Annotated in this window: 56 protein-coding genes and 2 pseudogenes (1 of these 58 running past the window's edge); 4 read left to right on the plus strand and 54 right to left on the minus strand. The window is 38.5% G+C overall.

The window, feature by feature from the left end:
- Nucleotides 1-189, minus strand: a pseudogene (locus ADH99_RS04895) (VOC family protein); the annotation flags it as partial.
- Between the two features lie 834 nt (nucleotides 190-1,023).
- Between ADH99_RS04895 and ADH99_RS04900 the strand changes: the two are divergent.
- Nucleotides 1,024-1,188: a hypothetical protein gene (locus ADH99_RS04900; RefSeq protein ID WP_049555063.1), complete on the plus strand. Its 165-nt coding sequence runs from the start codon at nucleotides 1,024-1,026 to the stop codon at nucleotides 1,186-1,188.
- Between the two features lie 67 nt (nucleotides 1,189-1,255).
- On the opposite strand, the gene ADH99_RS04905 is transcribed toward ADH99_RS04900, so the two are convergent.
- From ADH99_RS04905 to ADH99_RS04970, 14 genes are all read right to left on the minus strand, one after another.
- The gene (locus ADH99_RS04905) at nucleotides 1,256-1,672 is read right to left on the minus strand and encodes a helix-turn-helix domain-containing protein (protein ID WP_049555064.1); all 417 of its coding nucleotides are present in this window, start codon (nucleotides 1,670-1,672) and stop codon (nucleotides 1,256-1,258) included.
- Nucleotides 1,673-1,703: 31 nt separating this feature from the next.
- Entirely contained in the window at nucleotides 1,704-2,762 is a 1,059-nt protein-coding gene (locus tag ADH99_RS04910; protein ID WP_049555065.1) for an alpha/beta fold hydrolase, read from the minus strand.
- A 725-nt stretch (nucleotides 2,763-3,487) separates the two neighbouring features.
- Nucleotides 3,488-3,775, minus strand: coding sequence for a hypothetical protein (locus tag ADH99_RS04915; RefSeq protein WP_005607674.1), 288 nt, complete (start codon nucleotides 3,773-3,775; stop codon nucleotides 3,488-3,490).
- Between the two features lie 233 nt (nucleotides 3,776-4,008).
- Nucleotides 4,009-4,929, minus strand: coding sequence for a hypothetical protein (locus tag ADH99_RS04920; protein WP_039849245.1), 921 nt, complete (start codon nucleotides 4,927-4,929; stop codon nucleotides 4,009-4,011).
- 1 nt (nucleotide 4,930) lies between these two features.
- Entirely contained in the window at nucleotides 4,931-6,313 is a 1,383-nt protein-coding gene (locus ADH99_RS04925) for a nucleotide-binding domain-containing protein (protein WP_049555066.1), read from the minus strand.
- A gap of 485 nt (nucleotides 6,314-6,798) precedes the next feature.
- Nucleotides 6,799-6,960, minus strand: a complete 162-nt coding sequence (locus ADH99_RS10455; RefSeq protein ID WP_259912642.1) for a TipC family immunity protein — start codon at nucleotides 6,958-6,960, stop codon at nucleotides 6,799-6,801.
- Nucleotides 6,961-7,326: 366 nt separating this feature from the next.
- A complete protein-coding gene (locus tag ADH99_RS04935) occupies nucleotides 7,327-7,725 on the minus strand; it encodes a hypothetical protein (protein ID WP_004262746.1) in 399 nt (132 codons plus the stop codon).
- Nucleotides 7,722-7,991, minus strand: coding sequence for a hypothetical protein (locus ADH99_RS04940; protein ID WP_049555067.1), 270 nt, complete (start codon nucleotides 7,989-7,991; stop codon nucleotides 7,722-7,724). Before ADH99_RS04940 ends, ADH99_RS04935 begins: the two co-directional genes overlap by 4 nt.
- Before the next feature lie 148 nt (nucleotides 7,992-8,139).
- Nucleotides 8,140-9,495, minus strand: a complete 1,356-nt coding sequence (gene rlmD, locus ADH99_RS04945; RefSeq protein WP_049555068.1) for a 23S rRNA (uracil(1939)-C(5))-methyltransferase RlmD — start codon at nucleotides 9,493-9,495, stop codon at nucleotides 8,140-8,142.
- A 111-nt stretch (nucleotides 9,496-9,606) separates the two neighbouring features.
- On the minus strand, nucleotides 9,607-10,626 hold the full coding sequence (locus ADH99_RS04950) for a YdcF family protein (RefSeq protein WP_049555135.1): 1,020 nt from the start codon (nucleotides 10,624-10,626) through the stop codon (nucleotides 9,607-9,609).
- Between the two features lie 95 nt (nucleotides 10,627-10,721).
- A complete protein-coding gene (locus ADH99_RS04955) occupies nucleotides 10,722-11,027 on the minus strand; it encodes a helix-turn-helix domain-containing protein (protein WP_082160260.1) in 306 nt (101 codons plus the stop codon).
- Complete coding sequence (locus ADH99_RS04960; protein WP_049555070.1) at nucleotides 10,963-11,235, minus strand: hypothetical protein; 273 nt, start codon at nucleotides 11,233-11,235, stop codon at nucleotides 10,963-10,965. The genes ADH99_RS04955 and ADH99_RS04960 overlap by 65 nt, the downstream gene beginning before the upstream one ends.
- 326 nt (nucleotides 11,236-11,561) lie before the next feature.
- The gene (locus ADH99_RS04965) at nucleotides 11,562-12,263 is read right to left on the minus strand and encodes an ABC transporter permease (RefSeq protein WP_049555071.1); all 702 of its coding nucleotides are present in this window, start codon (nucleotides 12,261-12,263) and stop codon (nucleotides 11,562-11,564) included.
- Entirely contained in the window at nucleotides 12,256-13,080 is an 825-nt protein-coding gene (locus tag ADH99_RS04970) for an ABC transporter ATP-binding protein (protein ID WP_005607705.1), read from the minus strand. Before ADH99_RS04970 ends, ADH99_RS04965 begins: the two co-directional genes overlap by 8 nt.
- 267 nt (nucleotides 13,081-13,347) lie before the next feature.
- On the opposite strand from ADH99_RS04970, the gene ADH99_RS04975 reads away from it, so the two are divergent.
- On the plus strand, nucleotides 13,348-13,902 hold the full coding sequence (locus ADH99_RS04975; protein ID WP_049555072.1) for a GNAT family N-acetyltransferase: 555 nt from the start codon (nucleotides 13,348-13,350) through the stop codon (nucleotides 13,900-13,902).
- Between the two features lie 46 nt (nucleotides 13,903-13,948).
- Here ADH99_RS04975 and ADH99_RS04980 read toward each other — a convergent pair whose 3' ends face one another.
- From ADH99_RS04980 to ADH99_RS05075, 20 genes are all read right to left on the minus strand, one after another.
- Complete coding sequence (locus ADH99_RS04980; RefSeq protein ID WP_049555073.1) at nucleotides 13,949-14,149, minus strand: DUF1648 domain-containing protein; 201 nt, start codon at nucleotides 14,147-14,149, stop codon at nucleotides 13,949-13,951.
- 14 nt (nucleotides 14,150-14,163) lie between these two features.
- On the minus strand, nucleotides 14,164-15,720 hold the full coding sequence (locus tag ADH99_RS04985) for a putative ABC transporter permease subunit (RefSeq protein ID WP_049555074.1): 1,557 nt from the start codon (nucleotides 15,718-15,720) through the stop codon (nucleotides 14,164-14,166).
- The gene (locus tag ADH99_RS04990) at nucleotides 15,680-16,423 is read right to left on the minus strand and encodes an ABC transporter ATP-binding protein (RefSeq protein ID WP_049555075.1); all 744 of its coding nucleotides are present in this window, start codon (nucleotides 16,421-16,423) and stop codon (nucleotides 15,680-15,682) included. Before ADH99_RS04990 ends, ADH99_RS04985 begins: the two co-directional genes overlap by 41 nt.
- Before the next feature lie 90 nt (nucleotides 16,424-16,513).
- The gene (locus ADH99_RS04995) at nucleotides 16,514-17,128 is read right to left on the minus strand and encodes a TetR/AcrR family transcriptional regulator (RefSeq protein WP_049555076.1); all 615 of its coding nucleotides are present in this window, start codon (nucleotides 17,126-17,128) and stop codon (nucleotides 16,514-16,516) included.
- A 690-nt stretch (nucleotides 17,129-17,818) separates the two neighbouring features.
- Nucleotides 17,819-19,162 carry a branched-chain amino acid transport system II carrier protein gene (gene brnQ, locus ADH99_RS05000; protein WP_049555077.1) on the minus strand — a complete coding sequence of 448 codons (1,344 nt, stop codon included), beginning with the start codon at nucleotides 19,160-19,162 and terminating at the stop codon, nucleotides 17,819-17,821.
- 76 nt (nucleotides 19,163-19,238) lie between these two features.
- Complete coding sequence (gene metG, locus ADH99_RS05005; protein WP_275452438.1) at nucleotides 19,239-21,296, minus strand: methionine--tRNA ligase; 2,058 nt, start codon at nucleotides 21,294-21,296, stop codon at nucleotides 19,239-19,241.
- Between the two features lie 594 nt (nucleotides 21,297-21,890).
- A complete protein-coding gene (locus tag ADH99_RS05010; RefSeq protein WP_148128833.1) occupies nucleotides 21,891-23,153 on the minus strand; it encodes a nucleobase:cation symporter-2 family protein in 1,263 nt (420 codons plus the stop codon).
- A complete protein-coding gene (locus tag ADH99_RS05015) occupies nucleotides 23,150-23,731 on the minus strand; it encodes a xanthine phosphoribosyltransferase (protein ID WP_049555080.1) in 582 nt (193 codons plus the stop codon). Before ADH99_RS05015 ends, ADH99_RS05010 begins: the two co-directional genes overlap by 4 nt.
- Before the next feature lie 215 nt (nucleotides 23,732-23,946).
- Nucleotides 23,947-24,378 (minus strand): GtrA family protein, encoded by a 432-nt coding sequence (locus ADH99_RS05020; protein ID WP_244266372.1) that lies wholly within the window; start codon nucleotides 24,376-24,378, stop codon nucleotides 23,947-23,949.
- Between the two features lie 109 nt (nucleotides 24,379-24,487).
- A complete protein-coding gene (rpoE, locus tag ADH99_RS05025; protein WP_049555082.1) occupies nucleotides 24,488-25,102 on the minus strand; it encodes a DNA-directed RNA polymerase subunit delta in 615 nt (204 codons plus the stop codon).
- A 77-nt stretch (nucleotides 25,103-25,179) separates the two neighbouring features.
- Nucleotides 25,180-25,599, minus strand: a complete 420-nt coding sequence (locus ADH99_RS05030) for a DUF1934 domain-containing protein (protein ID WP_005607720.1) — start codon at nucleotides 25,597-25,599, stop codon at nucleotides 25,180-25,182.
- Between the two features lie 505 nt (nucleotides 25,600-26,104).
- Nucleotides 26,105-27,535: an Asp-tRNA(Asn)/Glu-tRNA(Gln) amidotransferase subunit GatB gene (gene gatB, locus ADH99_RS05035; protein WP_049555083.1), complete on the minus strand. Its 1,431-nt coding sequence runs from the start codon at nucleotides 27,533-27,535 to the stop codon at nucleotides 26,105-26,107.
- 14 nt (nucleotides 27,536-27,549) lie between these two features.
- Nucleotides 27,550-29,007, minus strand: coding sequence for an Asp-tRNA(Asn)/Glu-tRNA(Gln) amidotransferase subunit GatA (gene gatA, locus ADH99_RS05040; protein ID WP_049555084.1), 1,458 nt, complete (start codon nucleotides 29,005-29,007; stop codon nucleotides 27,550-27,552).
- Complete coding sequence (gene gatC, locus ADH99_RS05045) at nucleotides 29,004-29,312, minus strand: Asp-tRNA(Asn)/Glu-tRNA(Gln) amidotransferase subunit GatC (RefSeq protein WP_049555085.1); 309 nt, start codon at nucleotides 29,310-29,312, stop codon at nucleotides 29,004-29,006. Before gatC ends, gatA begins: the two co-directional genes overlap by 4 nt.
- A gap of 65 nt (nucleotides 29,313-29,377) precedes the next feature.
- On the minus strand, nucleotides 29,378-30,505 hold the full coding sequence (locus ADH99_RS05050) for a CamS family sex pheromone protein (RefSeq protein WP_049555086.1): 1,128 nt from the start codon (nucleotides 30,503-30,505) through the stop codon (nucleotides 29,378-29,380).
- 12 nt (nucleotides 30,506-30,517) lie between these two features.
- Entirely contained in the window at nucleotides 30,518-32,524 is a 2,007-nt protein-coding gene (ligA, locus tag ADH99_RS05055) for an NAD-dependent DNA ligase LigA (protein WP_152903689.1), read from the minus strand.
- 3 nt (nucleotides 32,525-32,527) lie between these two features.
- Nucleotides 32,528-34,852 (minus strand): DNA helicase PcrA, encoded by a 2,325-nt coding sequence (gene pcrA / locus ADH99_RS05060; protein ID WP_244266373.1) that lies wholly within the window; start codon nucleotides 34,850-34,852, stop codon nucleotides 32,528-32,530.
- A 24-nt stretch (nucleotides 34,853-34,876) separates the two neighbouring features.
- On the minus strand, nucleotides 34,877-36,001 hold the full coding sequence (locus tag ADH99_RS05065) for an ATP-grasp domain-containing protein (protein ID WP_244266374.1): 1,125 nt from the start codon (nucleotides 35,999-36,001) through the stop codon (nucleotides 34,877-34,879).
- Between the two features lie 43 nt (nucleotides 36,002-36,044).
- Entirely contained in the window at nucleotides 36,045-36,719 is a 675-nt protein-coding gene (locus ADH99_RS05070) for a glycoside hydrolase family 73 protein (protein WP_049555137.1), read from the minus strand.
- Nucleotides 36,720-36,826: 107 nt separating this feature from the next.
- Nucleotides 36,827-37,387 (minus strand): hypothetical protein, encoded by a 561-nt coding sequence (locus ADH99_RS05075; protein WP_049555089.1) that lies wholly within the window; start codon nucleotides 37,385-37,387, stop codon nucleotides 36,827-36,829.
- Nucleotides 37,388-37,498: 111 nt separating this feature from the next.
- Between ADH99_RS05075 and ADH99_RS05080 the strand changes: the two genes are divergently transcribed.
- The gene (locus ADH99_RS05080) at nucleotides 37,499-38,005 is read left to right on the plus strand and encodes an FUSC family protein (RefSeq protein WP_039849251.1); all 507 of its coding nucleotides are present in this window, start codon (nucleotides 37,499-37,501) and stop codon (nucleotides 38,003-38,005) included.
- A gap of 42 nt (nucleotides 38,006-38,047) precedes the next feature.
- On the opposite strand, the gene ADH99_RS05085 is transcribed toward ADH99_RS05080, so the two are convergent.
- The 17 genes and pseudogenes from ADH99_RS05085 to murQ form a co-directional block, all read right to left on the minus strand.
- A complete protein-coding gene (locus ADH99_RS05085) occupies nucleotides 38,048-39,214 on the minus strand; it encodes a hypothetical protein (protein WP_049555090.1) in 1,167 nt (388 codons plus the stop codon).
- A 13-nt stretch (nucleotides 39,215-39,227) separates the two neighbouring features.
- On the minus strand, nucleotides 39,228-40,031 hold the full coding sequence (locus ADH99_RS05090; RefSeq protein WP_049555091.1) for a hypothetical protein: 804 nt from the start codon (nucleotides 40,029-40,031) through the stop codon (nucleotides 39,228-39,230).
- A complete protein-coding gene (locus ADH99_RS05095; protein WP_049555092.1) occupies nucleotides 40,028-40,717 on the minus strand; it encodes an ATP-binding cassette domain-containing protein in 690 nt (229 codons plus the stop codon). The genes ADH99_RS05090 and ADH99_RS05095 overlap by 4 nt, the downstream gene beginning before the upstream one ends.
- An 18-nt stretch (nucleotides 40,718-40,735) precedes the next feature.
- A complete protein-coding gene (locus ADH99_RS05100; RefSeq protein ID WP_049555093.1) occupies nucleotides 40,736-41,089 on the minus strand; it encodes a GntR family transcriptional regulator in 354 nt (117 codons plus the stop codon).
- A 155-nt stretch (nucleotides 41,090-41,244) separates the two neighbouring features.
- A complete protein-coding gene (locus tag ADH99_RS05105; protein ID WP_049555094.1) occupies nucleotides 41,245-43,125 on the minus strand; it encodes an acyltransferase family protein in 1,881 nt (626 codons plus the stop codon).
- Nucleotides 43,126-43,356: 231 nt separating this feature from the next.
- Nucleotides 43,357-44,162 (minus strand): annotated as a pseudogene (locus ADH99_RS05110) (FAD-dependent oxidoreductase).
- An 8-nt stretch (nucleotides 44,163-44,170) separates the two neighbouring features.
- The gene (locus ADH99_RS05115; protein WP_049555095.1) at nucleotides 44,171-44,494 is read right to left on the minus strand and encodes a hypothetical protein; all 324 of its coding nucleotides are present in this window, start codon (nucleotides 44,492-44,494) and stop codon (nucleotides 44,171-44,173) included.
- Between the two features lie 103 nt (nucleotides 44,495-44,597).
- Nucleotides 44,598-45,164 carry a TetR/AcrR family transcriptional regulator gene (locus tag ADH99_RS05120; protein ID WP_005607753.1) on the minus strand — a complete coding sequence of 189 codons (567 nt, stop codon included), beginning with the start codon at nucleotides 45,162-45,164 and terminating at the stop codon, nucleotides 44,598-44,600.
- Between the two features lie 770 nt (nucleotides 45,165-45,934).
- Nucleotides 45,935-47,206 (minus strand): NAD(P)H-dependent oxidoreductase, encoded by a 1,272-nt coding sequence (locus ADH99_RS05125; protein ID WP_049555096.1) that lies wholly within the window; start codon nucleotides 47,204-47,206, stop codon nucleotides 45,935-45,937.
- 16 nt (nucleotides 47,207-47,222) lie between these two features.
- Nucleotides 47,223-47,837: an NADPH-dependent FMN reductase gene (locus ADH99_RS05130; RefSeq protein ID WP_049555097.1), complete on the minus strand. Its 615-nt coding sequence runs from the start codon at nucleotides 47,835-47,837 to the stop codon at nucleotides 47,223-47,225.
- Nucleotides 47,830-48,756, minus strand: a complete 927-nt coding sequence (locus ADH99_RS05135; RefSeq protein WP_049555138.1) for an FAD:protein FMN transferase — start codon at nucleotides 48,754-48,756, stop codon at nucleotides 47,830-47,832. The genes ADH99_RS05130 and ADH99_RS05135 overlap by 8 nt, the downstream gene beginning before the upstream one ends.
- Nucleotides 48,757-49,716: 960 nt before the next feature.
- Complete coding sequence (locus ADH99_RS05140; protein ID WP_005607758.1) at nucleotides 49,717-50,046, minus strand: zinc ribbon domain-containing protein YjdM; 330 nt, start codon at nucleotides 50,044-50,046, stop codon at nucleotides 49,717-49,719.
- 31 nt (nucleotides 50,047-50,077) lie between these two features.
- Nucleotides 50,078-51,319: a peptidase U32 family protein gene (locus ADH99_RS05145; protein ID WP_049555098.1), complete on the minus strand. Its 1,242-nt coding sequence runs from the start codon at nucleotides 51,317-51,319 to the stop codon at nucleotides 50,078-50,080.
- Between the two features lie 11 nt (nucleotides 51,320-51,330).
- Complete coding sequence (locus ADH99_RS05150; protein WP_049555099.1) at nucleotides 51,331-52,251, minus strand: peptidase U32 family protein; 921 nt, start codon at nucleotides 52,249-52,251, stop codon at nucleotides 51,331-51,333.
- A gap of 154 nt (nucleotides 52,252-52,405) precedes the next feature.
- Nucleotides 52,406-53,446, minus strand: a complete 1,041-nt coding sequence (locus ADH99_RS05155; RefSeq protein ID WP_244266375.1) for a MupG family TIM beta-alpha barrel fold protein — start codon at nucleotides 53,444-53,446, stop codon at nucleotides 52,406-52,408.
- A complete protein-coding gene (locus tag ADH99_RS05160; protein ID WP_049555101.1) occupies nucleotides 53,424-54,851 on the minus strand; it encodes a PTS transporter subunit EIIC in 1,428 nt (475 codons plus the stop codon). The genes ADH99_RS05155 and ADH99_RS05160 overlap by 23 nt, the downstream gene beginning before the upstream one ends.
- 4 nt (nucleotides 54,852-54,855) lie before the next feature.
- Nucleotides 54,856-55,761, minus strand: coding sequence for an N-acetylmuramic acid 6-phosphate etherase (gene murQ / locus ADH99_RS05165; RefSeq protein WP_049555102.1), 906 nt, complete (start codon nucleotides 55,759-55,761; stop codon nucleotides 54,856-54,858).
- Nucleotides 55,762-55,901: 140 nt separating this feature from the next.
- On the opposite strand from murQ, the gene ADH99_RS05170 reads away from it, so the two are divergent.
- Entirely contained in the window at nucleotides 55,902-56,705 is an 804-nt protein-coding gene (locus ADH99_RS05170; RefSeq protein ID WP_049555103.1) for a MurR/RpiR family transcriptional regulator, read from the plus strand.
- 45 nt (nucleotides 56,706-56,750) lie between these two features.
- On the opposite strand, the gene ADH99_RS05175 is transcribed toward ADH99_RS05170, so the two are convergent.
- Complete coding sequence (locus ADH99_RS05175; RefSeq protein WP_049555104.1) at nucleotides 56,751-57,644, minus strand: alpha/beta hydrolase; 894 nt, start codon at nucleotides 57,642-57,644, stop codon at nucleotides 56,751-56,753.
- A 25-nt stretch (nucleotides 57,645-57,669) separates the two neighbouring features.
- Nucleotides 57,670-57,671, minus strand: partial view of an alpha/beta fold hydrolase gene (locus ADH99_RS05180; RefSeq protein WP_049555105.1) — a 2-nt sliver only. It continues 775 nt past the right edge of the window; just 2 of its 777 coding nucleotides fall inside the window; its start codon lies off the right edge, out of view; its stop codon straddles the right edge of the window (only 2 of its three bases are visible, at nucleotides 57,670-57,671).

Here is a 57,671-nt window from a genome sequence, read left to right on the forward strand (position 1 = left end):
TAGTTCACCTATATTCCAACCATCATCGTGAATTTGTTCAAACATAAACTGACTATCTTGAAAAGATATGAAAACAAATTTATCTTCAGCACGTTCATATTCAATTTTAAATCCTAATTCACTATAAAATTTTTTAGTCCGACCAATATCAAAAACTGATAATTCAGGAATCATCCTATTAAAATCCATATTCTCTCCTCAACAAATTTAGATTTATCTATTCTTATAGTTTAGTAGCATTCCATCACAATATTTTAACGCTTGTAGTCATTTACTTTTTAACTTCAAATAACTTAACATCTTTATTTGAATACTCCTCAAGTATATTTTTTGTTACCGGTATAATACAAAAAAACTGGCTTTGACCCAACGAGAAATATGTATATATTCCATCATTTCCTCTATAAAACAACGCATATGGTGCTTCATTTTGGTCGTACCATTTATCTCTGGAGTATTATATCCGATATCCATAGCATTAGAGTAAATTTCTTTAATTTCGTCATCTTGAATATAAAATTAAAATGATATAATCAACTAACGGTTTTAGTTTCTTCTTCACATCAGTCCCCTCATTCATGTGCATTATATAATTTATTCAAAAATAATTTACTGGACTGCTTTAAAATTTATTTATCTATCTTAACATTATATCATTTTTAGGTATTTTTTCTATATCAGCTTCCCACGGTGCTTGAAAGTCCCCTAATAAAGTTAAAACATCTTCCCTTTTTGAATTCCTATAATTATCTTTTGTTCTCTCTTTTTTCTTTTCGTATTTTTTCTGTTGCTCTTGCTACTTTTTAATCTGTGCAATTACACTTGGTTTCTCTCCACGCTTGATTGCCTTGTCAGGCTCGTTCCAATCATTGAGATTTACTTTTCTTGATTTATAGTTTCCACTTTTAAGTTTTATCTTTTCTCCGTTTTTATCAAGGATATATTCTTGTCGAGGACGAAATCTTCCGGCTAAGGGAGCAGAAAGAAAAAGCTGCCGTCGACAGACACAGCCACGAGGAATCCATGAAGCGGATCAAAGAACTGCAGGACTTCATCGGCCAGCATGCAACCGAGGTCACAGACTTCGACGAGGAGCTTGTTAGATGGCTCATCGAAAAGGTCACCGTTTTCACCGACCACTTTACGGTCGAATTCAAATCCGGTGTAAGCGTAGATATTACAGAATAAGAGCAAGCTTCCCTTGGGATTAACCGTAAGGTCGCTTGCTCTCTTTCATTTGTAATCTATATTTTTTTCACTTGTCGGTATCCATCCCAGCATTTGCAAGGAAGTCTTTTATCTTTTTCTCAAATTTGTCGGCCCTAATCAATGCTAACCCTTCATTCTCATCTCCAAGAATCACCAGCTTGCATCCGCCGGTCAGCCCGAACAATTCCCGCGCTTCTTTAGGGATCACGATCTGGCCACGTTCGCTTATTGCGACTGCCCCGAATATATGCTTACCGGCAGGTGTCGGTGCTAAAGGCGTATTCTCTACACGATGTTCCCGGATCAGACTGTCAATGGTGACCCCATAGACATCAGCCAGAATGGCGCACTTCTCTATATCCGGTATTGTCTCACCGCTCTCCCATTTTCCATATGCCTGACGGGAAATATCTATTTTCTCTGCTATTTCCTCCTGTGAAAAGCCTTTTAATTTTCGCAGCATAATCAGATTCTCTTTCAGCAAACCAAATTCCTCATTTCTGTAATGAATTAACTGACTGGATATAAAAATCGCTATGAACGGTATGTATTACATGATCACTTGTATCTGTCTCCACAAGACTGCAATTTTCTCCGATGTATGAAACGGCACGCTCTGCCTGTTCACGCGATGCGGCGCACAGGTAAGTTCCGTCATAAGCCACCTGTTCTTTTGCATGGATGTACACACAAGGAACTTCAATATCCGACAGAATATCTTCATGCTTTAAACCATGATTCCAGCTCAAGTCGTAAAACCGTTCCCCATATGCAAAATCATACTCTCTTGCATATTCAAACACAGACCATATGGAAGAAGGAAGGAATCCGATCTTTACGGCTTTATCAGGATGCTTGTCATGATACCCCTGGGCATAATTTGCAATACCGGGCATCGCGTTTTTCATAAACAGCTGTCCCCAGTAACAGTGACGGAGGTAATAAGCTTCCCAGCACTCCGTCTTGTCTGACTTATTGTATTCATGCAAAGACTTAAACGTGTCCTTATAGGCAAAGCTGTCCTCCCAGCCTTCTCCCTCCGTCGAAAATATCGGAGGATCTTCAAGCACCACGCCAGCAATGTTTTCACCGCCGTATGCCGCAACATATGCCGCCGTGATGGCTCCGTTAGAATGCCCTGAAACAACTGTAGGCTTCCCGATGACATTGTTGATAAACCAAATCAGATCGTCGCCGTTCACATCAAGATAATAGAGGCTTTCATCATGTGATGATTCACCATGTCCGTATACATCGACGGCGTAAATATGCCAGTTCCTACTGAGCTCGGGCATGACAAGCGCATAGTCTTCCCAAATGCTCATCTGTCCGTGAATCAGGAGAAGCGGAGGTTTGTCATTCTCAACCTCTCCATAATTGATGTTACTGCCTGTCGGTAATGTGACCTGCTTTTCAGCAACATGAACTTCCTTCAACGCCTTTTCATATTTGTCATACCAATGAATATTTCGATACCAATATATCCCGAATGCTATACTAGCTATGGCGACAATAATCAGGATAATTATTAAAACGATTTTTACCGCTTCCATTTCGCTCCCTCTTTCAGTAGTTTCTATACTAAGTTTACCCGAGGGCGTGCGTTGTTTCCACCAACCAAACGTGACATATTTATATGACTTTTGTCATCTTTGGTTGCATATCAGCAAGCATTCGTGTGTCTTCTATAATTTCCCGACATCTATCCTGAACACTCAATAAACCCCTGACCCTTGACATCAAGACTACCGTCTCCACGTGTGATGCTAGCAAACTTCTATATTATAGAACGAAAGGGATAGAGTTATTATTTAAAATTAAACTTTATAATGAAAATACTTATAAAAAAGTAGATCATTTTTAAAAGTGTCCTACTTGTATTATTTTCATTTAAAAAGGGATAAGCCCTCAACACAAGTGGGTCTCTCCTACGTTTGCGGGAAGGACAGGATAGAAATGGCGTCAAATCAAGGTTTTATTTTTGAAAATTTACCAGAAAATACTCAGTTCTTTTTTACTTACAATTATCTTAATAAAAAAAGAACTTGCCTGTCAAACGTTCATTTATATCATCTTTATCTATCTTAGTTATAATGTTTATCAAATCTGATTTGAGCATTTCTTTTTCCTTATCTTATTTATTCAACTAATAAATAATCCAGAGGGGTAAAAACTAAGTTTCAAGATAAATGAATTAAATATCCCCAAAATAAAACGCATAATATCAGTTTTTTCAATGCCAGACACTATACGCTTTTACCCAACCTCTTTAAATTCGTTATCTTTCATATCGATTAATTTCTTGATGCTCCCAGTCTTTCTCTTCAACTTTTTTGATGTCAAAATCCTTTGAATCTTCGTTGTAAACTACGAAATAGTAGTTACCAGAAGGGTGATATTTTCCGATGATGATGTCATCTTTGAGATTATCGATTTTGTAATGTTCTTTAGGGAATTTGCGGATATATTCGACATCTTCGACGATTTCTACTTTTGGTGTTGTAATATTTGCAATAAGCGCCTGCAAAAATATTAAAAGTATAACACCAATAACAATACCAAGCATGACATTTTTGTTTAGTTGTATGATTTATTTCTTTTTGTGTTTACACAACTTATTTTACACTACCTTGATAAACTCAACTCAATGCTTGGTTCAGTTATTCTAACGAAAAATTTTCCTGTAAATTTTTATCCATATTTTTATTTTCTCCATGTGTTTGACATTTGTGCCTGTCTCTTTCATCTAAATTCTTCATACAAACCTTGGATAGAAATTCTTTAATATTTCACTGTATATTAAACTTTTATTTTGATTACTTTTTCATGTCTATTTCTCAGTATTAACTTGTCTGTATTTTCACTCAGAATTTTTGGAGTGTGGTTAGCAATATTATCCGTTAGTTTATCAGTTCCATATCCCACGCCATAAGACTTAATTTCATCAGAAGTTGCAAATCGGTATTTAATAGAGTCTTTATCTATGAGATTTCTGAATAACTCCTCTTGATTATCTGTTAATCTAACTTCAACAACATCTGCTAAAAGTAACTCATAATGGTTAAATACATTGCCATATTCAACATTCGTCATATGTCTTCCACAATATTTATACGATAAATCTCCAAACTCATTTTTATCTAAAATACTTGTTGAAAATACTTCCTCAAAAAACTCTCTGCTAAGGTCATTTATATTCTCTCTATATGGGGTTTTATCAAATCTTTTCACAAATTTCCTCAAATATTTACTCTTAACCAATAATCTATAATCTCTTTCTGTGATTTTATCTACTGGAATTCGATTATCATTCTCAACTGGAATATGTTCTGCTAGATAGTTTGCTTCTTCTATTTTGAATTTGTAAGCACCACCGACTGGCTGATATTTTTTTGTTCTATTATTCTGCACTAAAAAATATCGACCATCAATTTTTATTCTGTATAAGTAAGCAAAAGAAATTCTAATATTTGTATCTTTTTTTATTAAACCAGCTCTTAATAATTTTCGCTGAGTCGATTTCCAATTCTTATTATCGGTCAAATCAACAATGCTTGGAAAAAGATATGGAAGCAGAAATCCTGCTACTAAACCTCCTAAAGATGAACCAATAGAATTTTCATTAATTTCAAAATAGATTATGCATAGTATTCCTATAATACAAAGAATTAATAATGATAGCATTTTCAATATTTTTGTGCTGTAACTATATTCTCTCAAATCAACTTCCTCCAATGGGAACATCTACATGTCCAATACCAACGCATACCCCGTTTTTTATCAAATAGCATTCAATATAATGTTCACCAATGAATTTGGAATTCTCTGTAATTTCATTGCCTCTGTTATCTTGAATTTGACCACGTATATCATTACGACGTTCTGCTTCAGTCCCTACATTTAAAACTTTCCATAAAATCTTATCGTAGGACGGACAATTAGTATAGCCAATTTTACATTTAATAGAAAAGTTATGCGGTATAAATCTTTTAAGTTTCGGTGTAAATTTATCTAAATAATCTGAAATTGGCATTACTGAGAAGCCGTTACCAGATACTTTACAATCAATTGTTACATCATATTGTTCATAAATGGGATACATATTTTCAATAAATTCTTCCGTATCATCAAAATCGTACGCTTTACTTACACTATAACTTTCTTTTACTGTTGACGAATATAATTCATTCCAATAAGAGTGATTAAAGAATTTCGACCAAGCATTTATAGCATCTTTATACGTGCAATCTTCATCAAATAGTATTTCTAAATTCTGCAAATTGCTTTCTAAACGACTTTTCCAATTTCTCATTCTTTGATAGTCAATTTCTCGAGTTACTAATGGTCTTCCATTGTCTACTGGAGCTGCAATCTCCAAATATAGACTCAAACGTTTTACAATAGCTTCCATAGTATAGTAGAATATTTCATCTAATCGAGAATAATTTGAGTTAAGTGTTTCGGCACTTAAGATGGTTTGAATTAAACCACTGGGCATGTTCGCCCAAGTTTTTCTTGATTTGCAGAACATTTTTGATAATCTAATGACTTTCCTTAAGTCATCTCCTGCATTTTTTATTTCTTCGTTAAACCACTCTTCTAGGGCCTTAATATGCCTAACTGACCACTCTGAACCAGCATGTTCGTAAATATATTCATCTTCCCATGAATACTCTTTATATCTTTTAAAAAGGGCAAAATCTACATGATAACCTGTTGAGATATACTTTAAACGTACACAACTTGTTTTTACCTCAGGTTCTTCTGCAAATTGTTTAGTTTTTCTTTCTAATGCGTCTGCGACTATATTTCTGGTTGCAAGAGGTCCTAAATTATTGAGCTTATCTGATTCAAATACTATACCAACATCTATATCATAATCACTTTCGTCGTTTTGTGTAATAGTGTGCATAGCCATGCTACCTTGAATTCTTTCCTCAGCAATTTTATAATCTTTATTTTTTTCTTCGTTATATTCTATCAATCCATCCTTTAGTCTCTTGATATTCAATTTTCGTTTTTTCCTTAATTCATTTTGTTCCTTTGCTGGCAACACAACCTTTGTTCTATAAAATTTATTAAATTCTTTTGAACAATCATACATTTATCATCCCTCCTTTTATTACTATTTATTGATTTTTCGTGAAGTTACTTTATTCATTATACTCTACAGGTATTCAATGCCATAGACCATAAAGCTCATCGAACCAAAAAAATTAATTAGCGATTAACTTTTGATATACTTAAATTCTATCAATCATTTCTTGTGTCTCCACACTCTATATCAATTACTACAGAAACGTTGATATAGTTTTTAATCTCTTTATTTCTGATTTTTTCCCCTCATCAGTAAAGACGATATACTTGTAAAAGTGCTTGAAATAAAGGATTTCTACGTATCTGCTCGTTGTAGCAACACTACGCACTCCACATGTGGTGCTAGCAAACTTCTATATTGTAGAATGAAAGTGAATGAATCAACATTTAAATAACACTTTTGAACGAAAAGTATACTGTCTTATTCCAAACACCCTAATAAAAATGAGTAAAACTGTTTGAAAGTTATTTCATAGTTTCTTATACAACTTACTACCAATTCTCCCGCTGGGGTTCAATTTTGATATCGCCATAGTTGCTTGGCGAGTACTTGCTGTCATAAATGCTACACCAATCTTTCAAGACTTTCTGGTTGACGACTTCGTCGTAGTAAGAATCCAAGTCCTTGGCAGAGATACCATACTGCTGATCCATCTCATAAATCGCTTTACCGAGATCTTCATGCGCCACAAAGTTAGTTAAAACAGGATCGCTATAACTCAGACTCTTCACTCTTCCAGCAGCTGCCATCTGGCTACTTAAAGCACTAAAAAGTTGCTCCGTACTGCTGGTTGTCCTCATCTTATCAAAGGCATTGACCTTATTCTTCGTATCCTGAACATACTTCCGAGCTGTCTGGGTATTAGTATAGAAGGTGCTGCTTAAGGGAGCACTCAGACGATAGAGACTCGAAATACCATCATAGATACTCTTGAAATCTGAAGCTCCGCAATATCGACATAAAATCCCATTAGCCTTCCTCCTAGTGAACATAAAAAGCGAGGAATCAATATCTATTCTTCAATCTCCAAATTCATTTTCTTCGTCATCCAAGACTACTTCCCCTGAACTTTCCCATTCTTCTTTTGTGATTTCGCCACTTTGATACATGAAGTTTTTATTCAATTCAACTAAAATATCATCAAAGTCATCAAAACAATCGATTATCCCCCTAATCCCAGTTAATAGATTATAGAAAGCAATAGTGTAATCTGAATTCTCTGAAGAGGAAATTGTAGTAATGTCTATCTTGTTAAACAATCTTAATCCTTCATAAAAACGATCTTCATATTTTTTTAGAAAGATATTTATCGTATTGTCTATATCTCTGATACTTTCTTCTCTAAGTAGCACACCTTTATTATTCTCATTAAGAATAGTCAATCGTTTCATTACATCTTTTAACTCTGAACTAATCATTTTAATCTCCTTCCAGAAGCTAAATTAAATTTTTTACTATTAGAAGTTCCATCAAGATTAAGAACATCCTTTACTTTACCTCTTTTATTGAATACCTCAAAATGATCTTTATGCAGACCTTCTAAGTACAACTTATCTCCTTTTTTCAAAATATCATCTATATCTTTAGTCACCTCATAAACACTTTGCCCTTCATATTGTTTCTTCGTCTTTCTAAGACTGTCCCTAATCTTTTTTCCAAAGTCTGTCTCAAAAAACTCAGACATATTATTGACAGCTTGTGTGACTCGCTCCGCCCTACCAGAACCACCTACTCCTCGTACTACATCACTTCAGACTGTTAGATTTATACTTCACTCGAAAATTCAAAAAGGACGAATATCAAGTCTTTTGTAAACCCTGAAACGGTGGGCTTTATCCCTTTCTCTCCAGCAGTCCTACAACCTCGATATGCGCAGTCATCGGGAACATATCCACGGGTTGCACGTACTGTGCCTCGTAGCCTCGTTCCTTGAAGTGTACAAGGTCGCGAGCAAGTGTTGCTGGGTTACAGCTTACGTAAACGATGCGTTCAGGTCCTGTTGCACACGCCGCTTCGATAAAGGCAAGGTCGAGCCCTTTGCGCGGTGGATCCACGACAATCACCTCTGGCTGGATGCCTTCTTCCTTCCAGCGTGGCATGATTTTCTCAGCCGCACCCGTTTCAAAGTGCACATTCGTCACACCGTTCAGTTTCGCATTTTCCTTGGCCATCACAATCGCATCATCTACGATTTCCATGGCATAGACTTTTTTGGCATCACGGGCAAAGGCCAAGCTCATCGTCCCGATGCCGCAATACGCATCCACGACCGTCTCGCCGCCCTTCAAGTCCGCAGCGTCGATGGCTTGTTGATAAAGCACTTCGGTTTGCACGGTATTCACTTGGAAGAACGAACGTGCGCTAATCTTGAACGTGAATTCGAATAACTTCTCTTCGTACACGTCTTCCCCGAATAGCACCTTCGTCTCACGTCCCATGATGACATTCGTTGGCTTTGGTTGGATGTTTTGCACGATAGACACGACTTCCGGATGCGCCGCCGTAATGTCTCTTACAATCGCCTCCGCTTGCGGTAACCCCTTTGTTCTCGTCACGAAAATAATCATCACTTGTTTCGTACGTAGACCTCGGCGCACAATAATATGCTTCAAGTCACCAGTATGGTTGCCCTCATCATACGCCACCACTGGATACTTTCTCAAAATATCCCGCACGGCCACAATCAAGCGGTCGATTTCAGGGTCTTGAATATGGAAGTCTTCAATCGGAATTAAGTCATGTGAGTTCTTCTTGAAGAAACCTGTCGTCAACTGACCGTCTACCGTACGCACTGGAATTTGCGCCTTGTTACGGTAGCCCAGCGCACTCTCCATCCCAAGAGTTGGACGTACTTCTAATTCTGGCATCTTCGCGATTTTCGTCATCACATTTTTCACTTGATGCTGCTTGAATGCCAGCTGGCTCTCATAGGTCATATGTTGCAACGGCATTGTCCCCACACGTGTTCCGAGGGCGTCTTTCACTTCTACACGGTTCGGACTCACTTCCAGCCACTCCTCCACACGCGCGTAGCCATAGCTTTTTCCAATCTTCATCGTCTTCACACGCACGACTTCACCAGGAATACTATTCTCGATAAATAGTGGGAATCCATCCACCTTCCCTACCCCGAGTCCTTCATGCGTTAAATCCTCGATGGTTACTGTATAAAATTCGTTTTTCTTCATTTCTGTTCCTCCAGAGTTTATCACGTTTATTATACCGTCTTTTAGCACAAATAAAAAGGCAATCCCTCCATACAAAAAAGCTACTCTAACCATGTCAGAGCAGCTTCACTATTACCATAAAATTCCTTTGTAAGAGAGTGTAATCGCCATTGCCAGAAGCAAGTAAAATCCGATAAACATCCATTTCATTTTCACACAAAGAGCCACATACTCCCGAATGAACGCAGAAGGAATATAATAGCTCGCCGTTGTACAGCCAAGTCCATCCCCTTGCATGCCAATCATCTTGGCGTAGGTACTGGTTCGAAAGACATGATAGTCGTTCGTTACAAATAAGAATCGGGGTTCTTTGAGGATTGTTTCCCCTAATCGTTTAGAGAACAATAGATTCTCATAGGTCGTTCTCGACTCTTCTTCGAGCAATACGGACTCTCTTGGAACATCCGTTTCTTCCATTAAGTAATTCAAAATCGCCTGCGCTTCAGAAATTTTCTCATCGGCTCCTTTTCCGCCACTTGCGATTAGTTTAATATTTGGATTTTTGGATTTTTTAAAGGCCTCGACCGCCTTATCAATCCGACGTTTTAAAAGCGGCGTTACTCGTTCTCCGTCTAATAATCCAGCACCGTGAATAATGATGAAATCATATTGTTTTCTCTTTGGAATAAACACATACAAAATCGAGTAAAATAGGAATCCAAAAAAGGCAAACCCAAAAATAACATAGGAGTAGATAAAAAAGATTAAGAATATATTCAGCCAGTGATTTTCATAAAAATACTGATTATTGAGCGCACGAATAATGATCACGCCAAAGAATAGTAAAATCAAAAAGCCCATTCCAAGCGATAAGAAATTCGACTTGGATTTTCCCTCACGCTTTAGAAGAACGATTCCGTTATAAATAAAGAAAAAGCCGCTTAGGAAAATTAAAAAGGGCACGCCTAAAAATCCTACCATTAACACGAGAAGATGTCCTGCTTCGCTTCCAGATTGATAGACCGCTTGAACTACTGATAAATACCCAAAAAACACCGCAATAATAAGGAGTGCTGGGTTCCATAAACTGCGATTATCTCTCCACATGGAAGCGATCAGAGCCACCAATACCACTCCAGTAATAAGATAGATTGCCATTTTCATTCCTCCAATTCTACTCTTGTATTATAACAAACTCCCAAGAGAAACGATAATCTGACAAGAAATGAAGTGGAGTGCCAACCGTCTTAGAAATTTTGAGGTTTCAACTGAATATCTACCTCATACCCGTTTTTGTAAGCTAGTTCAATCAACGTCGATAGATTAGGCGTGCCTTCCCCACGCTCCAACCTATCCAACCTAGCCAGCGCTGTCCGTTTAAACCCTACTTTCTTTGCATATTCCTCTCTGGATAAATTACTTTCCATTCTAAGACGAATGATACGGAGTACAGCCCTATGTCTCGCCAATTCTTTCGCTACATCCTCTTTAAAGTTCGGATAGCGCGATGCAATAATCGAGAATGTCTCTTCTCTTAAAGAACTCACTACCATTCACCCCTTCCATAATATCTTCTACTTCGAAAACCAGATACATAATTCCTTCTTCTTCGTCATAATCTCCCCATTTTTCAATCATCTCTGGAGTAACACCTTCTTCTTCAATCAGTTGTAAAATCGCTGCCCCCTTTACCATTCTCCCATACGGCATCTCCAGTAACTCTTCAAAGTTCTGCTTTGTAAATTCACGTTTATACCTCATAAATACACCTCCATTTTCTTGAGTGTAACATTTTTGTTACGTAACAAAAATGTTACATCTTGCTTTTTTTGGATACTTTTTTGCTCCAAAAAAGCCTATCATTCTCATGTTTTTTATGCTTAAACATCAACTAAAAAAGTTGCTTTCCCACAGTTGTAGAAAAGCAACTTTGTCATTCGCTAATTCATTGTGCCGTTTATTTTAACATACCATCTATTCATGTAAACTTTTGGAAAAAATAGCTAATTCACTCTGAAAAATCATGAAATGCAAAAAGAGCAGCTTTGCTTTATGAAGCAAAACCACTCTTTTTGAAGTTGTTTGTTTTAGTTTTGAGCTTTTGGTTTTAATAAGAAGAAGTTTAACACGATGAGCACCGCTATCCATGCGATTGGAACGAGCATGCTTTGGAAATTCAACGTGAATTCTTTGTCTAAGAAGAAATCGATGAAGTTCCCCATGAATGTGTAATGAGCCACTTTTGAAATAGACTCATTAAATTGAGAGAACATCGGTAGAAATGCAACAGCCATCATCGGAATGACTCCATTCACTTGCGCTTTTGCTTGAGTATCGGTTACAGCCCCCACCAGTAAATTCACTAAGATAACACAGATTGCAACGCTTGTCATTACTACTCCATATTCCACTAGATGATTTGAAAGGTTCACATTTAAAATAAGCGGGAAGCTCACAATCGTAATGCAGCCAAGGAGAACTGGATAGAATAAAATAGAGATTAAATACTCCGCTGAGTGAATTCCACTAAGGAATAAAGTTTTCAAATTCTTTTTCTCTTTTTCTTCCGCCAACATAATTGTAATCATGGTTCCCATCGATATACTAAACGCGAGCGGTAACATAATAAACAAAATTTGAAGAGATTTACTTGGGTCATGATCTGGGTTTAAAAATCTGTCATAAAGGACGAGTAACGCATATGGGAAAATAATTTGGAACAGCATTGCTCCATTGCTTAAAATCATTTGAGTACGTAGCCAAATTAAGGCGCTAATTCTTCTAATCATTTAATTTCTCTCCTGTCAATTGAATAAAGATTTCTTCAAGGGTTGGTTCCATCGAGTGCATCATTTCCACTGTTGTTAAGTCTTGCTCTTTTAACGCTTCAAAAGGTACTACTTTTTCAGTATGGTCTTTAAACGTTACTTTCACTCGTTTTTCTTTATTGTATTTTTGAATAATATCACGTGGGGTTCCAATTTCTACTAAATCTCCTTGGTTAAGCAAGGAAATGCGGTCACACATCTCGGTTGCTTCCACCATGTCATGCGTTGTAAGGAAAATCGTTGTTCCACTTTCCTTCAGCTCGTTTAATAATCGGTGAATTTTTTGAGAGGTCATTGGATCTAAACCACTCGTTGGTTCATCTAAAAAGAGTAATTCTGGTTTGTTGAGAAGCGCTCTTGCTAGAAACATTCTTTGGCGCATCCCTGTAGAAAGTTTTTCTGCAATCACCTTTTTACTATCCAGAAGTCCTACTTGTTCTAATACTTCATCGACTCGGCTATTTGGAAGTCCATATATTTTTGCATAAACGATGAGGTTTTTCTCGAGGGAAAGTTTTTCATAATATCCACTCGAATCGCCGACTAAACCGATATGCGCTAAATCTTCTGGCGCTAAGTTCTTCGTTTCTTTTCCAAGGAGTTCCGTCGTTCCTTCATCAGCTTTCAATTGCCCTGTTAGAATATTAATGAGAGTTGTCTTCCCGGCTCCACTTGGTCCTAAGAAGCCAAAAATTTCTCCTTTATCGACATTGAATTCAATTTGGTTTAATGCTGTCTTGTTTCCAAAACGTTTGCTAATTTGATGTACTTTAATCATGGTCTGCCTCCGTGCTTGTTCTTGATGATTTAACTTTATCAAAAACCAAGGTCACTCTGTAGGCCCTTCAGTCACGAAGTACCATGACTAAAGTCACGATAAAAAATGTCGACAGAATTTGACAACTTCTATCAAAGAAATAGGAAAATATCCGTTTCTTTCAGATATTTTCGGAACCCTTTTCATTATTGTTATAAAAGCAATTTGCGCCCTTTACTTTCCAACGGATTACGACTATAATGCAGGTAGAGAAAGGGGGTAACGATTATGAACGTACCTACACTAGAATCACAACGTATCACTCTTAGGCCCTTTCACGAAACTGACATGGAGATTATCAAGTCTTTGCTAAACGATCCTTTAGCAACATCTAACCTTCCATGGGTATCTGCACCGTCTCACTTAAATGCAGAGAACTTTTATACACGACTAATCGCGAATTCTCCGTACTTTTTTATCATTGAAATGAAGAATTACGACCTTCCAATTGGCTTTATGAAAGTCTCCACAGAGCAAAACAATCTAATGGATTTCGCATTATTGCAAGAATACTGGCAACGTGATGTTTTGATTGAAGCTTTTCAATTAATCCAGCCGTACCTTGTTCAACAAGGAGTTCCGAACCTCTTAATCCAAATCGCAAGTGACCATAAAGACTCTTGTGATTTTGCCAAACGTACTGATTTTTTATATGAATACTCGTATACAATTGAAGATGGAAGCACGGTCCGTCTTTATCAGAAGATTCTTAATCCTGAAAAAGCTAGATTTAGTCCAGATATGTGGAAAGAATATTCCGAACACTTTATCGAAGCCATTTAGATGAAAAAGCACCGACTGGAATCCCAGTCGGTGTTTTTTCGTTAATTTATTTTCGAAAGAATTTCCAATATGCTGAATAGGGAATAATTGTCGCAAATAGTAGAAAAAATTTGTTAACATACATATCTGCATTGCCTCTAAAATCAAAATGAATAGGTATTGAATCTGGTAAAAACAAGCAAATAATATAAATAACTATTACCATAAAAACAAGCACAAGTATATCTTTCACTGCTCTATTTTTCATTTTTTATCCCCCTTTTAAATAAAATTGGATTGACTCATTTTGCGATACATCATCAAACTCATCACTACTAACCCCATCGATATGATTGGCAGAACATAAATCATTTGAAGATGGAATATCCAATTGAGGAATATTGGAATCATTAAAGAAATGAACCCCAAAAGTGCCGTTACAATAACAGGTAAGCTCTGTTTTACAATGATCATTTCGTTATCCCAGTCATAATTTGGATATTTTTTATTAAAAAATATTCCCACTATTGTTATAAAAACAGAATAGCATACAGGTACAAAAACAAGATTAAAGAATTGCATCCTATCCATCTCCACTTTAAAGAGAAAAATAAGAATCGAAAGCATGTACCCTATAAAGTGCAGTGTAAGCGTCAAAGCTATCTTCGCATTTAGGATGGTCTTTATCTTTACTGGAGAAGTTTGTAATATCCATATATTTCTACCCTCTAAAGAAATTGATGACGCAGCAGGACAACTAAGTGAAAGCATCGAAGCAATAAAAAGAGGAGCAAAAGTAGCAATATATTCTGTTATATTTTCCACCCCTGAACTCTCTTTAATTTGCTCCACAGAATTGAACAATAAAAAGATGCTAAATGCGCACAATAAAACCACTCCAAGTCCTGCGTTTAAGACCGTCATATACGAGCTAAAAAATCTTCCCATTTCCTTTTGATACAAAGCTAAGAACACGGATTTTTGCTGATAAGAAGTGCTCGAACAGACATATTTTGTCTCCCTTCTAGACAACAAGTGCAGTTGACTAAAGTTTTTCGAAACAATTTTTATAAAAGCTACAAAAACCACTATAGAAAGAAAGATAAATACACTCATTCCTACCTCGCTCTGTATTTGCTGAACAAAAAGCTGAGAAAGAGGATATAATTGCATGATTTGTTTTGCAAGAATGATTCCTACGCTACTGCCTTTATCTCCAGAATTCATCGCTATTGCTGCAAAAAAGCCGATACCTCCAATAGCTAAAAATGCGAATAGAATGGACATATACTTTTTGTGTTTAAATCTAGACGAAGTAACCACTATCCCAATCCCCATTATAGAGGCGAGACACATCGGAATGAAAGGAACCATAAACATTGAACAAAAATAGAGAACAATAGAGAAAACAGGTTGTCCCTCGTTTTGTATCCAAATTATTCCACCCGGTAACGTAAAAACTATTCCGATTAAGACATTTAATATGTAGATAAACAAGAATTTGCTAGTAATAATATCTGAATTCTTTATAGGTAAGGATAAAAGTATATCCAAATCTCGACTATCAAATAGAATGCTATTGGAATAGAAGATGGTTAAAAAGAGGATTGAAAAACTAGAAACTGATACCATATATGCAGGAATTAATTCTCCCTGACCCATCTGCACTAATGTTTCGGCGGTAAGTAAATTATATACTGCAACAAATAGAAACAAAGTCAGTATTCCAAAAAAAGAGATAGCAATGGACGTTTGTTTTTTACTTCCTCTTTCTTTTATCTCATTAATAGGAATGAAATTATTCAATTGAGCTTTCATTAAAGTCATCATTTTGCTCATAATCTTGTACCTCCATAAAAAATGATTCTAGTGACTGATTCCCTTTAACTTCATTCGTATCCCCGCTACAAATAATCTTTCCATTTTTTATCACAGCAATTTTATTACATAATTTTTCCGCTACATCTAATACGTGAGTAGAAAAGAAGATGGCACCTCCTTCTGAAACACACTCTTTCATTATTTTTTTTAACTCAAAAGCTGCTTGAGGATCCAATCCGACAAATGGCTCATCTAAAATTAATAATTTTGGTGAATGGACCAATGCAGCAATAATAGCAGTCCTTTGCTTCATCCCATGCGAGTAGGTTGAAATGACTCTAGATAGGTTTTGGGTCATATGAAATACTTCTGCATATTTTTTAATTTTTTCTTCTCTGATTTCTGTTGGAACCTCAAATATATCTGCAATAAAATGGATATATTGAGCACCCGTTAAATGTTCATATAAATCAGGGTTATCTGGAATATAAGCCATCATTTTTTTGCATGCAATTGGATCTTTCTTAATCGAATGTCCTCCTATCATAATTTCTCCGCCATCAAAGTCATGGATGCCGACTACCGCTTTAATCGTCGTCGTTTTACCTGCACCATTCGCTCCAATAAAGCCGTATATATCTCCTGAGTGAATAGATAAAGAAATACCCTCTACTGCTTTCTTTTCCCCATAACTTTTAGTGAACTTTCGGATTTCTAACATATTAATACCTCCTATTGACAAATTGTCAGTTTTAGTTTTAAATTTTACCGATAGCACAATTTCTTACGCTATCGGCACTATAATTTCAATTTAATCGAATAAATTTTTGGCGTTTAGAGTTCTCTCTAAAATAATTCTATAGGCTCTTAAATAATCGTCCAATGATTCTTTGTCACTATATTTCATACTCATATTATTAGAGACAAACACATAAGCTGTCATCAAAAATTCCGCTGTCTCCAAAGGATATTGAACCAAAAAGGATTGCTCTTCTATCCCTTGTTGAATGATTTTTTCAAAATAGATTGTCAATTTTTTGATGAGTTTATGAGATAATTTATCAATCATATAGCGATTTTCTTCTAAATCAACGGTCTTTTGTAATTCAGTCCCCTCGACGGAAATACGTTCTGAAGAAATAATTGTTGCTTCAATAAATCCTCTTACTTTTTCTATTGCAGATTTATCTTTTGAAAATGTAATCTGATAAATATCTTTTAATAATTTCTCCGAATACTGTTCGACAAGACAATATAAGATATCTTCTTTATTTTTAAAGTGATAGTACAATAACCCTCTTGATATATTGACCTTGTCCACAATATCTTGGGTAGTTGTATTTGTATACCCTTTTTCCATAAAGAGCTGCATTGCTGCATTCATAATTTCTAAACGGCGCACTTCCGATTCTTTTGCATCTCTCATATCTTCCCTCCTAAGGACATCATAACTCTAAACTGACAAACTGTCAATTTTGATTGTTTATTTTTAATACAAGAACAAATCCCAAATGAAACAGATGCCTAAGAAAGTTCTTACGGATTCTATAGGACCTCTTCACAGTGCGAAGGTTTCGTAACGTAACAATAAGTTGAGATTCCTTTATTCTCTTACCAACAAATTCAAAGCATTCACACAAATTAGAGCACAAATAAAATAGATGATTACGGAGTAACTTACGGATTCTATAGTAATGGAAATAACGTGTGTAACCGAAATGAATTAGGGCGTCTGTTGATTTTATCAACTTGACGCCCTTTGAAGTTCGGTAGGCAAAGAGACCTCGGCTCTTGCCGGTACAGTTATTTCCATTACTATAAAGATATCCTTAAAAGCACGATCTAATCCTAGGAGCCCTATCCTCTTACCAACAAATTCAAAGCATTCCCACAAAATAAAAAGCACAAACTAAATAGTGATTACGAAGTATCCTAGGGGATTTATAGTAGCAGTAACGTGACTAAGCATTAAAACGAATAAGAGGGCGTAGGATTTTTAATCCATACGCCCTCTTTGAGGCTTTAAAGGTGAGAGACTCGAAGAGGCTCGAACCGGTGCAACGTTACCGCTACTATGAAAATCCCCGTAGGGATACGAAGTAAACATCTAATATTTTTATTTTGTTTGAAATGCTTCGAAGTCGAATGCTTCGCCTTTGATTTTGTCCGGTAAGATGAGCGCGATTAAAATACCGATAATCGCCGGTCCCATCCATCCCAGTGACAAGCTTTGCAACGGAAGAATTTCCAACGCTTTTACTAATCCTTCTAATTTCAATGCAGAAGCTACACTGGAAACCGTTGAAATAATTGTTGTCAACGCAACTGTTAGCTGCATTCCACTCTTCGAGAACGCCACTTTCTTATTCACTAATACGAAGAACGCAATCACAACCGTAATTGGATATAAAATCATCAATACTGGAAGTGAGAACGCAATAATCGTTTGAAGTCCAAGTGTCGCAACTCCAAATCCGATGAATGTAAATATGGTCGCATAGACTTTATAAGAGAAGCGCGGGAAGGTTTCTTCGAAGAACTCCCCTACAGATACGATTAATCCTACTGTTGTTGTTAAGCAGGTAATAACGACCATCACCGCTAAGAAGGCTTGTCCGAATGTCCCGAACAAGTCACGTGAAGCCATGGTTAATACGTAAGACCCTACGTTCAGTGTTGAATCTTGTGCTAGGGCACTGGCTACGTTGAAATGATTTCCAAGGAAGGCAAGTCCGATATACAATACGCTGAATCCAATCGCTGTTACAAATCCCACACTCATGATGGTATTCATGTATTCTTTTTTAGAGTTGAAATGGAACTCTTTTAATGTGTTTACGGCAACGACTGAGAAGGCTACGGCTGCTAAAGCATCGAGTGTGTTATATCCCTCAACAAAGCCATTCCCGAAAGCCGTTGATGTGGTTAGATTTGTTTGTCCTGTTAATTCTGGTGACGTTTGCCCATATTTAAACGCACCAACGACCACTAAGATTAAAATTAATCCTGCAAAAATCGGTGTTAAGATTTTACCGATGCTGGATAAGAGTGATGAACGGTTATACGCTAAGAAAAAGGCTACCGCAAAGTAAATCGCTGCGTAAATTAGAAGCCCTGAATTAGAATCCGGCAAGAACGGTGCTATCCCGATGTTGTAGGATACCGTTGCTGTACGAGGAATCGCAAAGAAAGGTCCAATGGATAAATATAATACTACTAAAAATGCCAATGAGAAGATTGGATGAATCTTTTCGTCCAATTCTTTTTTGAATCCACCATTAATCACTGTTCCAATTAATAACGTTCCAATCGCCAGCCCCACTCCAGATACAATAAATCCGATGACTGCTGGCCAAAATTGCTCAGCAGATTGATAGCCTAAGCTTGGCGGAAAAATTAAATTACCTGCTCCAAAGAAAAATCCAAAAAGAAGCAGCCCTGTTAATACACCTTTTTTCATTTGTCCTCCTTCTAAAAAAAGACCCTTCAAATGCCTTTCTTCGCATCCGAAGGGTCCCCTTTTTATTTATATTCAATTAAGCTACGGTTGAGCCATTTGGCATTCCTTCTGGTGCAAATACCACTTGAAGGACGCCATCTTTTTCAGCCGAAAGAATCATTCCTTGGCTGATTTGTCCACGCATTTTACGTGGTTTCAAGTTCGCAACAATCACGACTTTCTTACCGACGAAAATACTTGGATCTGGGTACCATTCCGCAATCCCTGAAAGGATTTGACGGTGACCGCCAGCATCTCCAGCGTCTAAGCGGAATTGAAGCAATTTGTCTGCCCCTTCCACTGGTCCACATTCGATAACTTCTGCGACTTTTAATTCGATTTTGTCGAAGTCGTCGTACTTGATGCTTTCTTTTTCGCTTGAAAGTTCCACTTCTTCTGGGTTCCAGTCAGTGTTTGCTTCTTCGACTGGTGCTCCACCCATTTTAGATTGGATGTAAGCCACTTCTTCTTCCACATCTAAACGTGGGAAGATTGGTTGACCTTTTTCAACCACCTTAGTTCCTTCAGGAATGACACCAAATGTGTGTAATGAAGGGTAATCCATTAACGCGCTGTCCGAAATTCCTAATTGAGCCAAGATTTGGCCAGGAGTTTGCGTTAAGAATGGTTGTAAGGCAACGGCAATAATTCGTAAGCTTTCTGCTAAGTAATTCATTGTACGTGCTAATTCTTCTTGGCGTGCTTCATCTTTCACAGCGGCCCATGGAGTTGTTTCGTCGATATATTTATTTGTACGAGAAACGAATTTCCAGATTGCAGCAAGTGCTACTGAGAATTGCATGTTTTCCATCGCTTCTTCGACTTCCACAATCATCGCTTTTGAAGCATCGACTAATTCTTGGTCAAATGTTGAAACCGGTGCAGTGTATGCAGGAATGGTTCCATCGAAATACTTATTAATCATCGCAACAGTACGGTTTAATAAGTTTCCTAAGTCATTGGCTAAGTCATAGTTAATGCGTTCTACGAAAGATTCTGGAGTGAAAATTCCGTCAGAACCGAATGGCACTTCACGTAATAAGTAGTAACGAAGTGCATCTAAGCCGTAACGTTCGATAAGAGTGTTTGGATCTACCACGTTTCCTTTTGATTTAGACATTTTACCGTCTTTCATCAATAACCATCCGTGTGCGAAGATTTTCTTCGGTAATGGTAAATCTAACGCCATTAACATAATTGGCCAGTAAATCGTATGGAAACGAACGATTTCTTTTCCGATGAAATGCACATCTGCAGGCCAGTAACGGTTGAATAATGTTTCATCGTCGCTACCATATCCTAGTGCTGTAATGTAGTTTGATAAGGCATCAATCCATACATAAACCACGTGTTTTGGATCGTTTGGTACTGGAATCCCCCAGTCAAATGACGTACGAGAAACCGCTAAGTCTTCCAAACCTGGCTTAATGAAGTTATTAATCATCTCGTTTTTACGTGATTCTGGTTGAATGAAATCTGGATGTTCTTCGTAATATTGCAATAAGCGGTCAGCATATTTGCTCATTCTGAAGAAATAAGATTCTTCTTTGACAAGCTCAACTTCGTGTCCACTTGGCGCAACCCCACCAATCATATTTCCTTCAGCATCGCGGTATACTTCGACTAATTGTGTTTCTGTGAAGTATTCTTCGTCGGATACAGAATACCAACCTTCGTATTCACCAAGGTATATGTCTCCATTATCGACAAGCTTTTGGAAAATCTTTTGAACAGCTTTCGTATGGCGTGGTTGAGTCGTACGAATAAAATCATCGTAAGAGATATCTAACTCTTTCCACAAATCTTGAATGCCGAAAATGATTTTATCGACGAATTCAATTTCTGAAACGCCTGCTTCTTTTGCTTTTTCTTGGATTTTTTGTCCGTGTTCATCTGTTCCTGTTAAAAAGTAAGTGTCAAAACCTTGCAATTTTTTGTAGCGGACCATTGCGTCACTGGCTACAGTTGTATAGGCATGACCAATATGTAAATTACCACTCGGATAGTAAATCGGAGTCGTTAAATAGAATGTTTTTTTGTCTTCAGCCATGTTGGGAAGAGCCTCCTTGAAATTCTTTAAACATAGGGTTAGTATACCATACCTATCAAAAAAATACGAGAAGTGAAAACAAAGTGGAGCGCGATTGGGATGTAAATTGTACTTAGATTCAATTTGGGTTTTCTGGAGTTGGGTTTGTGCTGATGATTTCTTAGAATCCTTGCGGATTCTTTTTATAATCGCTGTTACGGGGCACCGGTGCAAGCCTGTAGTCTTGCCCCTTCGAAGCTTCAAACGCGGAGTACGGGACACGTCCCTACTCCGCCTAAGCACAGTGGTTGAATGGGATGAGCTACGCTATATCTAGCTTGCTCATTCCTATTCAACTTTGTGGGGGAAAGAAAACGAAATATTGTAAATACATTAATGTATTTACAGTATTTCTGTCTTTCTCCCTCACATTCGATGCGATTCCCCGTTACTGCGATTATAAAATCCGCAAGCTTCTCCGAAATCTTCTATATAGAAAGGCTTGAAATCCAACTGAATTGAGTTTATTTTTTTCTGCTCCACATTATTTTCTCGTATTTTTTGGGTGGTTGGAAACATTAGAAGGCAAGGAAACTTCAAGAGAGAATAGAAAAAAGAGAAGGGGGAGACCTTCTCTTTGGGTGGAGATAACGGATTTTTTTATTTCTTCTTACGATTGAGAATCGCGTTTAGGACTACGGCAAGGATGCTGGCCATCACGATTCCGTTCGAGAAGAACATTCGAAATGCAGTTGGGAGGCTATTGAAAAGATTGCTATTATTGAACCCGACTCCTACTGCAATAGACACCGCTGCAATGAGGAAGTTATGCTCATTATTAACGAAATCCACACGAGCGAGCATTTGCATGCCTTGAAGCGATACGAATCCAAACATAACAATCATTGCCCCACCAATGACCGGACTTGGAATGATTTGTGCAAGAGCGCCAAATTTTGGAAGGAGTCCAAGGAGTACAAGAAAGCCTGCTGCGTAATAAATCGGAAGACGTGTTTTAATCCCAGACATTTTCACTAAACCGACATTTTGAGAGAAGCCTGTATAAGGGAATGTATTAAACACCCCTCCAAGGAGTACTGCTAACCCCTCTGCTCGGTACCCGTTGCGAAGTCGTGTTTCATCGATTGGATCCTTCGTAATATCAGACAAAGCTAGATAGACCCCTGTTGATTCCACCATTGATACCGTCGCAATAATACACATCATCACAATGGAAGAAAATTCAAAAGTTGGAGCTCCAAAATAAAATACGGTAGGAATATGAAGGAGAGGCGCTTGGATCACAGGTGTAAAGTTCACTTGGCCCATTCCAGAAGCAATCAAAGTCCCAATCACTAATCCTAGTAGAATGGAAATGGATTTGAGGAATCCTTTCGTAAAAATATTAACGACTAAAATAATAAAAACTGTAATGAGAGCTAGTGTTAAACTTTCTAGAGTTGGATTCGCTACGTTATTTCCCATATTTCCAATGGCAACCGGAATGAGCGTGAGTCCAATGGTTGTAATCACAGAGCCGGTAACAATGGCAGGAAAATAGTTCGCCAGTTTTGAGAAGATTCCCGAAATTAGAACAACGAAAATCCCCGAGACAATCAGCGCGCCAAACATGGCTCCACTTCCGTGACTCTGTCCTATAATCGTTAATGGAGCAACTGATTGAAACGCCACGCCTAACACGACAGGGAGCCCAATCCCAAAATACTTATTGAGTTGCAACTGAAGAAAAGTGGCTACCCCACACATAAAAATATCTGTTGAGACTAAATATGTCAGTTGCTCGCTATTATAGCCAAGCGCCTGTCCAATCATCATCGGTACTAAAATCGATCCTGAATACATCGCTAGTAAATGTTGAAGTCCCAGCACCATTGCCTTGGAATGCTTTTCCTGCTGCATTATAGGTCAGCCTCCTTAAACACAACTTTTCCGTTTTCAAACCGTTCTAGACGCGCCAGAGAAAAGACTGGAATTCCCGCTTCTTCTAATAACCGTCTTCCATCTTGGAAAGATTTCTCGATGACAATTCCAACCGCTTCGACTTTGGCTCCTGCCTGTTCAACAATCTCGACTAATCCTTTTGCGGCTTGGCCATTCGCTAGAAAATCATCCACGATTAACACTCTGTCCTTCTCTGAAAGGTATTTACTAGCTATCGACACTGTATTGGTCACTTGCTTTGTAAATGAAAACACCTCTGCTGTTAGAATTCCTTCATTCATCGTGATATTTTTGGATTTCTTCGCAAAAATCATTGGAACTTCTAAGGCATCTGCCGTATACAGTGCTGGAGCAATCCCTGATGCTTCAATAGTAACCACTTTTGTAATCCCAGCATTTTTAAACTTTGCCGCAAAAACCTCTCCAATTTCTTTCATCAAGTGTAAATCTACCTGATGCGTTAAAAACGAGTCTACTTTAAGGATATTTTCACCTAACACATAACCATCTTTTAAAATACGAGCTTCTAATGTTTCCATAACTCCTCCTTAAACCTGGGGATTAAAAAACGGACGTTAATAACTTGCTGGATTGAGATAGTTCTTATTTTACAGTTACGGTTCTTATTTTTCAACTGTTTTTAGAATCATTTTTCTATTTTTACGAATATTTACCTTGTTTTTCTCTTTAATGTTCTTTTTGGGTCCTTCTCCAACAAAAAAACGAGCAGAAAACCTGCTCGTTTTACTTCTCTTTAATCGTTTGTAGGTTCGTCTTGTTTAAATGCCCAAAACCGTTGACCCACATAGTTTAGTAATACAAAAAGGCCCATTCCAGCTACTAACGCCAAGTTTCCTTGAAGTTTTTCACCAAGACCTGCAAACAAGTACAACACAAGTGGTTTCGCGATACCATAGGCAATAATATAACAAACCGTGATATTGATGATAAAGCGGATAATCGATTTTTTTGTTGTTTCTTCCACTTTAAACGTAAACTTCTTATTCAAGAAATAACTTAAAACACTACCGCAAAGATAATTCATTCCTGAAGAAAACCAGTATCCCAAGTTTAAAATATTGTAACAAAAGAACATGATGGTCATCCCAAATAATGTGTTAACAACACCAACTGCTATAAAGGTTAGAAAGGTCTTGTCGAACACCTTTTTCAATTTTTCTTGCACGTTCTCGCCTCCCAAGTCTCAAGTTCATCCTATTATACAATAAACTGCAAAATAAAACACAACTCATGAAATCATAAGTTGTGCTTTGATAGTTGTTATTAAAGAAAGATTATTCTTCCTCTTCTTCGTCGAAGTCGCTATCAAGGTCTTCGTCATCAATGATAATTAGATCTTCTTCCACACTTACATCGTCTTCTAGATCTTCATCTGCACCTAGTTCATTTAAGTCAGAACGATAGGCATCGATTTCATCTTCTTCATCATCGTCGTCTAAATCAACATCCATATCATCATCTAAATCATCACTATCAAGATCTTCGTCATCAAGAAGTTCTTCATCTTCTGGATCATCATCATTGTAATCGATAAGATCATCTTCAGTTCCGAACGCATTGACTTTCTTACGTTTCTTACGAGGTTTCTTCACTTCTTCATCTTCCATTGATGTTGCGATTTCTTCATCGATTGAGTCGATTGGATACCAATCACGTAAGCCCCAACGATTATCTCCAAGTGAGATAAAGCTTCCATCAATATTTAAATCTGTGTAAAAACGAGCCATACGAGCTTCTAACGCTTCGTCGCTTAATTCCATATATTCTTGAATTTCTACTAATAATTGGTTGAAATCTAAAACTTCATTCTTCGCTTCTAAAATAGCATGCGCTACTTCGACCATTGATAATTCGTTTTTGTTAATGCCATCGAGTTTCTTTAATTCCAATGGTTACACTTCCTTTCCAGTTCATCTTACACAGTATAGCATAATTTTCAAAGTTTATGCTAGTTTAGAGAGATTTTTTATACATTTTCCTTGATTTGAAGCTGAAAGGTCACTAAAGAGCTCGTAATCAGTTGTTTTTGTTGGAATAATTGGTATTCCAGTACTAGTAACACCATCTCTTCCGTCTCTTCGAGGTGTACTTGTTTGGTTCGAATCTCAAAATGCATTTGTCTCCCTGCGCCTAATTCGTAAATTCCCTTAGTCGCCTTTGTATGATGAAAGTCCATTTGACTACGCACATCTCCTTGACGGTGTAAAGTTACCTGAGGAGTAGCTTCTGTCGTATTCACTTCTATTTTCACGCGCGTATTAGTTTCTTCTTCCACATAACTAAGTACAAAACCAGAGTCCTTACGAAGACGAGTCGCATCCGCAAGCATACGTTGCTTCATCGTTTCCCCGCCTTGACTCAATACCGTTTCAATCGTTAATTTCATCTTCCATCCCCCTCTCAAGCCTATTTCTTCTCTTCTATCCTTTCTGGATTTTTAGTGGGCAAGCAAACTCTGCGCTTTAGCCCCTATTTCAAAAAGGATTCTAAATTCATAAAACTTTTGATGGCGGAGAAGTTTTCGGAACTTTTGGGGTGGGAGAACCTTACAAATTCTTATGTAGTTGTCTTTTACACAGACTACAACGCACCCAACCTCATTCTTCTCCATCCACCCTTCTTTGAATTTTTAAAGGGCCAGCAAACTCTGTGTTGTATCCATATTTCAAAAGGTTTGTAAATTCAAAAAAGCTTTTGATGGCGGAGAAGTTTTCGGATTCTATAGTAGCAGTAATAGGAAAAGCATTAAAACGAATAAGGGGGAGTTAGGAATTTATTTCCTTACTCCCCCTTTGAGGCTTTAAAGGCGAGAGACTTCGGCTCGAGCCGTTGCCCTATTACAGCTACTATGAAGATATCCGAAAAAATTCATAGCCATCAAGTTTATATTTTTAGTATTTCGCTAACTCTTGTTGTAATAGTTGGTTTACAACGCCAGGGTTTGCTTTCCCTTTCGTTTGCTTCATAATCTGCCCAACTAAAAATCCAACAGCGCGGTCTTTCCCATTCTTGAAGTCCTCAATCGACTGTGCATTGTTATCCAACACATTTTGAATAATCGGTAATAACTGAGCTGGATCACTCAATTGAACCATACCGTGTTTTTCAACAACACCTTTCGCCGTTCCGCCTTCTTCGGCTAATAGCAAGAAGACTTTCTTCGCTAATTTCGAACTGATAGTACCGTCCGCGATTAATTGAATCATTTCTGCTAAGCTTTCTGGTGTTAACTTCAAGTCTTTCAATTCTAATTTCTTGCTGTTCATGTGCGCTGAGATGTCACCCATTAACCAGTTTGAAGCTTGTTTAGGGTCAGCACCCGCCGCAACCGTTGCATCAAAGAAATCAGACATTTCTTTTGTTAATGTTAATACCATTGCATCGTATTCTGGTAAACCAAATTCGCTCACGTAACGTTCACGACGTTTGCTTGGCATTTCAGGAATGGACGCACGAACTTCTTCAATCCATTCATTTGAGATTTGGAAGTTTGGTAGGTCTGGTTCTGGGAAGTAACGGTAGTCACTTGAACCTTCTTTGACACGCATTAAGATGGTTTGACCAGTCGCATCATCAAAACGACGTGTTTCTTGTAGGATTTCTCCTCCATTACGTAGGACATTCGCTTGACGAACTTCTTCGAACGCTAAGCCTTTACGCACGTTGTTAAATGAGTTTAAGTTTTTCAACTCTGTTTTTGTACCGAATTTTTCTTGACCATAAGGACGAATTGAAATGTTCGCGTCACAACGCATTGAACCTTCTTCCATCTTCACGTCAGAAACACCTGTAAACATGATAATTTGACGAATTGCTTCAAGGTACGCATACGCTTCTTCAGGAGAACGCATGTCGGCTTCTGATACGATTTCAATCAGTGGAGTTCCTTGACGGTTTAAGTCCACATAAGAGAATCCGTCTGTTCCGTGCGTATTTTTACCCGCATCTTCTTCAAGGTGAACACGTTCAATACGAATACGTTTTGTTTGTCCTTCTACTTCGATATCAATCCAGCCATCATGACCGATTGGGTAATCGAATTGAGAGATTTGGTACGCTTTTGGATTATCAGGGTAGAAATAGTTTTTACGGTCGAATTTTGTATCTTGAGAAATGGTACAGTTCAACGCAAGAGCTGCACGCATTCCGAATTCTAACGCGCGTTTATTTACGACAGGAAGCACCCCTGGATATCCCCAGTCGATTACGTTTGTATTTGTATTTGGTTCCGCACCGAAATGCGCTGGTGATGGAGAGAACATTTTTGAATCAGTTTTTAATTCAACGTGGCACTCTAAACCAATAATTGTTTCAAAGTTCATGTCATTGTTCCTCCTTATAATTGTGGGCGGCGTAAGTAGTAATCATTTGCTTGTTCAAATGCATACGCTGCTTGGTAAATAGTTTTTTCTTGGAAGTAATTTCCGATTAATTGAATTCCGACTGGTAAGCCTTCGTTAGTGAATCCAGCAGGAACTGAGATTGCTGGTAGTCCAGCTAAGTTTACAGGAACGGTTAATAAGTCCGCCATGTACATTGCGATTGGGTCATCACTGTGTGCGCCCAATCCGAATGCAGCAGAAGTTGTTACAGGTCCTAAGATTAAATCATAGTTTTCAAACACTTTTGCAAAATCTTGTTTGATTAAAGTACGTACTTGTCCCGCTTTTTTGAAGTAAGCATCGTAGTAACCTGAACTTAAACTGAATGTTCCAAGCATGATACGACGTTTTACTTCCATTCCGAAACCTTCAGAACGGCTCTTCACGTATAAATCTTCTAATGTTTCTGCGTCTGTAGAACGGTGACCGTAACGGATTCCGTCGAAACGTTGTAAGTTCGAAGAAGCTTCTGATGAAGCGATGATATAGTACGCTGGAATCCCGTATTTAGAGTGAGGGAGGCTCACTTCTTCAACGATAGCTCCCATTTCACGGTATTGGTCAGCCGCTTTTAATACAGCAGCTTGAACTTCTGGGTCCACGCCTTCAGCAAAATATTCTTTTGGTAACGCGATACGCATGCCTTTAATGTCGCCTGTTAATCCTTTATGGTAGGCAGGCACTTCTTGAGGCACACTTGTTGAATCGCGGTGGTCATATCCAGAAATCGCGCTTAATACTAAGGCATTATCTTGAACCGTACGTGTAAATGGTCCGATTTGGTCTAAACTTGACGCAAAGGCAATCAAACCATAACGAGAAATACGACCATATGTTGGTTTCATCCCAACAATCCCTGTGAAACTTGCAGGTTGGCGGATTGAACCACCTGTATCAGAACCAAGAGATGCTAATACTTCGCCAGAAGCAACTGCAGCGGCAGAACCACCTGAAGAGCCACCAGGCACTTTTGTTAAGTCCCAAGGATTTTTTGTTTTCTTGAAGTAAGAAGTTTCTGTTGAACCACCCATGGCAAATTCGTCCATGTTTAATTTACCAACGTTCACCGCACCTTCAGCTTTTAATAATTCCATTACATGCGCATCGTAAATTGGGTTGAAGTCTTCTAACATACGGCTTGAAGCAGTTGTTAAAAGGTCGCGAGTCACGATATTGTCTTTAATCCCGATTGGAAGACCTTGAAGAGACGCTTCTTCTCCGTAGCCTTTTTCGTCAGCAGCGGCTGCTTGTTTTAACGCTTCTTCTTCGTTTAATGTCACGAACGCTTCTACTTTAGGTTCTAAAGCATGGATACGCTCGAATGTTTCTTTGGTTAATTCCACAGAAGTAAATTCTTTATTACGAAGACCTTCGTGAAGCTCAACTAATGTTTTGTTTTCAATAATACTCATGCTTCACCCTCCTCGTTTTCACCCATAATTGCAGGCACTTGAATAAATCCATCTTCGCTCGTTTTCACATTACGCATTAATAAGTCGCGGTCTGTTCCTTTTTCAGCAACGTCTTCTCGCATCACATTTACTAATGGATAACCGTGAGTGGTGACAGGCACACCCGTTGTATCTACTTCGTTTAATTGTTCCACCATATCAATGATATCGCTCATTTGTTCTGTAAAATGAAGGATTTCATTGTCGGCAAAAGCTAGCTTTGCAAGTTTGGCAACGTGTCTAACTTCTTTTTCCTCAATGGCCATTTCTTTTCCTCGCTTTCAAAATCATTACTTTTTTATTGTAAACACTTTAAGCATTGTTATCAATATTAATCGAATATATGGTAAGTGAACACACCTTGCGTTAAATCTTGCATCAAGAACGCTTCTACCCCATTAATCGAACTAATACGCACTTCTACTGGAGTTGTTTTCGATAAGTATTTATTCGCTGCATCGGTTACATGCTGTGCTAAGGCAATAATTTCAGATTCGCCATAAAATTGCGTCATAATATCAACGACCATTTTTTTAGCCACATTATCTTGATATTTCACCCGAGCCGTCACTCCTGAAAGATTTGGGAAGAAGTTTTGCACTTCTGTTTTGAAATTCTCAAAAGCTGTTGACTCTTCTGTAGCTGCTTCGTTCACTAGCGGTAACACGGTCACTTTCTGATTTACATTCGTCCAGTTTGTAATTTCGGTTCCTTCAACAGAAGTCGCTTCTAAGACATAAACGCCTCCACCAATATCATCTTTTGAAGTTTGTCTGAAAACTCCAAAGACAATTGGCACAGCTTTAAGCGCATCATTTTGACGCAGTCTTGTTAAGATTTGGTTCACGATCGTTTTCGCTTGTTCAATCATGACTTCTTTTGAAATTTCAGTTTCTGCATCACGATCGCCATTTGTATAATAATCAACGCTGTTCATCGCAACCCCGATACTAATCCCACCTAATTCAAAATTGTTTTCTGTTTGAATCATGTAGTCTTGTTCCAAAATCTGCGCTAAATAGAGCGGGGCACGTCCTGTTGGGGAAGTATCTCCATTATCAGCAGGATTCAAGCCTTCTGGATTTTTATCGCTTTTACGAGCAATCCATTTAGCCGTTGTATCAGCATCGATAATCTGTCCTTCTCTAAAGAAATACTGATTCGTAGGAAATACATTTCTTGAAAGGTCAATTAAACCTGTCTCGAAGTTTTTTAAATTAAATCCCGTATTCAAGCTTAAAGTAGCTCCACGGTTTTGGCTCACTTGATATTTCCCATTAGTCATCAATGCACGATAAAAATTATTGGACAGTTGATTCGTTGTCGACTGAACCACTTTTGTATTGGCATCATTTTTCGTATTTGTATTTTGGCGATTGGCTTGAGTAATATCTGCACAGGCGGCTAAGGTGAATGCACTCATTAACCCTAATAATCCCAAGCGTAATTTATGTTTCATATGAGTTCCTTTCTATGCAAGAGAATCCAGAAATTGTTGTTCACTCCACACTTCAATCCCTAGCGCGTTGGCTTTATCCAACTTGCTTCCGGCTGAATGTCCAGCAATTACAACGTCTGTCTTCTTAGAAACAGATCCTGTCACTTTCGCTCCAAGCGATTCCAATTTTTCTTTTGCATCTTGTCTTGTTAATTGTTCTAATGTCCCTGTTAAAACGACAGTCTTTCCACTTAGAATATGTCCTGAAGCTTCACTGTCTGCTTTTGTCTTTCCAAGATAGCTCATATTCACTCCACGATCTTGCAATTCTTGGATAAGTTCTTGAACGGATGGTTGTTCAAAATAAGTTTTTACACTATAAGCAATAATATCACCTAAACCATCAATTTCCAACAATTGTTCAATGCTCGCCTCTTGTAAAGCCTTCATATTTCCAAAATGTTGTGCCAGTTCTTTAGCAGCCTTGGTTCCTACATGACGGATACCCAACCCTGTTAGAAGGCGTTCCAAGGAATTGGCTTTACTCTGTTCAATGGCTTCAAGAATATTTTCTGCACTCTTTTGTTGAATTTTGTCTAATGCTAATAGCTGATCTAGAGTTAATTTGTATAAATCGGCCACATCAAGAACTAGACCTTCTTCAAAGAGTTGCTTAATGATACTTGGCCCAATTCCACTCATATTCATCGCATTTCGTGAAACAAAATGGCTCATCCCTTCTGTCAGTTGGGCTGGACATTTTGGATTCAAGCAGCGAATCGCTACTTCATCTTCCAAATGCTCTAACTTTTCATGACAGACTGGGCAAGTTGTTGGGAACTCGTACGGCTGACTTGTTGCTGGACGTTTCTCCAAAATCACACGTGTGACTTCTGGGATAATGTCTCCTGCCTTATGAATCACAACGGTGTCTTCCAAGCGAATATCTCTTTCTTTCATCAAATCAATATTATGCAAACTGGCTCTGCGCACCGTTGTTCCTGCTAATTGAACCGGATCCATCACTGCAGTTGGGGTGACTACTCCAGTACGTCCAACCGTCCACTCCACATCGCGAACCACTGTCTGCGCTTCTTCCGCTGGGAATTTATACGCAATGGCCCAACGCGGTGCTTTGACCGTATAGCCGATTTCTTCTTGAGCGGCAAAATCATTGACCTTAATCACCATACCGTCGATTTCATACGGCAAGTCTGGACGTTTGGCACCAATCGTTTCGATGTAATTCCACACTTCATCAATCGTTTGGCATTTTAATCGCTCATGATTGGTCACAAAGCCCATCTCTGCCATCTTCTCCAACAACTCTTCTTGTGTAGAAACACCTAGTTCTTCCACACTAGGGCTGCTGTATAAAAAGACGGACAAGTTTCGCTTCGCCGCAATTTTTGAATCGAGCTGGCGGAGGCTTCCTGCCGCAGCATTTCTTGGGTTAGCAAAAACTTCTAGCCCTTCCTCTTCGCGAGACTCATTTAATGCCACGAATGATTTTTTTGGCATATAACATTCACCGCGCACTTCGACATTCCAAGGCTCTTTTAAAGACAAGGGTACTGATTTAATCGTGCGCACATTGCCTGTTACATCTTCACCTGTCGTTCCATCTCCGCGGGTTGCTCCAAGTTGAAGCTGCCCGTTTTGATACGTCAACGCAATAGAAAGTCCATCGATTTTTAGTTCACACACATACTCGATGGCTCGGTTCGTTAACTTACGAAGACGCGCATCAAACTCTTCCAAATCTTCTTTTGAGAAAGCATTTGAAAGGCTGAGCATCGGATTGGTGTGCGTGACCTTCTGGAATTGCTCGAGCACTTCTCCCCCCACCCGTTGCGTAGGAGAATCAGCCGTCACAAATTCTGGATGTTCTTTTTCTAGAGCTAGTAATTCATGATACGCCTTATCGTACTCTGCGTCTGTTGCGGTGGGCTTATCTTCCACATAATACTCATGACTCCAACGATTTAATTGTTCTTTAAGCTGTTCAATTCTTTGTTGAATCGTTGTACTCATCTTCATCCTCTATTCTTCGATTTTTTCAATTGGGGCAAAACTTGCAAGGAGTCGCTTAATCCCCATCCCCGCAAAAGCCACGTCAAGTTCTTGACGATCTCCTTCACCGGTAATACGGACTACAGTTCCTGTGCCCCATTTCTTATGAGATACTTTCATACCAACCGTCCATCCATCGCTTGAAGCAGACGTTGGCGTTGGTTTTTCTACGCGCTGAATGCTTGCAGAAGAGTGAGGTTTCTTTTGTAAATATCCCTCATTCTTTTGCGCATTAGTATTGCGGTAACGATCAAAGAGTCCCCCACCCGTTGCAGCAGAAGAACTTCTGTTATAACTTGGTTTTTCTGAGTAGAAACTACTTGAATAATAAGAGTCGCTAATCGTTTCTCCTTCTTTTTGAAGAAGTTGGTCATCAATTTCTTGCATAAAACGAGATTCGCGGTAATGTTGCGTTTTCCCGTAGAGCAGTCTTGAATACGCACGCGTCATAAAGAGCTTTTTCTCTGCACGTGTGATACCCACATAGGCTAATCGACGCTCCTCTTCTTCATCACCTTCTTGTAAGGTTCTTGCAGAAGGGAAAATTCCGTCTTCCATCCCCACAAGGAAAACGACTGGGAACTCTAACCCTTTTGCCGCATGCAAGGTCATCAATGTAATTTGAGAAGCACTCGTTTCTTCTTCATTTTCCATATCCGTTACTAAGGATAAATCCGTTAAGAATTGAACTAAAACTGATTCCTCTGCTTCAGAATCGAACCGTTTTTCTTCGAACTCTTTGGCTACGGATAGGAATTCGCGCATATTATCGATTCGCGCATCAGCTTCCATGGTATGCGCCTGTTCAAGAGAGGCAATGTAGCCTGATTTTATCATGACTTCTTCGATTAAATCGGTTAGCGAAACAAACTCTTGCATCTTGGTTAAATCGCTAATCAATTTTGCAAAATCGGCTAAGCCCTTCCCTGCTTTCCCACTAATTCCATTAAGAGTCGTCTCAGCGGAAGCTTCTAAAAGAGAAAAGCCGTGCATTTGAGCAAAGTCTTCTAATTTTTCAATACTCTTTCCACCAATACCGCGTTTTGGTGCATTCACAACACGTCTAAAGCTAAAGTCATCGGTCGGATTCACTAATAAACGTAAATAGGCAAGTAAATCCTTGATTTCCATACGCTCGTAGAATCGTTGGCCCCCTACCATTTTGAAAGGCATATTCGCCTTTAACAAATCTTCTTCAAGGGTCCGTGATTGAGCATTACTACGGTATAAAACTGCAAAATCACTATAATCGTACCCATCAAAATTCACCATCTTTTGAATGGTTCTCATCACATAACGAGACTCTTCATAACCGGAAGCCGCACAATAATAGGTAATCTTGTCCCCTGCTTCATTTTCGGTCCATAACTCTTTTGGTTTACGATTTTGATTATTTTCAATCACTTGATTGGCTGCTTTTAAAATCGTCTTCGTCGAACGGTAATTTTGCTCTAGTAAGACCACTTTCGCCTGTGGATAATCGTGTTCAAACGACAAGATATTCTCCATATCGGCTCCACGCCAACCGTAAATGCTTTGATCGGCATCCCCAACCACGCAAATATTTTTGAACTTATCCGCAAGTAGTTGCACCAGTAGATATTGTGCATGGTTTGTATCTTGGTACTCATCCACATGGATATAGTGGAATTTTTGTTGATAATACGCTAAGACATCTGAATGCTCTTTAAACAATTTCACCGTTAACATGATTAAATCATCAAAGTCAACGGTCATATTTTTGCGTTTTTCCGCTTCATATTCGACATAGCACTTCGCGGTTATTTGGTCCATGAAGTTTGCATGTGTCTTTGCGAAGGTTTCCGCATCTTCAAAATTATTTTTTGCATTACTAATACTTGCTAAGATTCCACGCGCATCAAACCTATCCGAATCAATATTTAGCTTTTGCATAATGCGTTTCATCGCGGATAGTTGATCCCCAGAATCGATAATCGTAAACGACTTTGCAAGACCGATGCGTTCACAATCTCTTCGTAAAATACGAACGCACATTGAGTGAAAAGTGGAGACCCACATATCGTTAGCTTGTTCGCCCACTAGAGCACTCACACGTTCTTTCATCTCGCTAGCTGCTTTATTCGTAAACGTAATCGCTAGAATATTCCACGGTTGCACTTCTTCCTCGGCTAAAATATAAGCCATTCGATGCGTCAACACGCGCGTCTTTCCACTTCCAGCCCCCGCCATTACGAGAAGCGGACCTTGTGTATGCATGACCGCTTCTTTTTGGCGAGGGTTCATTTCCTTAATTAATTCGTTTGAATTTTTCACTTACTCTTTCCTTTCCTTGAGGAACTATTTTCCATTAAAGAATAAATCTGAAACTTCAATCTCTCCAAGTAGATCCACACTGGATCCTCCACTTAATCGAATCACTCCTAAGATGTCTGTTGCTCTCTTAGGTGAGGTTTGGAAAAATTCAAAATCCCATTTTGGTTTCAATAGTGTTAATAAACTTGCTTTTTCGAGCATGGATTCATAAATCGGCACTAGAATCATTTCTTCAGTAGGTTTCTTGTATTCCACCGGAAGTCCTGTGGCTACTCGCGTAATGATGTCCGATAATCCTTTTCCTAGTTGTGCACTTCCAAATTGTTGTTGGATTAAAGGCAGTTGATTAATCGATTTTACATAAAAAATGCCATTATTTCCCATCAACACTTGAATCGATAGCACCACTGACCCTGAAAGATAATCTACGACTTTAAAAGCAATCCTCTTCAACTCTTGAACCCATTCTGGATTCATCCGACGTGAAGCAATACTATACTTTAATTTTCCAGAGATATATACATCTTCTGTAATTGGTAAAATCGTTACACGATCTTCATAGTCACGAACAACAGTCAACGAAAAATGGCGTTGAGCAGGGACAAAGGCAGTCAACATACTTGGCCCTTCTTCAATTTTCCCCAAAACTCGCTCGTCAATATCTTGATCATATAATTCGATAGGTTCTTCATATCGGCTATGGACTTGATTACTTTCTAGAAAAGCGGGAAGCCCAATACTTTCTAATAAAGTAGGCAATTCCCCAACATGGGTGACAATCCCATAAGGAGCTACGTTGATTGCATGTTCTTCTAAAAATAATTTTTCGACCGTACGATTTTGAGAAATTTCGGCTAGCTCCAATGATTGGTAATATCTTGTTTTACTACTTAGAGCCACTAATGTGTCTACAGAAACTAAATTCGTCATCAGAAGGAGAGTATCTACTTTCTCAGCAAAATCAAGTAAGGATGCACGGTCATCATAGGAAGACACAATTTCATATTCTGCCATCGAAATAGCAGCCTCGTTCGATTGATGGTAGCTATATACAACATACCCCATCTTTCTAGCAGCAATTGCAACTGATGCAACTTGCTCGTCTCCCCCAATGATTCCGACAATGGATCCTGGTAATAATTGACTCATGTATATCCTCTCCTTTTGCATACGTTAGAATGAATTTGATTTCTTAAGAACCTCTTCGCACAGATGCGGTTGTTTCTTCGCTTGGCAATTTATCATATTGATACAATTGATGTTCTTCAATCATTTGAATCAGCTTTTGTGCATAGGTTGGGTCGGTGGCATATCCTGCATCTTGCAAGGCTTGAGCTGCTTGTTTATAATTTCTAGCCCCTAGCACTTTATGATAGAGCGTTGGATCCCAATCTACCCCATATGCCAACAGTTGCGCATGAGCTTCCACTGAATCTGCCCAGCTATCATATACACGGAAACGACCATTAATCGTTATCCATGTTTCATTGACAAATTCTGCTGTTTCAAGCACTACATTCGGCTGTGCAGTCGTCGCTTTTACCCCATATAAATTATAATATTTGCTCGCTAATAAGCTTTCGCCCCAGTTCGATTCGAGGATTGCTTGCGCCAAACTGACACTTGGCAATACTCCATAATCGCGATATGCTTTTTGGGCGGCTGGAGCAATCGTCTCTATGAAGGTCTCTCTTGTAGACGTCTCTGCCTTGTGCTGCGGTTTATTTTCAGACAACCATGTGATGGTTCCGGCCAAAAGAACACTCGTTACAGCTACGAGGAGAAGCGCCGTCAATTTAGATAATGACTTAAACCACTCTACAAGATGAAACGCGAATTTACTTTTTCTTTTCTTTCTTTTCGCCACAATTTCACCACTTTCTTTATCTTTCAATTTTATCATAAAATACCCTATAAAAAAATGGATACCCCCTTGATTTAAAGAGAGTATCCGTGATTTTAATCATTCAATTTTTATTCTGCATCATTTTCTGGAACAAATACGTTTTTACCGTATTCTAAATATTTCTGTTGGGCTTTTTCGTCCCTGATCCACTCGAGTAAGCCTTGTTTCTTTGTTCCAATTTGTTTATGTGTAATCCCTACAATTCGAATTTCAATAATATCTTGATAACTCCAGCTTCCATAATTCGTCGCAATGCGTAAGATGGTCACATTCTCTTTGAATTTTCCCTTACTAACAGCAGCTGTCTTCCATTCCACTCGTACATTTTCTTGACGAATCCAATGATTAGCAATTTGGACTTTTAGCCTTAAATATTCAGCCACCGGATCAGAAGCCACCTCAGGAAGAACGTCCGCATTTCTGGCAATTTTGTGCACCAGCATCCACTCGTAGTCCGTAAATAGCATTGAAATCTTCTGCATATTTTCAGATTTCAAACCTCTTTCTCCATTCTTCCATCTTGTCCAACTTTGCCCACTAATACCTAATTCTTGTGTGTAAAATGCTTTTTCTGAGAGATATCTTTCTCGAATGGCATTTACAACAATTAATACAAATGCTTCATGCATCTTCATCACCTCTTAACACTATAATACACCTATTAGGTTCATTTTTCAAATTTTTGTCATTTTTCACTATCGTATATTATAATAACGTTATCTTTAAAGAGAGGTGAGAGTGTGTCCCAAACTTCAAAAAATCCATTTCATATCGGACTACGTACTTTAAAAACCGCTATATCAGTATTTCTTTGCGTTGTGCTATTTAGAGTATTACATCGTGGTTCTCCGATGCTGGCTGCACTATCCGCCATCTTTAGCCTAAGAACCGACCACGAACAAACCTTTAAATTTGCGCTTTCTCGTTTTGTAGGTAACACTACAGGTGGGGTGGTCGCTATTCTGCTGTTCCAATTAAGAGCCATTCTTCCGTACCAAGAATATACGGATTTATTACTAGCACCGATTGGAATTATCTTAATCATTTTGTTTTGTAATCAATTCAATAAAACCGGCGTTATTAATTCATGTTCAACCTTCTTAGTCATTTTCTTTAATGTGGAGGCCGGACAAAATACCGCCTATGCGATTCAAAGAATTTTGGATACCCTCATCGGCGCATTGATTGCTATTGGAGTGAACCATCTTCTTCCAAACCCGCACTTGAAAACTGAAGAAAAAGCATAAACGAAAAGCTACGTTAGGAAATCCTAACGTAGCTTTTTTATTTTAGCGATCCCCACCGCGATAGCTATTGGCATTCGTAAAGAACACTTTTTCAATCACATCGATCGGTTTGGATAATAATATTTCTTTTGTTTTGAGCGATTGTACTCGTAGTGTTGGTTTTCCGTCTACTAAAGAAATCATCACCAAATTCCCTTGATTTAAGTATGGAAGTGGAGCATATGGATCTGTTTCAATGGTTTGACTAAGTTCTAATTGATGATTGGCACCAATTTTGTATAGAGTCAATTTATTATTCTTTCGTTCACTTGGCTCTTTATACCCTTGACTTTGAGACAATTCTTTCGATTTTTCAGAAGAAATTAAATACACTTGATCCTCCACTACATATACACTTGTGTTTTCAAAAGCCATCGTCTCAGTCGATTCAATTTCATTGAATTGTTTCTTCTTCGCATCAAAAGTTATCCAATGGAATTGGTTTTCTTTCGAATAAGAAGACCCCATGATGAGTCTTTGCGGATCATAGACTTTCTCGCTTGAAGCGACTCTCCAGTGGAATTCTTGTAGATTTCCTGGTAAATTGACTTTTTCCAATTTAGAAGGAGTCCCCGTCTTCAAGTCAATCGAAAACGTTAATAGATAATGCCCTCTATCAGAATCGCTCCATTGCATAACTGCGTATAAAGTATCCCCATCTCTGTAGAAGGTAGGAGTTTCAATATACGTACGGTCCCCGCGGATTTCTTTTGGAATGGATACCGTATTGGAAACCAACTCTTTCGTCTCTGTATTCATCAATGTATATCCAATCACTGGGTCATTATTTGTCTGATACACATTAAATTGTGATCCGTAATAGAGTTTATATCCTTTGAAAGTGATAGAAGTTCCGTAATGTGGTCTATCAAGTACTGAAAAATCTTTCATTTGATTTCGTAAACTATACGAGTAGAGATGATCTCCAAAACCAATTCGTTTCACTTCTCCGTCTAAAAGTGCGTGAGTAGCACCATTATGATTGGTAATATCTTGTGTATAGGGAGTAAACTGAAACGTCGCTCCTTCAACGAGTTTTTTCTCTTCTTGTGATAACTGCAGAGAGACAGGAGCAGGTTTGACATCTTTATAGACTGCAAATCCTACACTACTAAGGAACATGAGACCACCGAGCGCAAAGATGACTGTTGCAAATTTTCTTGATTTCATTATCCAAACCTCCTTATACGCTGACCTTATGATTTAATAAATAATCACTGAGTAATAAATTGCCGATAATCCACACGATTATTCCCGTTCCTAAATAGAGTATGGTTTCAGATCCGATGAAATAGAAACTCCATTGGTAACGAGAGACGGTTCCTACATAAATGATAAGGAGTAAGATATATCCGATGATACTCATTAATTTCGTTGTTGTGGATTTTTTTTCAACTCCCACCACTAATAAGGTGATTTGGAAGATGGTTACGATAGCCGCTATCCCAAATAGGAAGAAGAAGAAAAATTGAGTCGCATATTTTGGAACAACCGTCTGCATAGCAATGGAATTCGTCACAAGAGACCATGGTGTCACGTGATAGGAATCAAGACTCGGAATAAATACTCTTGAAAGAGTGTAATTTAAAAATACTCCAATCACTTGAACACCTTGTAGGAAGAACGTGATGATCAGCATTGTTAGTAACTTCGATAAGTACACACTAAAGCGGGACCCTGGCAACATCAATAATCGGTAAATGAAGGAACCCTTTGTACTCCACTCTTTCGACCAAATCATCGCACTATAGACAAGAATGGCCACTCCTGCAAAAAATACAGGTAATCCAATATTGATTTCTACGAGAACCACTCGAAGAATTTCTTGTTTTTCAGTTAAAATTCTCATTCCACTCAGCAGCCCAGAAGTTACTATCGTAAAAAACTGAAGACCGACTTGAATCAATACTTGAAGCAGTGCCGTAACGAGAATAAATCCTTTGGCCTGGCCTAAATTATAAAGCGTTAGTTGAATGACTTTTCTCATTGTAAGTATACCTCCCTCATCACATCTACGATAGACTTCCCTTCTTCTTCACGAACTTGTTCTGGATAAAATTCTTTAACAATTTTTCCTCCGTCCAGCAAGAGCGCCTTGTCTACAATGTACTCAATATCATTAATTTCATGTGTTGTAATTAGTACGCCTCGTCCGTCTAATAAATCACTCGTAAACACGCGTGCAATCTCTTCACGTGTAAAGACGTCAATTCCGGAGAATGGTTCGTCCATCAAAATATAATCCGTGTCTAGTCCCATTCCTAGCAGTAAATTCAACTTGGCTACATTCCCTTTTGAAAGAGACCTCACTTCGTCTTTTAAGTTCAATCGGAAGAACTTCAGTAAATGTTTTTCTTTCGCACGATTCCAGTTTGGATAGAAGGTACGCATAAAATCAATCGCTTCATCTACCGTTTGATTTGGAGAGATAATAGAACTATCCGTAATGTAGCTGACTTTCTCAGCAAACACCTTACGCACTGGCATATCATCAATCACGATTTCGCCTTTGTCATAAGGGAGTAAGCCCGCAATAGAATTCATAATGGTTGTTTTCCCAATCCCATTCACACCGATGAGCGCTGTGACTTCCCCTTTTTTCGCGTTAAACGAAATATCATCTAACACTTGTTTTTTTCCAAATTTCTTACTTAAATTTTGTACCGTTAACATTTAGAACTCTCCTTCCTATCACAATTTCTGACTCAGATGGTCGATAATCTCTTTTTGAGAGAGATGAAGCGGAGCAATCGCATCGACAAAACTCGTAATAGCTTCTTCCAACATTTCTTCTTTTAGCTGTTCGATTCTATCCTCATCTTCTGTCACTCTACTCATTACATTATTTCCCGTTGTCACAAGACCGATAGCCTCCATTTCATGAAATGCCCTTTGAACCGTATTCGGATTCACTTGCATCACCTGAGCCAGTTCTCGTCTACTTGGCATTTCTTGTCCGGGTTTTAGCCGTTTGGATACTATTTCCGCCTTGAAATACGCGACAATTTGCTCGTAAACCGGACTTCTTTTATCAAATACAATCATCGGCTTCTCCTTTCTTTCGATTGTATTAGTGTATTAATCGAATAATACACTTTCTTTTAACTGTATTATGCGCTTAGTACACTCATTTGTCAATAGCGTTTTCAAAAATATTTTTAGAAAATAAAAAAGACGACCCATTTGAGTCGTCTTTAACATTATTGTAATTTTAATTTCACCATTTCTTGCAAGATTAAGTTCGCCATCTCGGCTGCTCCAGTATCATTTGGATGAATTTCATCCTCGAAGAGCAACTCTTTCGTGCGTCCTTTCGCATAAGTTCCCCAGTCGATTAAATGCACATTTGGATACCGTTCAGCGGCTGCTTTCAGCTGATCGTTTACTTCTTTTGCCCATTTAATTTCATATCCTGCCGTTACTAAGAAAATGTCACGGTTGCCTGCTGCTTGAATGAGAGAATCGATTTGCGCACTTGCAAAGGCTCCGTTTGAACCAAGTACAAATACGACCGTTTGAGATAATCTTCCTTGTTGCACTAGTTTTTGAACGACAGGAGTACTGTAATACAATTGACGTCCCACTTCACCGTCCACATAAGCATTTGGAAAGACTTCTCTTAATTTATTGGCAGAAGCTAATAAGACGGAATCTCCTACAAAAGTAATTGGCGTTTGTCGAACTTGTTGTTCTATATTGGCCTTTACTTCCGAATTTACGGTTGTGACAGCTTCCGTAGTAGGTTCCACAGTTGTTTCTTGAAGCAATTCCTGATTTTTGCGAATTTTTTCTTCTACTTCATGAACCACACTGGTTTGGTCTTTTTCCTGCGCAAATCCAATTCCTGCTAATCCCGCAAAGACCAGATACACTAATGAAAAAGCAATTCCGAAGTGTTTCAAGCCTTTTGGAAGGTTGGATTTCATATACGCCGTTAACCGGTACGGACTATGCGCTTGTCCAATCGGAAGCAGAATCCGTTCTTTTTCAAATAATTGATAAGTGATTTCAGCTAGTACAATTATCGTGATCCATTGAATCAAAACATTCAACCAGTAATCTTCAACCCCCCGTAAAAAGGATGGCAAGATTAAGTGAATTGGATAAAACCATAAGTAATAAGAGTAACTTCTTTTTCCAAAGAAAGTAAAGCCTTTAAAACTAATGATATAGTGAAGCCATACGCCTTCACGAATGGCAAATGAAACCAGTAATGTCATGACAATGGAAGACACTAGCATGATCATGTAATACACTTCCGCTTGCATCCCATTGAAGGTCACGAGCATCCAAATGAGCGCCCCCATACTAATGATGCTGGCAATATTCAAGTTCCCCTTATTCGAATGGTCTTCTGGGATTAAGAGTTTTCCTTCATGAATATAGCTTAGTGAAGCACCTAAAGTGAATGAGAACAGTCGAGTTGACACAAGATAGTACACATGCGATGGATCTTGTTCCCACCAATATAAAGCTGCCATCCCCACTGCTGAAGCAATCGTTAGAAATGCTAACAGTGCGAACTCTTGCATCCGCAGAAAGTTCATCTTCTTCATCCATTTTCTCAGCAAGAATCCAACAATTAATAATTGGACATATAACGAAACGTACCAAAGATGGACAAAAGGACTCGGATTAGCAGACTGTACAAAATAAGATTGTTGACTAAAGATTTGATAATCGTTATTGACAAAGAACAGTGCGGATAGCGCCATTCCTCTAATATTGGATAACATTTGCGGTGCGATTAAAAAAAGCGTAGCAACGGTCGTGATAATCATAAAGAGCATCGGGAAAAACATTCTTTTTAGACTCTTCCACGAGAATCTCTCTTGATAATCTTCGGCAAAAGTCTTCTTATTCTGTCTAAAGGTTAAATAGCCCCCAACTACAAGAAAACCATTTACCGCCAAAAAGCCCCCAGGCAATAAATGTTGAAAATAATAATATAAAATAATTGCAAGTATAAAAAAACCTTTCAAGCCATCTAAAGCTGCGCTCCTCTTCCGTTTTTGTTTTTCAGGAGGATGTGGATGCGCATTTGACTTAGAAAGTCCCGTTTGATAATTTGAAGTCTCCATTGAAATTCTCCATTCATTCTGTTTGTCATCATTATATCTCAAAACAGCTACATTTGGATACTATAAACTTTACATTTTAATTACTTTTGAGAAAATCATTTCCAATTGTTTCTGTGGGGAAAACAGAGTTCAAATTTGTCTCTAAAATCAAAAAAACTAGGCAAAAAATGCCTAGTTTCTTCATTTATAATAAAATAATCAAGATGTAATTTAACTCAATGGAGATAGCTGCTATTTCAACCCTTTAAAAGCATCTACTTTAATCTTCTTGCTATCAATCCCTTTTTCTTCAAGGAACCTCTTCATCATTTCCACATCATCAGGTTGACCAGATAAGAGATATGTGGCCTTATTTCCATACTTTTCTGCTGCATTTTTAAGGCTGTCTTGACTTTGAGAAAAGCTAGAAGTTGTTTCATAGGTCAAATTTGTTTCATTTTTTGATAAATTTGCTATTTCTTCATTAAAAATAAGAACCCCTTTATCCAAGTGACTGATAATAATATCGCGTTTTCCAGCCCACTCTTTGATAATTGGCCGTATTGCCGCAATGCCAACGTCAGAAGCAAAAAAAACAAGTGGATCTTTGCCATCTGCAACAGATAAATTAGAGTAAAGCTAGCTCATCTCGACCTTACTTCCTACTTGCAAATTAGTCAATGTTTTTTTATAGAAACTACCACTATTGTGTGTCAAAATGAAAATTTCATTCTCATTAGGGTTAGAAGCTATTGTCAGCCAGCCACTATTTTGTTTGTTTTTATCATTGCTCATTGAAGCACTGGATATTACGTCGGTAGTTTCTTGAGCGTTCTCCTTAACATCATGTAATGTAAATTGAGCATAAGATCCAACTTCCCATGTCACATTGTCAGGTTTCGTCAAACGTATTAAGTAAAGGTCGTCATTGAGATTTTCAATGGATTTAACCGACAAAGTTTGACTCCGTCCAAGATAGGTAATCGCACCCCAAGTAATAATGCACAGTGTCACCAGAATAGATATAATAATTATCACCATTTTTTACCTCTTTTCATTATTTCCCTCATTTCCAAAATTTAAAAGATACCCAAAAAGCCAGTGCGATAGTAGGAATAAAACCAATCACTTTGATAACAAAATCGGTATCCGCCAAGCCGTATATATAAATCATGATAGTTACTGCTGCCAACCAAATGCCTGCAATTTGCAAAATAGCAGGTAATCCGGTAATCATACATAACCCTATCGCTAACAACATTATGCCTCCAGTAGCAAAGCTCATGAAATCAGGGCTGGATAAGTCAATTGACTGTAGCATAGCTCCCAATATAATGACCAAAATACCAATAACGGCGACAGAAATTCCTGCAATACTCCATCCATTCATTTTTTTACCCCTTGTTTGTTCATAATAATATCTCCTTTATAATTTTGAATGAATAAAATTTAAATTCATTCATTTTCTCTTAAAAAATAAAGAAATCAATTCTTTATTTTTTTAAAATGCCCTTTACAAAATAAGTTGCAAGTATTTCAACTGTTTTACTGACACCCGGAAAATCATTTTCTGTAATGTGCATATCCATATAGTAAAACAGATTGTAAACTTGTAAGATTTCTTGAATTCTTTCTTGTGAATATCCTTCATCCTCGATACGATTGGTAAATGTCTCCTCTAAAAACTGATGAAATGAATTTGAAATTTTGCCTTCTTCCGAAGAATAATAACGATGCAACTCATTAGAAATCATAGGATTGTACCATTCCGAAAGAATTTTATTGGAAGAAATATAACTTCGTGACGTTCTGAAAATCTGACTGACAAGTTCGACCATATCCATTCCCCAATCAATTTCGTTTATCATTGCTTGACGTACACGATTATTCTCATCTACATAAACATCTAAAAAAATAGCTTCTTTACTGTCATAATAGTTATAGAAAGAACCGACTGCCACACCAGCTTGTTTGGCAATTTCTGAAATTCCTGTTGCCTTATAGCCTGTTTTAGAGAAGATATCATGGGCAGCAGCCTTTAAAGCCTGTTTTTTATCCAATTTAACAGATCTCCTTTTAGTTATGAATGAATATTTTTTTTATTCATTCATAATGTATCATATTGCATGTTCCTTGTCAACATAATAAGAAAATAAAAGACTTTAAGTTTACAATCAACACACTTTACAGTCTTAGAATTCCCCCTTATTCTTTCCAAGCGTCAAATCAAACTACGATACCTGAATTGCCTGACTCTGTATGCCAAGATATTTGAAAGTTCCACGCTTTTCTTACTGTTCTTTAACACTTTATATTCCCTCTAATTTTTCATTTTCCTGTTCAATGAACATCAGTCATACAGTTATCAAATTGCAGTGTTTGTTCTCTGCCATCTTTGGCAAAAGTGAATTTTCGTTGTTGTAAAAATTAAGAAATAAGAGGAACAGCAAGCATAGGAAAGGGTTCTTACCTTTTGTGGTGTTTTCCTGCATACAGTTCAAGCATAAGGTCAAGGATTTCATCAATACGATCACTGTCAAGTCCTGATTGGCTTCTACTTCGTAACATGAGCATGAAAAAAGCGGTGTTCTTATACTTCCTTTAACAGAAGCGAAAGAGCACCGCTTTTACGATTTCCTATTTAATTTTGATTCCCACAACATGCATTTTATGTCTGTGGTAAAGTACTTCTATCTGAAGAGTTTTTACAGCACATCAAGGCTTTTTCCTCAAAAGTAGTAAATTGTAGTAAATTCAATCCACTCTCATGTAAATATCCTTGTATTTCAAGGGGTTTGAGGGTTAACTATTAAAGTTTGCATTTAAACTCTTAATGTTCTGAAGCACCGCTTGTTGCGTCTACTGCTTGTGCTTGAGCTGGAGCTGAATGCCCACTATCTGAAGCACCACTTGTAGCATCTGCTGCAGGAGCAGGAGCTGAGTGTCCGCTGTTTGAAGCGCCGCTTGTTGCGTCAGCTACAGGAGCTGCCCCATTTGCGCTCACTAAACGTTGGCCAGTTGTTTGTAAGTACCAATCTAACCATGGTTTGAAGTCAAACACGATTTCGTTAATTCCAGCGTAAGAACCATCAGGATAGTACATTGCTTGATAGTTGTGTACGTTGATGATTTCTGGTGGAGTGTTCGGAACGATTGTACGGAAGTAATCCACGTTTCCTGCACGTAAGTTCGCAATGAGGTATTCCACATTTTTGAAGGTACGTGGTGGGTGAACAGTTCCTAAACGGTTACCAGATTGAGATGGCACACGTGGAGCCAACATTTTGTTTGCTGGTTTGTTGAAGTTATAGTACAAGAATTGGTTGTTGTCATCGGCATATGTTACTTCAAATGGTAAAGCTTTTAAGAACATATCGATTTGGTCAACAGTTAATAAACCGTGGTCTAAGCGAACATAGTCGTTTCCTTGAGCAGCTCCAACGATTTCACTTGCTTTTTCAACCCATTCTGGATCATCTGGATCTACGCCTTGAACTGTTGTAGAAATTGGGTTTGTGCAGTCTAAATCTTCTGGAGGAGTTGGTAATGGTTTACGTAACACTTTTACAACCTCCACATATTTCACGAAGTTTTCTAAGCATGAACGTAAGAACGCTACAGTTCCTTCGCTCTTAATGTTGCCTTCTTCGTCGAATGCTTCTTTTGCTTTTCCTAATAAGAATTCGTTCCCTGGTAATACATATGCGTTTACCCCTGGAGCGTCCAAGATTTTACGTAAATGCACTTGCGCACGTGAAGTACCTTGGTCATAGTGAGAAGCTCCCATAATCATGACAGGTTTGTTTTCGAATGGGTGTAAGTTGAATGACATCCATTCTAATGTGCTCTTCAAAGCAGCTGTAATTGTGTGGTTGTGTTCAGGTGTCGCGATAATCACACCATCTGCACGGATTAATTTGTTGTACATGTATTGTACTGGGAAGCTCTTAGATTGATCTTCGTCTTGGTTGAACATTGGAATATCTTTAATTTCTAAGATTTCAAACTCGAATAAGTCACTGAATTTCTTTTCGATAAATTGTAATAATAAACGGTTATGCGAAAATTCCGCATTTGATCCTACGATACCAATAATTTTCATTTTCTACTGTCACTCCTTATTTTTTAGAACTGTCCCATGAGAAGTTTTTCGCTTCTTTTTCACGAGCTTCGTTTGCACGAACTAATTGTTTTGTAATTTCAATGAATAATAAGTAATCTTCGAAAATCTTTTCTAATTTTTCAACAGTCACTGTATCTTTTAAGTTACCTTCTTCGTCGAATGCTTGTAAGGCGTGACCTAATAAGAATTCATCACTTGGTAAAACACGTGCTTTAATTTCTGGCGCGTTTAAGATTTGACGTAATTGACTTTGTGCACGTGAAGAACCGAGTGTCCCGTAAGATGCTCCTGTAATCATGACAGGTTTATTTAATAATGGATAGATACCATAAGATAACCATGCTAAAGCGTTCATTAATACAGCTGGGCATGAGTGATCATATTCTGGCGTACTAATGATTACTCCATCTGCTGCAGCGATTTTATCTGCAATGGCTTGTGCTTCTTGCGGCACAGCCTTAGGAGTTGGTTTGTTGAACATTGGTAAGTCTTTAATTTCGACTAGTTCAATTTCCGCCTGTTCTGAAAAATGTTTTTGAATGTATTGTAATAGTTGACGGTTTGTTGATTTTTTAGAGTTTGTTCCGACTAAACCGATTAATTTAACCATTTGAGTACTTCCTTTCGAGTAATTGAATCTTTGAAGCAAGTCCTGATGTATAGAAAATACGATCATCTTCTAAAATCATTACCGCTTCGATATGAGGGTGTTGTTCCACTTCAAATAAAATTTCATGGGCTTTCTTTCCAAAAAGTCGCGTTGTCCAGATTTCACAATCAACCGATTGCTTAGAAACAATTGTGAGGCTGCTCACATCTGTTTCGGCAGGATATCCCGTCTGCGGGTCGAGTATGTGATGGTATTTCTTCCCATCCACTTCGAGCACCCGCTCATAGACACCCGATGTCACAATGGATTCCTCATGAATCGGAAGAAGAGCTACGTTTTCTCCGCGTAGAAGTTTTGGATTTTGGATGCCAATCCACCAATTCCCATCTTCATGATGAATAGCGGGACCTAGCGTGAGAACATTCCCACCCAGGTTAATCAGTGCAGAGGTCACTCCATGCTCTTTCAGCTGTTGCATCACCAGATCCGCAATATAACCTTTTGCAATACAACCAAGGTCAATCCGCATTCCTTCTTCTTGCAGAAAAATCGTCTGATTCTCTTCATCTAAAACGACTTTTGTTGCATCGGTTAGTTGAAGTTTGGCTTGAATTTCTTCATCTGTTGGTACTCTTGCATCGCTGAAACCTACTCGCCAAGTTTGGACCACCGGACCGATCAGAATATTCATCCGACTCCCCGCAGCTAAACTATTCTCCAGTCCCATTTTCACTAAATGAAAAATCTCTGGATGAACACTAACCGCATGTTTCCCAGCAGCCAAGTTGACAGCCATCAGTTCTGAAGTTGAGTCATTCGCGCTAAAACGATGCTCATATCGCTTCAATTGCTCGAAAACTTCAGCCACTAAACGATCGCCTTCAGGATGCGCAATTTTCAATTCGATGACGGTTCCCATCAATCGAATGGTACCTGTATGATACTGTTCCAAGCTCCATTTCTCCTACGTTTTTTTGTGATAAAAAGCACACAATAGTGTATACTAAAAGCGTTTTCTACCCCTTAATTGTGAATGTACCATATTGAACAATCATTTTCAAGAAACAACTTTTAAAAAATAACAAAAAGTCATCATAATTCTTGATATCATGCCCTTTTTACTGTTTATTAAAATTCGTTTACAAAAGTCTTTTTCAAAAAAGAGCCCCTCTAGTCCCCATTTACATTTGTTCAACATTGCGCTTACTACTATTCTTCACTCTTCTCCTCAACCCAAAACCTTAATCTATAAAAAGTCTATAAGTCTAAGAAAAAAACACATTCATCCAAAACCTTCCCTTACTGAGAAGCAATAAAACTTATTACTAAGTTTGTTAAAGTTCACTCAGTCGAGGGACGAAAAAAGCCCCCTACTTTAATAGTTAAAAGCTCTAAATAGCCGAAGCCGGTCCTCTTCCTGAGAAGCAAGAAACTTAATGTGAGCCTTTATGGAGTTTTGGCGTTCTCGAGGGACTACAGAAAAAGCCCTTTGGATTCTATAATAACAACAATAGCGATTAGTAACCGATGCGAATTAGATTCTCTTGAAAATTGATTTTCTAGAGAATCTTTGAGGCTCGGTAGGATTGAGACCTTGGCTCAATACACTCCGAAACCCTTCCCTTACTGAGAAGCAATAAAACTTATTACTGAGTTTGGTAAATTTCACTGAGTCGAGGGACGAAAAAAAGCCCCCCTAGATTTATAGTAGTTGTAATAGCGAGTTCATAACCAATGTGAATTACTGACTCTAGGGTGAAACCCGTAGAGTCAGTTTGAAGCTTGGTAGGATTGAGACCTTGGCTCAATCCGGTATCGCTATTATAACAACTATAAAAATTCTAGGGGGAGCTTTTTGACAGTCCCTACGGGACTCCCATTAAATCTTTTTAACAAACTCAGATTTAAGTTTCATTGCGCCGAAGCCATCTATCTTACAATCGATATTATGATCGCCTTCCACGATTCGAATATTTTTCACGCGTGTTCCTTGCTTAATATCTTTCGGAGCGCCTTTTACTTTCAAGTCTTTGATGACTGTTACAGTATCGCCGTCTTGTAATTTATTTCCGTTTGCATCGATAGCTACAGGACCTTCTTCTACTTCTGAGCCTGGTTCCCACTCATACGCGCACTCAGGGCATACTAATAAAACACCATCTTCATATGTGTATTCTGAACCACATTTAGGGCAATTTGGTAATGACATTTACATTCCTTCTTTCTATTCAAAATTCATCTTAACGACGTTTACGAATCATATCTAACGGTTTTACAGGTTCCGTCACTTTCATTTTACAAATCATCATAGCATGAGGGGCCGCTTCGATTTCTTCCCCATTTTCATCCCACAACTGAGTTAACACTTCTTCGTGATGACGCATTCCAGGTCCGTAGAACTCGATTTGGTCTCCGACTTTGAAATTGTTTCGTTGTTGAACGGTAGCTATCTGTGTTTCTGGATCATATTCCAATACTTGTCCAACGAACGCATATTGAGGAATTTGACGGCGTGGGCCAAATAATTGCTCATGTTCGGTTGGAACTTGGTAATAGAACCCAGTTGCTAATTCACGTTGGGCTGCTTTCCATAACTCGTCAATCCATTCTTGTTTACATACATAGTTGTCTGGATCTTCACAGTAAGAATCCACCGCTGCACGGTAAACATTTGAAACCGTAGAAACATAGTGAATGGATTTCATACGACCTTCAATTTTCAAGCTATCTACACCGGCTTCAATTAAATCCGGTAAGTTTTGAATCATCGCTAGGTCAACCGCACTCATGGAGAATTTTTCTTCGATGCCTTCTTCCCCTGCACCAACCATATTCTTTTCACCAGCAAATGGCATATCGAATAGACCGTACTTCCAGCGACATGATTGCGCACATCCACCACGGTTAGCATCACGATGCACCATGTGGTTGGATAATACACAACGTCCTGAATAAGAAATACACATTGCACCGTGGATGAAGGCTTCAATTTCGACATCCACTTTTTCTTGCATTTCTTTGATTTCTTCCATTGACACTTCACGCGCTAATACGACACGTTCTAATCCTTCGTCTTTCCAGAAGTTTAGTGTTTCGTAGTTGGCTGCTGAAGATTGTGTTGATAAATGGATAGGTAATCCTGGTGCTTCTGAGGCACAGATATCCATTAAAGCCATGTCACTAATAATGGCTGCATCGATTCCGATATCACGTACGGTACGGAAGAAATCTCCCGCTCCTTTTTCGTCGCCTTCGTGCGTCACCATGTTTGCTGCGATATATACTTTTGCATTATGTGCATGGGCAAAATCAACGGCTTCTTTCATTTCCGCAAAGTCAAAGTTCCCTGAACGGCTACGAAGTCCGTACGCTTCCCCACCAAGGAAAACGGCATCTGCTCCGTATAAAATAGCTGTTTTTAATTTTTCAAGAGTACCCGCTGGAGCAAGTACTTCAGGTTTTTTCAATATCTTTCTTCCCATTTGACTCTCTCCTATTTCACATCTTCTGGATTTAATAAGTAAAATCCTGCTTCAAGGCCACGAACTTCTGGATGAAGGGCACGCACTTGTAATTCAAGACTGGCGCTCTTTTCAGTAGTCCATGTTCCTGCTTCGATTTCATTACGAGCATTCACGAATAATTTCGCTACTTCAACAAAGTTTTCCCCTGGAGCGAGCACTCCGTCTAGCTTCCATTGCGGGATGCCCATTTCTGTTAACTCTAACAAATACGGCGCAAGAGACACATCGTTATTCGCAAAAATATGCGTTCCGTTAATGTCTTCATAAATTGAATAGTGAGAATCGTCATCTGCTGGTTCTGACACAAACAGACCACGGCGTTTTTCAACCGATTCTTTTTTCTCAATATAATTGAAATAGTTATTTAAAAGTGGACGTTTTGAATGATGGATACAAGTTGCTCCATAAACAAGAACCTCAATTGGAATTTCTACACCCGCTGCCAAGATTTTCATCTCTTCACGAGGAATTTCACGCGCAATCACCGCACCAACGGCACCACGTTTTCCCCAGAAGTTGACTTGACGACTACTTGTCACTAGTACGGCCGCATCATAACGGTACGGAATCGAATACTCAGGATTCTTCATAATTTGAACCACTCCTGGATCTCCTACCGCAATGTTATCCACACCAATTTCCTTTAAAAAGGATAAGTATTCCGGAACGAGCGCAATCCCTTCATTATGGAAAATCGCGTTTACCGCAACACTTGCTTTCTTCCCATATTGGTGCGCCAATTCTGTTAATTCTTTTTGTTCCTCACGTGTAAACGACATCGGAAGACGAAGCCCAAATTGGTCCTCCCCGAAATAAATCGTATCCACGCCTGCTTCAAGCAAATCTTTTGCTTGTTGGATCGATTCAACTGTTGCAATCAGCTCTATCATCCAAAGGCCCCCTTTGCTTTCTTTAAAATTTATACTTATCTAGAGTATCACAAAACAACTGAATTTTCTATTGTTAAAATATAAACAACACTCTCTTGATTTTTTATTCATAAGAAAATCCACCCTACTAAAATTGTAGGATGGATGCTATTTATTATTCTACTTCGAATCGAATGCCTATCCCTTCTGGTAAAGCTTTAAATACAGCAATCTCAGATGGTAATAAATGACCGATAACGTTTTGACGCGCATCTGATGGTAAACTTTCTTTAGTAATTTCAATTTCGCCTTGATAGCGACCATACCCCGCATTAGCCTGATTGATTTCTCCAACGGTGCGGATTGTCGTTGAAACCTCTCCGCCAAGCATGGCCCAGCCGCGAGTACCGAGTACACGGTACACAAAATCACTCGCATCGATACGGTCACGAAGCACTTTTCCTGTTAATTCAACTGGCACTTGTGCCTTTAATGACACAAATCCTTCCTGAAATTCCTTCATGACCTTTTGTGTTGACTCATGAATAAATGTATCCCCCACTAAAATCATATCCGTATGTGCACGAATAAGTTCGCAAATAGCCAAGCGGGTATCTATTCCTCGATGTGTTTCCACAGTAGGCAACCCTTCATGAAGCGGACCTCTTAAAGGTTCATCTCCTGGAATAAACGCGAGTACTTTGACCCCAAGCGCCTGCAATTTTTGGTTAATCGACGTGAATTTCTCAAGCGAAATTCCTGAATATACTTTTGGATAATAATTGTGGCAAGCAATGATTTGCTTAGCAAATCCTAGTCGCTCTAACAATTGGTATTCTCGATTTGTAAATGTTGAAGCATTTACTACAAGCGTAAACGCCTTGCCGCAACGTTCGATAAACGCTTCGTCTCCAAATTCGTCCAGACGTAAGTACGAAAGCCCTGCATTTTTCAGAGCCGCAATATTTTCTTTGGTAAGATCTTTATGAGCGATGTCTGGGATTAAATCTATTTCATATGAACGAGCAAGTTCCACAAGACGTGTCATATCTGCTATTTCTAGCGGATGTTCTGGTAACTGAAAAGAAGTGAAAGCCACGGTTTGACGCGCGGCTTTCATTTCTTCTAACACTTGTGTAACGACTTGTTCACCAAGATTGATATAAATGGAGCGCCCAAAAGAAATATTTCTTTTACTTGTTTCCATATACTTCATTAATACGATCTTCATCTACACCGAAGAACCATGTAATTACAAATCCTCCGATATAAGCTCCAATCATTGCAATTAAGAATTGTAATTGCGTTCCTGGCACCATGATTAAAGCTCCGAATAAACCTGAAACCCCTTGAGATACTGTTCCTAGGTGGAATAGAACTGCTAATACACCACCAACACCAGATCCTAAGCAGGCTGTTAAGAATGGTTTTCCTAAAGGAAGTGTTACAGCGTACATCATTGGTTCCCCGATACCTAAAATACCTACTGGTAATGAGTCTCTTGTTAATTGTTTTAATTTTTTGTTTTTAGTCTTCAAGTATAATGCTAAACCTGCACCCACTTGACCACCACCGGCCATCATTAAGATTGGTAATAGGTAGTTGATACCAGCACTTGGTCCGTTTGGATCGTTTAATAGAACGTGAATTGGTGTTAATGCTTGGTGTAAACCAACAGATACGATTGGTAAGAAACCAGCAGAAAGAATATAACCACCAACAACGCCTAATTGTTCATATACAAAGTTTAATACTGTATAAATTCCTTGAGTCATTGCTGCACCAGCAGGTTGAATGACTAATACAGACAAGAATGCTCCAATAATCAGTGTGCATAATGGTGTCAAGAATGTTTTCAACATTTGTGGCATGAATTTATCAATGGCACGTTCTAAGTAAGCTACTAAAATCCCCATCATTAAGGCAGCTAATAGACCACCAGCACCTGGGTTAAATGCTTTACCTGTAAACGGCATTAATACTTGGCCAGCATCTGTTTTTAAAAGAAGTGGCATTGTTGAAACACCAAGTGACATGCTTCCTGCAATCGCCCCAAGAATTGGAGTTCCTTTGAATTCACGAGCGGCATTATACCCTACGTATAAAGGTAAGAACGTAAATAGTCCCCAACCCATTGTACGAATAGCTTGGTACCACCATTCAAAGTTATATGCATTTTGAGTAGTTACGTTAATAACGTTTGAAATACCATTGATTAAACCAGCGGCGATAATCCCTGGTAATAGTGGCACGAAAATATTAGCAATATGTTCCAAGAATCGTTGTACTGGACCATTATGGGCTGCTTTATTTTCTTTTTTGTTTTGTTTTGCTAAATCTACTGCATCGACTTCATCAACACTACCGAGTTCAATCCCTGTCAATTCAGCAAATTCACGACCTACTTCAGTCACTTTACCAGGTCCTAAAACGATTTGAACCCCTTGTTCACGTTCAACAACTCCTAATACTGAATCTACATCTTTTAATCCAGCTACATCCACTTTTGATGTATCTGCTACTGTCAGACGTAAACGTGTCATACAAGTTGCATTACTGACCACGTTTTCCTTCTGTCCGACCTTACTTAAAATTTCACTTGCTACCTTTTTTGCATCCATTTTATTAAGCCCCCTTATTTTGTATTGCTCTAACAATATTCATTTGATTATCTCGAAGCAGTTTTTCCGCTTCTTCTACTGAAATATGATGTAATTGAGAAATAATAGCTACTTTTAAATCAAAATGATTGTCCTCAAGAACTTTTCTGGCATCCTCTTGAGGCAAGTTAGTTACTTTAGCTAGAATATTGGTTGCTCGTTGTTTCAATTTTTGATTTGTTGGTTGAACGTCGACCATATATCCTTTAAAAATTTTCCCTACTTGAATCATTGCTGTAGTAGTAATCATATTGAGAATGATTTTTTGTGCTGTGCCTGCCTTCATTCGAGTAGAGCCTGTAACCACTTCTGGTCCGGTAATCGCCTCAATTCCCACTGAGGCTACTTTAGAAATTAAAGCATCTGGAGAATTTGAAATAGCTCCAGTAAAGCATCCCACCTTATTTGCAAAGGCTAATCCAGCTGCCACATAAGGGGTACGGCCACTTGCGCTAATTCCTACGACCACATCTTCCTTGACGAGATTCAATGCCCTGAGCTGTTCTTCTGCAATTGTTTCGTCATCTTCCGCTCCTTCGATAGCATTTCGTAAAGCATAGTCTCCACCAGCTATTAACCCTACTACCATATCAGGTGAAACTCCAAATGTAGGAGGACACTCACTTGCATCAAGAACACCTAAACGTCCTGAAGTCCCCGCGCCCAGATAAATCAATCTACCCCCTTTCTCAAACGCTCTTACAACTCCTGCTGTTACTTCTTCTATCTCTGGAATACATTGTCCAATCGCATCCGTAATTTTACGATTCTCATCATTCATATAACGTAAAATTTCACCGATCGATTGAGTTTCAATATCCTTACTTCTGTCATTGACTTGTTCCGTCATCAATTTCGAAATATCGTCCATTTTTCTCCACCTCCTCCTAAAAATTCCACTTTTCTTCATAATGGAATCGTTTTTCTTAAACACATTATACAACGTTGTAAATTTTATTTCAATACTGTATAATAATTTTGGAAACATTATTTCTAAGAAAGGAGTTATATATGAAAAACTTTTTAACCGTCACGGACAAAAAAATTGAAGCCTTTATTTCAGAGCATTCAGAGATTGTACTCTCTTCTAGCATTCATACATTGGCAGAACATATTGGTGTTTCGCCTTCTTCTATTAGTAAATACATTAAAAAGATTGGATACCGCTCTTATTCTCGTTTCAAAGTAAATCTTGCTCAAAAAAATGCGCAAACAATTGATGAGCAAATCGAAAAAGATGATTCCATCAAAACGATTCAATCCAAATTAATTAGCACGGTCACTCGTTCTTATGAAATGACCTTGGAACTCGTGGATGATATCGTGTTGGATAAAGTCATCGACCTTATGAAGAATGCGCGTAAAATTTATACCTTTGGGGTAGGGGCATCTGGAATGGTCTGCAGTGACCTTTATTTCAAATTAAGCCGGATTGGTAAAAACATCCTGTACCATACCGATTCGCATATTCAATTAGCCAGCCTGGGTAGTGCGACACCGGAGGATCTTGTCATTGGGGTGAGCTATTCAGCCCAAACCAAAGAAGTCACAAGCGCTTTTGAAATTGCAAATTCTAGAGGAATTCCAACCGTTTCGATTACCGCTTTAGGAAACAATCAACTGGATTCCCTCAGTACGTATAGCTTAAAGGTCCCTCGACATGAGAATATTATTCGTTCTGCTGCGATTACCAGCCGAAATGACTCCTTATTCTTAATCGACTTGTTGTATCTTGGACTCCTCCAAAAAGACGACCGTCGTCAAAACGAAATTTTAGAATCGAGTTACCAACTCACTCACCAATTGAGAAAATAAAAAAAGAAGCATCCTCAACAGGATGGTTCTTTTTCTGTTTGCCTTTTACCGTTCCATCATTTTTCGAACGAATTTAATTTGCTCTTGATTACAAGTTTGTCCCACTTTACTCTTTAAATTTAAATGGAATACATGCCCTTGAGTATTCTTCTTATTCCCGTACTCTTTAAATACAAAATCAATTTGTTTTTGCTCCAGCACTTCTTTCAATCGGTGCGAATGCTTTCGTAGGAAATCCCCATTACTAGTGGCTAAGTATACAGGTGGAAAATCTGGTGTAATGTAGCGAACCGGGCTCATTTTCTTAATAGAAGATCCTGTTGGCTTTTCTCCAAGAATATCCGTTAAGAACGGTGTTAATAGCGCTCCTCTATGTTCTACTTCCCCTTCCATATCAAAGACTCCGCAATTTAACACGAGCGCCTTTGGAACAAGCTTCTCGGACACTGTAATTCCTGGAAAGGCTTTGGCATACTCTCTGTTTAATTGAATCGCTGTATACGCTGTTGCTAAATGTGCTCCTGCAGAGTCTCCTACTAAAAAGAGATTGCTTGGATCAAGGTGGTACTCTTTTGCATTCGTAACAACCCACTCCATAATGCTTCCTACATCTTCTAAAGGAGCTGGAAAAGTATGCTTTGGCGCAAGTCGGTAGCTAGCATTCACCACCGCAAACCCCTGAGCAGCTAAATACATACAATACGGAGCGTATACCTTCTTATCCCCGTAAACCCAAGCGCCTCCGTGAATATTTAGGAGTACAGGCAATTTGCCTTCCTTGTCTTTTGGACGATAGAGGTCCAGCAGATGCCACTTGTCGCAGGATCCATAAGATAAATTTTCAACAGTCTCTACATTCGTTGGTGGAACCCAACCCAAGTCTCGTTTTAAGTCCCCGATGGTAAATAACGTACGGACAATATGACTCGTAAGTGACATTGCTAAACCTCCTTTCCTTTTAATACT

The organism is Granulicatella sp. 572.rep1_STHE (genome assembly GCF_001073445.1).
GTDB lineage: Bacteria > Bacillota > Bacilli > Lactobacillales > Aerococcaceae > Granulicatella > Granulicatella adiacens.

Bases quoted from the DNA above. Each gene is read 5' to 3' on its own strand.
- ADH99_RS04900 (WP_049555063.1), top strand. From the start codon at position 1,024: ATGAAGCGGATCAAAGAACTGCAGGACTTCATCGGCCAGCATGCAACC.
- ADH99_RS04905 (WP_049555064.1), bottom strand. From the start codon at position 1,672: ATGCTGCGAAAATTAAAAGGCTTTTCACAGGAGGAAATAGCAGAGAAA.
- ADH99_RS04910 (WP_049555065.1), bottom strand. From the start codon at position 2,762: ATGGAAGCGGTAAAAATCGTTTTAATAATTATCCTGATTATTGTCGCC.
- ADH99_RS04915 (WP_005607674.1), bottom strand. From the start codon at position 3,775: ATGCTTGGTATTGTTATTGGTGTTATACTTTTAATATTTTTGCAGGCG.
- ADH99_RS04925 (WP_049555066.1), bottom strand. From the start codon at position 6,313: ATGTATGATTGTTCAAAAGAATTTAATAAATTTTATAGAACAAAGGTT.
- ADH99_RS10455 (WP_259912642.1), bottom strand. From the start codon at position 6,960: ATGGATCAGCAGTATGGTATCTCTGCCAAGGACTTGGATTCTTACTAC.
- ADH99_RS04935 (WP_004262746.1), bottom strand. From the start codon at position 7,725: ATGATTAGTTCAGAGTTAAAAGATGTAATGAAACGATTGACTATTCTT.
- ADH99_RS04940 (WP_049555067.1), bottom strand. From the start codon at position 7,991: ATGTCTGAGTTTTTTGAGACAGACTTTGGAAAAAAGATTAGGGACAGT.
- rlmD (WP_049555068.1), bottom strand. From the start codon at position 9,495: ATGAAGAAAAACGAATTTTATACAGTAACCATCGAGGATTTAACGCAT.
- ADH99_RS04955 (WP_082160260.1), bottom strand. From the start codon at position 11,027: ATGGTAGTGAGTTCTTTAAGAGAAGAGACATTCTCGATTATTGCATCG.
- ADH99_RS04960 (WP_049555070.1), bottom strand. From the start codon at position 11,235: ATGAGGTATAAACGTGAATTTACAAAGCAGAACTTTGAAGAGTTACTG.
- ADH99_RS04965 (WP_049555071.1), bottom strand. From the start codon at position 12,263: ATGATTAGAAGAATTAGCGCCTTAATTTGGCTACGTACTCAAATGATT.
- ADH99_RS04970 (WP_005607705.1), bottom strand. From the start codon at position 13,080: ATGATTAAAGTACATCAAATTAGCAAACGTTTTGGAAACAAGACAGCA.
- ADH99_RS04975 (WP_049555072.1), top strand. From the start codon at position 13,348: ATGAACGTACCTACACTAGAATCACAACGTATCACTCTTAGGCCCTTT.
- ADH99_RS04980 (WP_049555073.1), bottom strand. From the start codon at position 14,149: ATGAAAAATAGAGCAGTGAAAGATATACTTGTGCTTGTTTTTATGGTA.
- ADH99_RS04985 (WP_049555074.1), bottom strand. From the start codon at position 15,720: ATGAGCAAAATGATGACTTTAATGAAAGCTCAATTGAATAATTTCATT.
- ADH99_RS04990 (WP_049555075.1), bottom strand. From the start codon at position 16,423: ATGTTAGAAATCCGAAAGTTCACTAAAAGTTATGGGGAAAAGAAAGCA.
- ADH99_RS04995 (WP_049555076.1), bottom strand. From the start codon at position 17,128: ATGAGAGATGCAAAAGAATCGGAAGTGCGCCGTTTAGAAATTATGAAT.
- brnQ (WP_049555077.1), bottom strand. From the start codon at position 19,162: ATGAAAAAAGGTGTATTAACAGGGCTGCTTCTTTTTGGATTTTTCTTT.
- ADH99_RS05015 (WP_049555080.1), bottom strand. From the start codon at position 23,731: ATGGAAACATTAGAAGCTCGTATTTTAAAAGATGGTTATGTGTTAGGT.
- ADH99_RS05030 (WP_005607720.1), bottom strand. From the start codon at position 25,599: ATGAAATTAACGATTGAAACGGTATTGAGTCAAGGCGGGGAAACGATG.
- gatB (WP_049555083.1), bottom strand. From the start codon at position 27,535: ATGAACTTTGAAACAATTATTGGTTTAGAGTGCCACGTTGAATTAAAA.
- gatA (WP_049555084.1), bottom strand. From the start codon at position 29,007: ATGAGTATTATTGAAAACAAAACATTAGTTGAGCTTCACGAAGGTCTT.
- gatC (WP_049555085.1), bottom strand. From the start codon at position 29,312: ATGGCCATTGAGGAAAAAGAAGTTAGACACGTTGCCAAACTTGCAAAG.
- ADH99_RS05050 (WP_049555086.1), bottom strand. From the start codon at position 30,505: ATGAAACATAAATTACGCTTGGGATTATTAGGGTTAATGAGTGCATTC.
- ligA (WP_152903689.1), bottom strand. From the start codon at position 32,524: ATGAAGATGAGTACAACGATTCAACAAAGAATTGAACAGCTTAAAGAA.
- ADH99_RS05065 (WP_244266374.1), bottom strand. From the start codon at position 36,001: ATGAGTCAATTATTACCAGGATCCATTGTCGGAATCATTGGGGGAGAC.
- ADH99_RS05075 (WP_049555089.1), bottom strand. From the start codon at position 37,387: ATGCATGAAGCATTTGTATTAATTGTTGTAAATGCCATTCGAGAAAGA.
- ADH99_RS05085 (WP_049555090.1), bottom strand. From the start codon at position 39,214: ATGAAATCAAGAAAATTTGCAACAGTCATCTTTGCGCTCGGTGGTCTC.
- ADH99_RS05090 (WP_049555091.1), bottom strand. From the start codon at position 40,031: ATGAGAAAAGTCATTCAACTAACGCTTTATAATTTAGGCCAGGCCAAA.
- ADH99_RS05095 (WP_049555092.1), bottom strand. From the start codon at position 40,717: ATGTTAACGGTACAAAATTTAAGTAAGAAATTTGGAAAAAAACAAGTG.
- ADH99_RS05100 (WP_049555093.1), bottom strand. From the start codon at position 41,089: ATGATTGTATTTGATAAAAGAAGTCCGGTTTACGAGCAAATTGTCGCG.
- ADH99_RS05105 (WP_049555094.1), bottom strand. From the start codon at position 43,125: ATGGAGACTTCAAATTATCAAACGGGACTTTCTAAGTCAAATGCGCAT.
- ADH99_RS05115 (WP_049555095.1), bottom strand. From the start codon at position 44,494: ATGAATGGATGGAGTATTGCAGGAATTTCTGTCGCCGTTATTGGTATT.
- ADH99_RS05125 (WP_049555096.1), bottom strand. From the start codon at position 47,206: ATGAAAATTATTGGTATCGTAGGATCAAATGCGGAATTTTCGCATAAC.
- ADH99_RS05130 (WP_049555097.1), bottom strand. From the start codon at position 47,837: ATGGTTAAATTAATCGGTTTAGTCGGAACAAACTCTAAAAAATCAACA.
- ADH99_RS05135 (WP_049555138.1), bottom strand. From the start codon at position 48,756: ATGGGAACCGTCATCGAATTGAAAATTGCGCATCCTGAAGGCGATCGT.
- ADH99_RS05140 (WP_005607758.1), bottom strand. From the start codon at position 50,046: ATGTCATTACCAAATTGCCCTAAATGTGGTTCAGAATACACATATGAA.
- ADH99_RS05145 (WP_049555098.1), bottom strand. From the start codon at position 51,319: ATGGGAAGAAAGATATTGAAAAAACCTGAAGTACTTGCTCCAGCGGGT.
- ADH99_RS05150 (WP_049555099.1), bottom strand. From the start codon at position 52,251: ATGATAGAGCTGATTGCAACAGTTGAATCGATCCAACAAGCAAAAGAT.
- ADH99_RS05155 (WP_244266375.1), bottom strand. From the start codon at position 53,446: ATGAAGTATATGGAAACAAGTAAAAGAAATATTTCTTTTGGGCGCTCC.
- ADH99_RS05160 (WP_049555101.1), bottom strand. From the start codon at position 54,851: ATGGATGCAAAAAAGGTAGCAAGTGAAATTTTAAGTAAGGTCGGACAG.
- murQ (WP_049555102.1), bottom strand. From the start codon at position 55,761: ATGGACGATATTTCGAAATTGATGACGGAACAAGTCAATGACAGAAGT.
- ADH99_RS05170 (WP_049555103.1), top strand. From the start codon at position 55,902: ATGAAAAACTTTTTAACCGTCACGGACAAAAAAATTGAAGCCTTTATT.
- ADH99_RS05175 (WP_049555104.1), bottom strand. From the start codon at position 57,644: ATGTCACTTACGAGTCATATTGTCCGTACGTTATTTACCATCGGGGAC.